The 44,829-nt window shown below is 46.8% G+C and carries 44 protein-coding genes and 1 other annotated feature (2 of these 45 only partly in view); of the genes, 38 read left to right on the forward strand and 6 right to left on the reverse strand.

Annotation, left to right across the window (positions count from 1 at the left end):
• The 7 genes from HDCHBGLK_RS06435 to HDCHBGLK_RS06465 form a co-directional block, all read left to right on the forward strand.
• Positions 1–839, forward strand: partial view of an ABC transporter permease gene (locus HDCHBGLK_RS06435; RefSeq protein ID WP_004607136.1) — the 3' portion only. 151 nt of this gene lie to the left of the window's left edge; 839 of the gene's 990 nt are visible here — the last part of the coding sequence; its start codon lies beyond the left edge, outside the window; the stop codon is at positions 837–839.
• 11 nt (positions 840–850) lie between these two features.
• Positions 851–1,870 carry an ABC transporter permease gene (locus HDCHBGLK_RS06440; RefSeq protein ID WP_004607137.1) on the forward strand — a complete coding sequence of 340 codons (1,020 nt, stop codon included), beginning with the start codon at positions 851–853 and terminating at the stop codon, positions 1,868–1,870.
• A gap of 15 nt (positions 1,871–1,885) precedes the next feature.
• Positions 1,886–2,455: a 6-phospho-3-hexuloisomerase gene (gene hxlB / locus HDCHBGLK_RS06445; protein ID WP_004607138.1), complete on the forward strand. Its 570-nt coding sequence runs from the start codon at positions 1,886–1,888 to the stop codon at positions 2,453–2,455.
• A gap of 487 nt (positions 2,456–2,942) precedes the next feature.
• Positions 2,943–3,632, forward strand: coding sequence for a VanR-ABDEGLN family response regulator transcription factor (gene vanR / locus HDCHBGLK_RS06450; protein WP_004607139.1), 690 nt, complete (start codon positions 2,943–2,945; stop codon positions 3,630–3,632).
• Positions 3,622–4,863: a sensor histidine kinase gene (locus HDCHBGLK_RS06455; RefSeq protein WP_004607140.1), complete on the forward strand. Its 1,242-nt coding sequence runs from the start codon at positions 3,622–3,624 to the stop codon at positions 4,861–4,863. Before vanR ends, HDCHBGLK_RS06455 begins: the two co-directional genes overlap by 11 nt.
• On the forward strand, positions 4,769–5,824 hold the full coding sequence (locus tag HDCHBGLK_RS06460) for a metallophosphoesterase family protein (protein ID WP_082210540.1): 1,056 nt from the start codon (positions 4,769–4,771) through the stop codon (positions 5,822–5,824). Before HDCHBGLK_RS06455 ends, HDCHBGLK_RS06460 begins: the two co-directional genes overlap by 95 nt.
• 2 nt (positions 5,825–5,826) lie before the next feature.
• A complete protein-coding gene (locus HDCHBGLK_RS06465; RefSeq protein WP_004607142.1) occupies positions 5,827–7,374 on the forward strand; it encodes an ATP-binding protein in 1,548 nt (515 codons plus the stop codon).
• Positions 7,375–7,463: 89 nt separating this feature from the next.
• Here the strand turns inward: HDCHBGLK_RS06465 and HDCHBGLK_RS06470 are convergent, their stop codons facing one another.
• The 4 genes from HDCHBGLK_RS06470 to murC all read right to left on the reverse strand — a co-directional run bounded on the left by HDCHBGLK_RS06470 (position 7,464) and on the right by murC (position 12,240).
• The gene (locus tag HDCHBGLK_RS06470) at positions 7,464–8,648 is read right to left on the reverse strand and encodes a ribose-phosphate pyrophosphokinase (protein WP_004607143.1); all 1,185 of its coding nucleotides are present in this window, start codon (positions 8,646–8,648) and stop codon (positions 7,464–7,466) included.
• Complete coding sequence (locus HDCHBGLK_RS06475; protein WP_004607144.1) at positions 8,635–9,648, reverse strand: ATP-binding protein; 1,014 nt, start codon at positions 9,646–9,648, stop codon at positions 8,635–8,637. Before HDCHBGLK_RS06475 ends, HDCHBGLK_RS06470 begins: the two co-directional genes overlap by 14 nt.
• A 30-nt stretch (positions 9,649–9,678) precedes the next feature.
• Positions 9,679–10,722, reverse strand: a complete 1,044-nt coding sequence (locus HDCHBGLK_RS06480; protein WP_004607145.1) for a DnaD domain protein — start codon at positions 10,720–10,722, stop codon at positions 9,679–9,681.
• A 138-nt stretch (positions 10,723–10,860) separates the two neighbouring features.
• Positions 10,861–12,240, reverse strand: coding sequence for a UDP-N-acetylmuramate--L-alanine ligase (gene murC, locus HDCHBGLK_RS06485; RefSeq protein WP_009248924.1), 1,380 nt, complete (start codon positions 12,238–12,240; stop codon positions 10,861–10,863).
• A 231-nt stretch (positions 12,241–12,471) separates the two neighbouring features.
• Between murC and HDCHBGLK_RS06490 the strand changes: the two genes are divergently transcribed.
• Genes HDCHBGLK_RS06490 through spoVG form a run of 3 tightly spaced genes read left to right on the forward strand, consistent with a single transcriptional unit; the run spans position 12,472 to position 15,165 of the window.
• Complete coding sequence (locus HDCHBGLK_RS06490) at positions 12,472–13,746, forward strand: glucose-1-phosphate adenylyltransferase (protein ID WP_004607147.1); 1,275 nt, start codon at positions 12,472–12,474, stop codon at positions 13,744–13,746.
• Positions 13,743–14,861: a glucose-1-phosphate adenylyltransferase subunit GlgD gene (gene glgD / locus HDCHBGLK_RS06495; protein ID WP_004607148.1), complete on the forward strand. Its 1,119-nt coding sequence runs from the start codon at positions 13,743–13,745 to the stop codon at positions 14,859–14,861. The genes HDCHBGLK_RS06490 and glgD overlap by 4 nt, the downstream gene beginning before the upstream one ends.
• Before the next feature lie 34 nt (positions 14,862–14,895).
• A complete protein-coding gene (gene spoVG, locus HDCHBGLK_RS06500) occupies positions 14,896–15,165 on the forward strand; it encodes a septation regulator SpoVG (protein ID WP_004607149.1) in 270 nt (89 codons plus the stop codon).
• Positions 15,166–15,237: 72 nt separating this feature from the next.
• Here spoVG and HDCHBGLK_RS06505 read toward each other — a convergent pair whose 3' ends face one another.
• Positions 15,238–15,927, reverse strand: a complete 690-nt coding sequence (locus tag HDCHBGLK_RS06505) for an RluA family pseudouridine synthase (RefSeq protein WP_004607150.1) — start codon at positions 15,925–15,927, stop codon at positions 15,238–15,240.
• 91 nt (positions 15,928–16,018) lie between these two features.
• On the opposite strand from HDCHBGLK_RS06505, the gene HDCHBGLK_RS06510 reads away from it, so the two are divergent.
• The 17 genes from HDCHBGLK_RS06510 to HDCHBGLK_RS06590 all read left to right on the forward strand — a co-directional run bounded on the left by HDCHBGLK_RS06510 (position 16,019) and on the right by HDCHBGLK_RS06590 (position 33,580).
• Complete coding sequence (locus HDCHBGLK_RS06510; RefSeq protein WP_009248926.1) at positions 16,019–16,984, forward strand: calcium/sodium antiporter; 966 nt, start codon at positions 16,019–16,021, stop codon at positions 16,982–16,984.
• 80 nt (positions 16,985–17,064) lie between these two features.
• Positions 17,065–17,272, forward strand: a binding site (T-box leader).
• Positions 17,273–17,376: 104 nt separating this feature from the next.
• A complete protein-coding gene (gene proS, locus HDCHBGLK_RS06515; protein WP_130574568.1) occupies positions 17,377–18,819 on the forward strand; it encodes a proline--tRNA ligase in 1,443 nt (480 codons plus the stop codon).
• 164 nt (positions 18,820–18,983) lie between these two features.
• On the forward strand, positions 18,984–20,312 hold the full coding sequence (locus HDCHBGLK_RS06520) for a CCA tRNA nucleotidyltransferase (protein WP_039909734.1): 1,329 nt from the start codon (positions 18,984–18,986) through the stop codon (positions 20,310–20,312).
• A gap of 85 nt (positions 20,313–20,397) precedes the next feature.
• Positions 20,398–21,411, forward strand: coding sequence for a CotS family spore coat protein (locus tag HDCHBGLK_RS06525; protein ID WP_004607154.1), 1,014 nt, complete (start codon positions 20,398–20,400; stop codon positions 21,409–21,411).
• A 44-nt stretch (positions 21,412–21,455) separates the two neighbouring features.
• Positions 21,456–23,189 carry a phospho-sugar mutase gene (locus tag HDCHBGLK_RS06530; RefSeq protein ID WP_004607155.1) on the forward strand — a complete coding sequence of 578 codons (1,734 nt, stop codon included), beginning with the start codon at positions 21,456–21,458 and terminating at the stop codon, positions 23,187–23,189.
• Between the two features lie 182 nt (positions 23,190–23,371).
• Positions 23,372–23,647: an HU family DNA-binding protein gene (locus HDCHBGLK_RS06535; RefSeq protein WP_004607156.1), complete on the forward strand. Its 276-nt coding sequence runs from the start codon at positions 23,372–23,374 to the stop codon at positions 23,645–23,647.
• Positions 23,648–23,731: 84 nt separating this feature from the next.
• On the forward strand, positions 23,732–23,971 hold the full coding sequence (locus HDCHBGLK_RS06540) for an RNA-binding S4 domain-containing protein (protein ID WP_004607157.1): 240 nt from the start codon (positions 23,732–23,734) through the stop codon (positions 23,969–23,971).
• Between the two features lie 49 nt (positions 23,972–24,020).
• Complete coding sequence (gene yabP, locus HDCHBGLK_RS06545; protein ID WP_025646175.1) at positions 24,021–24,305, forward strand: sporulation protein YabP; 285 nt, start codon at positions 24,021–24,023, stop codon at positions 24,303–24,305.
• A 4-nt stretch (positions 24,306–24,309) separates the two neighbouring features.
• Positions 24,310–24,642, forward strand: a complete 333-nt coding sequence (gene yabQ, locus HDCHBGLK_RS06550) for a spore cortex biosynthesis protein YabQ (protein WP_004607159.1) — start codon at positions 24,310–24,312, stop codon at positions 24,640–24,642.
• Between the two features lie 85 nt (positions 24,643–24,727).
• Positions 24,728–25,051 carry an FtsB family cell division protein gene (locus HDCHBGLK_RS06555; RefSeq protein WP_004607160.1) on the forward strand — a complete coding sequence of 108 codons (324 nt, stop codon included), beginning with the start codon at positions 24,728–24,730 and terminating at the stop codon, positions 25,049–25,051.
• 94 nt (positions 25,052–25,145) lie between these two features.
• The gene (locus HDCHBGLK_RS06560; RefSeq protein WP_004607161.1) at positions 25,146–26,549 is read left to right on the forward strand and encodes a SpoIIE family protein phosphatase; all 1,404 of its coding nucleotides are present in this window, start codon (positions 25,146–25,148) and stop codon (positions 26,547–26,549) included.
• Positions 26,550–26,627: 78 nt separating this feature from the next.
• Positions 26,628–27,977, forward strand: a complete 1,350-nt coding sequence (gene tilS, locus HDCHBGLK_RS06565) for a tRNA lysidine(34) synthetase TilS (RefSeq protein WP_004607162.1) — start codon at positions 26,628–26,630, stop codon at positions 27,975–27,977.
• 4 nt (positions 27,978–27,981) lie between these two features.
• A complete protein-coding gene (gene hpt / locus HDCHBGLK_RS06570; RefSeq protein WP_004607163.1) occupies positions 27,982–28,509 on the forward strand; it encodes a hypoxanthine phosphoribosyltransferase in 528 nt (175 codons plus the stop codon).
• 17 nt (positions 28,510–28,526) lie between these two features.
• The gene (gene ftsH, locus HDCHBGLK_RS06575; protein ID WP_004607164.1) at positions 28,527–30,371 is read left to right on the forward strand and encodes an ATP-dependent zinc metalloprotease FtsH; all 1,845 of its coding nucleotides are present in this window, start codon (positions 28,527–28,529) and stop codon (positions 30,369–30,371) included.
• A 34-nt stretch (positions 30,372–30,405) separates the two neighbouring features.
• Complete coding sequence (locus HDCHBGLK_RS06580; RefSeq protein WP_004607165.1) at positions 30,406–32,448, forward strand: glycoside hydrolase family 13 protein; 2,043 nt, start codon at positions 30,406–30,408, stop codon at positions 32,446–32,448.
• Positions 32,449–32,547: 99 nt separating this feature from the next.
• Complete coding sequence (locus tag HDCHBGLK_RS06585; protein ID WP_004607167.1) at positions 32,548–33,162, forward strand: recombinase family protein; 615 nt, start codon at positions 32,548–32,550, stop codon at positions 33,160–33,162.
• Between the two features lie 163 nt (positions 33,163–33,325).
• Positions 33,326–33,580, forward strand: a complete 255-nt coding sequence (locus HDCHBGLK_RS06590) for a hypothetical protein (RefSeq protein ID WP_130574569.1) — start codon at positions 33,326–33,328, stop codon at positions 33,578–33,580.
• 45 nt (positions 33,581–33,625) lie between these two features.
• Here HDCHBGLK_RS06590 and map read toward each other — a convergent pair whose 3' ends face one another.
• The gene (gene map, locus HDCHBGLK_RS06595) at positions 33,626–34,435 is read right to left on the reverse strand and encodes a type I methionyl aminopeptidase (RefSeq protein ID WP_004607169.1); all 810 of its coding nucleotides are present in this window, start codon (positions 34,433–34,435) and stop codon (positions 33,626–33,628) included.
• Between the two features lie 174 nt (positions 34,436–34,609).
• Between map and HDCHBGLK_RS06600 the strand changes: the two genes are divergently transcribed.
• The 11 genes from HDCHBGLK_RS06600 to HDCHBGLK_RS06650 all read left to right on the forward strand — a co-directional run.
• Positions 34,610–35,686: a 6-phosphofructokinase gene (locus HDCHBGLK_RS06600; RefSeq protein WP_009248934.1), complete on the forward strand. Its 1,077-nt coding sequence runs from the start codon at positions 34,610–34,612 to the stop codon at positions 35,684–35,686.
• A 21-nt stretch (positions 35,687–35,707) separates the two neighbouring features.
• Positions 35,708–37,279 (forward strand): DNA polymerase III subunit gamma/tau, encoded by a 1,572-nt coding sequence (gene dnaX, locus HDCHBGLK_RS06605; RefSeq protein ID WP_004607171.1) that lies wholly within the window; start codon positions 35,708–35,710, stop codon positions 37,277–37,279.
• Between the two features lie 12 nt (positions 37,280–37,291).
• Complete coding sequence (locus tag HDCHBGLK_RS06610; RefSeq protein WP_009248936.1) at positions 37,292–37,645, forward strand: YbaB/EbfC family nucleoid-associated protein; 354 nt, start codon at positions 37,292–37,294, stop codon at positions 37,643–37,645.
• A gap of 15 nt (positions 37,646–37,660) precedes the next feature.
• The gene (gene recR, locus HDCHBGLK_RS06615; protein ID WP_004607173.1) at positions 37,661–38,257 is read left to right on the forward strand and encodes a recombination mediator RecR; all 597 of its coding nucleotides are present in this window, start codon (positions 37,661–37,663) and stop codon (positions 38,255–38,257) included.
• 63 nt (positions 38,258–38,320) lie between these two features.
• Positions 38,321–39,418 (forward strand): LacI family DNA-binding transcriptional regulator, encoded by a 1,098-nt coding sequence (locus HDCHBGLK_RS06620; protein WP_004607174.1) that lies wholly within the window; start codon positions 38,321–38,323, stop codon positions 39,416–39,418.
• A gap of 264 nt (positions 39,419–39,682) precedes the next feature.
• A complete protein-coding gene (gene fsa, locus HDCHBGLK_RS06625) occupies positions 39,683–40,336 on the forward strand; it encodes a fructose-6-phosphate aldolase (protein ID WP_004607176.1) in 654 nt (217 codons plus the stop codon).
• 26 nt (positions 40,337–40,362) lie between these two features.
• Positions 40,363–41,199, forward strand: coding sequence for a transketolase (locus tag HDCHBGLK_RS06630; protein ID WP_004607177.1), 837 nt, complete (start codon positions 40,363–40,365; stop codon positions 41,197–41,199).
• The gene (locus tag HDCHBGLK_RS06635; protein ID WP_004607178.1) at positions 41,187–42,128 is read left to right on the forward strand and encodes a transketolase family protein; all 942 of its coding nucleotides are present in this window, start codon (positions 41,187–41,189) and stop codon (positions 42,126–42,128) included. The genes HDCHBGLK_RS06630 and HDCHBGLK_RS06635 overlap by 13 nt, the downstream gene beginning before the upstream one ends.
• Before the next feature lie 207 nt (positions 42,129–42,335).
• A complete protein-coding gene (locus HDCHBGLK_RS06640; protein ID WP_230104857.1) occupies positions 42,336–42,812 on the forward strand; it encodes an HD domain-containing protein in 477 nt (158 codons plus the stop codon).
• Positions 42,813–42,926: 114 nt separating this feature from the next.
• Positions 42,927–44,000, forward strand: coding sequence for a LysM peptidoglycan-binding domain-containing protein (locus HDCHBGLK_RS06645; RefSeq protein WP_004607180.1), 1,074 nt, complete (start codon positions 42,927–42,929; stop codon positions 43,998–44,000).
• A 94-nt stretch (positions 44,001–44,094) separates the two neighbouring features.
• Positions 44,095–44,829, forward strand: partial view of a DUF5711 family protein gene (locus tag HDCHBGLK_RS06650; protein ID WP_004607181.1) — the 5' portion only. It continues 528 nt past the right edge of the window; the window shows 735 of its 1,263 coding nt (coding positions 1–735); it begins with the start codon at positions 44,095–44,097; the stop codon falls past the right edge of the window.

Below are 44,829 nucleotides of genomic sequence, written 5' to 3' on the forward strand. Positions count from 1 at the left end.
CGATGGGACTGCTTGTTGTCATGATCTCTGGCGGAATTGACGTATCGTTCATGTCTATCGCGCTGTTTGGAAGTTACACGACGATTCATATTATGATATCAATGGGAATTGACAATCTGATATTTGCATTTGGCATTTCTGCTTTGATTGGAGGATTACTTGGTATTATTAACGCGCTGTTAATCAACTGGCTGAAACTGCCGCCGTTCATTATAACCTTGGGAACGCAGAATCTTTTCCATGGAATTATGACTACTTTTATTGGCGACAAATCATTTGGCGCAGGCGTACTGCCAAAGAGTATTCATTCCTTCGGCCAGGCAGCTGTGATAAAGATCGGGGGCGTGGGCTTAACATCATCTATCATTCCTGTATTACTTGCTGGCGCCCTAACCTGGTTCATTCTTTACCGTACCATGACCGGGAGAGGAATCTTCGCAGTCGGAAATGATGAGGAAGCAGCCAGAAGGGCTGGCTTTAATCCATTCAAGATCCGCTTGATTGTATATGTGTACTCTGGAATCCTGGCTGGGATTATGGGGATGATGTACGTAGCGCAGACAAATGCACTCTATCCAAATAAACTGGTGGGGGATGAGCTGATGGTTGTGGCAGCTGTTGTAATAGGCGGTACGAAGATAACAGGCGGACAGGGAAAGATTTTAGGTGCGTTTCTTGGTGTCATTATTATCTATCTACTGAACACCACGTTGATTATGATCGGCCTGTCATCCTCCTGGAACAATCTTTTTGTAGGGACAATTCTTGTAATCTCCGTGGCAGTGACTTCCTACCAGGAGAGGGTTAAGAACCGCAACAATCTAATTTTTACGGAATAGGGGGATGAAAGATGATTAAGATAAAAAAATGGGCTGGCAGAGATATGAATCTCACTATATTGATGGGAGTTACGCTTGTTATACTAATCTGGAGCGGGATGGCGTTTGGGCAATCCATGTATTCTATGCGGAATATACAGTCCATGACATTCCAGATACCGGAGTTTGGCTTTCTGGCGCTGGCAATGATGCTGTCAAATATGATCGGCGGAATTGACCTTTCCATTATTGCTAATGCAAATACTGTGGCTATTATGACAGCGTATGTGCTGAATGGCCAATGGTCCTTTGGGACAGAGGGAGCGGCAAGAGTTGTGCTGGCACTTATTTTCGCCGTTTTGTGCAGCTTGTTGTTTGGATTGTTTAATGGACTTTTAATATCAAAAACATCTGCACCGTCATTGATTGCAACGTTGGGAACGATGACACTGTTCCAGGGAATTGGAATGGCAGTGACAGGGGGAGCCAGCGTTGGAGGAATTGAAGAAAAATTCGCGCAGATTGGGAAGAGCACTATTCTGAATCTTCCGGTTATCTTCTGGCTGTTTATCCTTGCGTCTGTAATACTTGGCCTTGTAATGTCATACAGCGGTTTTGGCAGAAAGTTGTATTTGTACGGAGATAATCCGGTTGCAGCCAGATTCTCGGCAATCCATAATGAAGGAATCTGCATCGGCACATTTCTGTTGACAGGTCTGCTTGCAGGGCTTGCGGGACTGATTATTCTAAGCCGTGTAAATTCTGCCAAGGTGGGGTATGGAGATTCTTATCTGCTTCAGACGCTGATTGTCTGCGTAATAGGCGGGATCGACCCGAACGGAGGAAGAGGTAAAGTGTGGGGCGTATTGATTGCAGTTATAATGATGCAGATTCTGTCCAGTGCATTTACGATAATGTCCTTGTCTCCATATACGAAAAAATTGATATGGGGAATTATGCTTGTTCTCGTTCTTGGATTAAACTTTATTATTAAAAAGTATTCTGGCATGAGAATGCTGAAAGCCAGCTTGAATGGGAATAAAGAGAAATAAGCAGGAGGTCAAAGAATGAATTGCAGAAAATATGAAGAATTATATTGTACCGTACTTAACGAACACAGAGAAGTCTTTGAAAAGCAGGACCTGGATGAGGTTACTTTATTTATGGAACAAATCAGGAAGGCAGAGCGGATCTTTGTTATGGGCGTAGGCAGAGAAGGGATCGCAGGCCGGTCATTTGCCATGCGGCTGATGCACCTTGGAAAAGAAGTACACTGGATCTGGGACGACACGACACCTGGCATGCATGAGGGGGATTTATTTATTGCTATAAACGGGTCGGGTAAAATCGGCCACATTCATTATGTGGTCAAACAGGCAAAAGAGACCGGGGCAGCAATTACTGTGGTGACAGGAGGGCCAAAAGAAAAGACAGCCCGCCTGGCGGACTGTGTGTTATTTGTTCCGGCAAGTGTATTTAACGGGACAGACTCTAGAGCGGTACCGTCCGTACAGCCGATGGGAAATCTGTTTGAACAACACCTGTTTTTGCTGTTTGATATTATTATTATGCTGCTGGAAGAAGAGATGAAGGTGACGCACGAACAGATGGAGGCCAGGCACAGAAATATAGAATAAAGAAAATAAAATCTATGTTGATTTAATATGCTTATCCTGTACCAGCAGGGTCAAGGAGTGTTTCTAAATATCTAGTTCTCCAAAATTAATGGTTAAATCTTCATAAATATCGACGTTAACGGTATCGGAAAAGTGTATTCCTCTGTATCTTCTGATACAAAGTTCCATACCAAGAATGGTTTGATTGAGAGAAACCCGGTTATGTTTTACCTAATACTAAGGCTGAGGAAATGGAGAAAATTGCATCAGTATTTTAAGAACGGGAGATTACAGCCCGTTCTTTTTGTGTCCGAAAAATGTCCGAGATTGCAATAGTATAGCATAGCGGGCGAAGTAAAATCAAGGAATGTACACAAAATATATACGCTACGCCAGGGAACATGTAGGGAGATGTCTTGTGCCTTTCAAAACGGAGAGTGATATGATATAATAACTGCAAAGTGTCAAAAAACGCTAGTAATATTATATAGGGGACAGGAGGGCAGGTATGAATATATTAGTAGTAGACGACGAGAAGGAAATTGCAGATGTGATTGAACTCTATCTCCAGAATGACCAGTATAGCGTATATAAGTTCTATACCGGCCAGGAGGCGCTAGACTGTATTGGCGGCATGAAGATCGATCTGGCGATCCTTGATATCATGCTTCCGGATATTGACGGGTTCCAGATTCTGAAGCAGATCCGGGAAAAATACACGTTCCCGGTAATCATGCTGACAGCCAAGACAGAATATATGGACAAGATCACGGGGCTTACGCTGGGAGCGGACGACTACATCCCCAAGCCTTTCAATCCGCTGGAACTGGTAGCCAGGGTAAAGGCTCAGCTGCGCAGGTATACCCAGTACAATGAAGGGGCCAAAGAAGAAGGTGAGATTATAGATTTCGGGGGCCTGGTACTGAACAGGACCTCTCATGAATGCATCTATAATGAAATGCCGCTTACGCTTACGCCGATCGAATTCGATATTCTCTGGCTTCTCTGCGAGAACCGGGGGAAGGTGATCAGTTCGGAGGAACTTTTTGAAAAAGTATGGCATGAAAAATATTACAAGAACAGTAACAATACGGTGATGGTGCACATCCGGCACCTTCGGGAGAAGATGAATGCGCCCACCGGCAAATCTGATTTTATCAAGACAGTATGGGGAGTAGGTTATAAGGTTGAAGAATAACTATCGCAAACTTAAGTTCAGCATCCTGCTGCAGACGGTTTTTGTAACCGCTGTCACGGTGCTGGTGGGCGGTTTCCTGCTGAATTATGTAATTGATGGCATCTATAATGACAGTTTTGCCAGGATATTCGTAGATTTCCTGACTTCTCTTGATGTGGAGGAGAAGACGGCCATAGATTTATACTGGAAGCTGATCGGAGACAACAAGGCATTTTTCATGGTTGTTGGCTTCCTGCTTCTTTTTGCCCTGTTTTTCTATGTAGCCCTGTCTAAGATGACGAAATACCTGGATCAGATAGGAGACGGGATAGAAAATATCGTGTCGGATTCCACGGAGCCGATTCATCTGATCACGGAGTTAAAGCCGATCGAGATCAGGCTGAATGAGATTAAGGCGACCCTGAAGCGCCAGGAACTGGAGGCGGAAGAGGGGGAGAAAAAGAAGAACGACCTGGTGATCTTCCTGGCCCACGACCTTAAGACTCCGCTGACCTCTATTGTGGCATACTTAAGCATGCTGGACAGCCATCCGGACATGTCGCAGGAAGAGCGGGAGAAATACACTCGCATTGCATTTGAGAAATCGCTGCGTTTGGGAGAACTGATCAATGAGTTCTTCGACATTACCCGCTATAATCTCCAGAATATTGAACTGGAGTCCGTGGAGATCAACCTGTCATTGATGCTGGAGCAGCTGGCGGATGAACTCTATGGCGTGCTGCAGGAAAAGCAGCTTGCCTGTCAGGTAGAGGTGGAAGAGAATCTGGTGGTCTACGGGGATCCGGATAAGCTGGCCCGGGTCTTTGACAATATTCTGAGGAACGCGATCGCATACTGCTATGATAATACCAGGATTCAGATCGAGGCACAGATGAAGGGGCAGGATGTGGAGATTATCTTTACAAACCAGGGAGATAAGATTCCCGGGGCAATGCTTCAGACCATATTTGAGAAGTTCTACCGCGTAGATGGCTCCCGCTCCAGCGGGACCGGAGGAGCAGGGCTTGGACTGGCCATTGCCAAGCAGATTGTGGAATTGCATGGAGGGCTGATCCGTGCAAAAAGCGATGACAGCAAGACGCAGTTTATTGTGACATTGCCGACAAGGATAGAAAAGGAAGAAGGGACAGCAGAGGATGAAGTTCATACACATCGCAGACGTACATTTAGGAGCAAGCCCGGACGCAGGAAGCACGTACAGCGAGAAGAGGGCGAAGGAGATCTGGAATAGCCTGAAGAGAGTGGTAGAGGCCTGTAATAAAGAGCGGGCGGACCTTCTTCTCATAGCTGGCGATCTGTTTCACCGTCAGCCCTTGCTTCGGGAACTGAAGGAAGTCAATTCTCTTTTAGCGACCCTTAAGCATACCCAGGTAGTGCTGGTGGCTGGAAACCATGACTATCTGAAGAAAGACTCTTATTACCGCACTTTCCGATGGGCGAGGAATGTGCAGATGATTCTGTCAGAGGATATCTCCTGCGTGGAATTCCCTCAACTATCCCTGGCTGTATACGGATGCAGCTACCATTCCCGCGAGATTAAGGAGGCAAAGTATGATAATGCATTTGCCAGGAAGAAGCAGAGGTATGAGATTCTGATTGCCCATGGAGGGGACGAGAAGCATATACCGATACAAAGAAATAAAATAAAGGCCCTTGGCTATGATTATGTTGCCTTGGGACATATCCATAAGCCGCAGATGTTTCAGGAAGAAGGCGCCGCCTATGCAGGCGCCCTGGAACCTATTGATAAGAATGATGTCGGCCCTCATGGCTATGTCCGGGGCGAGATGGATGATAAAGGCTGCAGGGTATGGTTTGTGCCGGATGCTGAAAGAGAATATGTTCACATGGATGTAGAGATAGACAAGGCCATGACGGGCCACTCGGTGCGGGAACGAATAAAGGCGCAGATCGAAGAGAGGGGAGTACAGAATCTATATAAGATTACGCTGAAGGGGCTCCGTGATCCGGATATTCTATTTGATCTGGGGGACATGGATCCATATGGCAATGTGGTAGAAGTGTCGGATGAGACAAAGCCTGCATATGAGTTTGGGAGGCTTCTGGAACAGAACAAGGATAACCTTCTGGGGAAATTTATTGAATCACTGCTAAACTATGAGAAGGACAGCATGGAATATCAGGCTCTGTGCGAAGGTGTCCAGGCGCTGATGGAAACGAGAAGAGGCTAGATATGAGAATTCGGGAGTTAATAATCAGGAACTTCGGCAAATTTTCGGATAAGGATATTTTGCTGGAAGATGGGATCAATATATTATATGGGGAGAATGAGTCAGGGAAATCCACGCTGCATGCTTTTATCAGAGGAATGCTGTTTGGCATGGAAAGAGGCCGGGGAAGGGCTTCCCTTAATGATACATACAGCACCTATGAACCATGGGAGAACCCCAATTATTATTCAGGAGTTCTGAGATTCGAAAGCGGAGGAAAGATGTTCCGGATTGACCGGAATTTTGATAAATATTCGAAGAAGGCAGAACTCTACTGCGAGGATGACGGAGAACAACTCTCTATAAAAGACGGGGATCTTCAGATGCTGCTGGGAGAGCTTAGCTCTGCCAGTTATGACAACACGATATCCGTGGGCCAGATGAAGGTGGAGACAGGCCAGTCTCTTGCGGCGGAATTTAAAAATTACGCCACCAATTATTACGCTACAGGCAATACAGAGATTGACCTGGAAGGAACCCTTCAGAATCTGAAAGAGAAGAAGAAGGCGCTGGATAAGGAAGCAAAAGAAGCCTTGGTCAGGAAGCAGCAGAAAAGAGAACTCATTGAGCAGGAGGCATCCTATGTCTGGCGGGATATCCACCGGCTGGAAGAAGAGCAGGATAGTATAAGGGAAGAACTGCTGCACAGGGAAGAGAAGGAGAAGCAGGAGGAGTCTTCCGGCAAAGGAGTCATAGACGAGCTGCGCCCATCCAAGTGGCGGATTCATCCGGTAGAGATCGGGCTTTTTATCATTTTCATTATCCTGGCGGTGATCCTGATCGCCAGGCCGTGGAACTACCTGGTTGCGATCGTCATCTTCCTTGCATGTGGATTATACGTGTGGAATCGCATGAAAGAGGGGAAAAAGAAGGAAAAGACTCCGCCGGAGATCATACTGGAGGCGATTACGCCGGAAGAAGAGAAGATTCCCATTGAAAGGCTTGTATGGGAAAAGAAACGCGTGGAAGAAGAACTGCAGGAGAAGCAGATACAATATGGAAACTTGAAAGACCAGCTGATGGACCTTGATGAAGTCAGCGAGGATTCCCAGTGGATTGACCGCAGGCGTGCTGCCATCCAGATGGCAACAGACCGGTTAAACGAACTTTCCGGAGGGCTTCAGATGCAGTTAAAAGAGGAATTAAACAGGAAGATCTCTGAGATTATATGCCGGATTACAGGCGGGAAGTATACAAGGCTCCTGGTGGAGGAAGACCTGCACATGAGCCTGTTATCGGAAGGGAAGAGGATTCCCATGGAACAGGCAAGCCGCGGAACAATAGAACAGATTTATTTTTCCCTGCGGATGACTGCCAGCAAAGTTCTGCAGGAAGAGGAGAATCCGGTTATACTGGATGATACCTTTGTCTATTACGATGACGAGCGGCTGAAGCATACGCTTGCGTGGCTTGCGGAGAATAAAAAGCAGGTCCTTATTTTCACCTGCCAGAAGCGGGAGATCCAACTGTTGGAAGAACTGGGATTGGATTATCACAAGGTCTGCCTGTAAAAGTCCTATGAAGATAAACGCACATAAAGGAACCGCCAAAGTAGATTGGATAGATTGCCATCTCTACTTTGGCGGTTTCTTTTGCGTAACTAGATTTCTTCGCCTCTTTTATATTTCTCCAGAACATTCTGGATACGCTCGTTGGGATTCAGAATGCTGCTGATGGAACCGTCATGGTTCAGGGTATCAATCATCAGCGCGATGTATTTGCTCATCTCGCAGCTGATATAGTATGGACGTTCCAGAAGTTCCGGCGTCTGATAGATCAGGTTAGTGGTCAGAATGGCATCGATCAGGCCATCTTCGTAGGCTTTGTCAAACTTCTCGAGGCCATTGGTGAACAAGCCGAAGGTAGCTGCAGCAAAAATCCGCCTTGCCTTGCGCTGCTTTAATTGTCGCGCTACATCCAGGATACTGTCACCGGAAGAGATCATGTCATCCAGGATAATGACATCCTTTCCCTCCACAGAAGAGCCCAGGAATTCATGGGCAACAATCGGATTGCGTCCATTGACGATCTTCGTATAGTCGCGCCGTTTGTAGAACATACCCATATCCAGATTCAGCATGTTGGCCAGATAGATCGCGCGCTCGGTGGCCCCCTCGTCCGGGCTGATCGCCATCATGTGGTCGCAGTCGATCTGCAGATCCTTGAAGTTGCGAAGAAGCCCTTTGATAAACTGGTATGTGGGGCGAACCGTCTCGAAGCCATTCAGAGGGATGGCATTCTGCACCCTTGGATCATGGGCGTCAAAAGTAATGATATTGTCTACGCCCATTCGCACCAGTTCCTGAAGTGCCAGGGCGCAGTCCAGGGATTCCCGGCTGCTTCTCTTGTGCTGGCGGCTTTCATACAAGAACGGCATGATCACGTTGAGGCGGCGGGCCTTTCCGCCGATAGCTGCGATGACACGCTTCAGATTCTGATAATGATCGTCCGGGGACATGTGATTCTCATGTCCTGTCAGCGAGTAAGTCAGGCTGTAATTGCAGACGTCTACCATCAGATAGATATCCATTCCCCTGACAGAGTCATTGATAATGCCTTTGGCTTCACCGGAGCCAAAACGGGGGACTTTTGCATCTATTAGAAATGTATCCCGTTCATAACCGTGGAAAACGATGTCATCCTTGTGAGCATGTCCATCCTCTTTCCTCCATTTGACGAGGTAATTATTTACCTTGTCTCCCATTTCTTTACATCCGTCAAGGGCAATGATTCCAAGCGCTCCTACAGGAATGTTGTCAAGATTACGATCGTTACGGCGTAACATCTTTTGTACCTCCCAGGTTTAATAATTTTTTTTGGATACGGATATCATCTCCGGTAAGGCGCAGAATCGTATAGTTACTGCTGATCCGGGAGAAAGTCCGCTCCGAATAGATAGATTTTATGTCTTCCAATGCAAGATTGGTAGATATAATGGTTGATTTCTGCCTTAAAATACGCTCATTGAGGCAGATAAACAACTGCGATACCGTAAAAGAATTTGGAAGTTCCGTGCCCAGGTCATCTATGATCAGAAGGTCGCAGTCATAGATGTGCTCGCAGGCGTCGGAGTCCTTTGTATCTTTTCTGCCAAATGCGCTCTCGGCAAATATATCAAAGAGCTGTGTCGCAGTAAAATATATAACAGAAAATGATGCATCGATCAACTCTTTGGCAATACAATGAGAGAGGAAAGTCTTTCCTACCCCCGTATCTCCATATAATAGTATGTTTTGAAACTCTGTGGAAAATGTATCTATGAATTCATGACAGGCTTTCAGCGCGGTCTGTATGGCTTCCAGCGAGGATCTTCCGGTCAGAGGATCAATATGGTTGCTGGAATAAAACCCCAGAGAACAGGTAGAAAAGTTCTCTTTGCCTAATATTTCCTGTAGATTTGACTGCGTGTACAAAAGATCCACGATGGCTTTCTTAAAACAGTGGCATTTTTTCGTGCCGATATATCCGGTATCCTTACAGTCCGGGCAGGTATAATGAAGTTCCAGGTAATCCTTTGGCAGTCCATGAGATTCAAGCAGCTGGGATTTGCGTTGGGACAGGCTGCGGACATCTTCCTTCAGAGAAGAAAGTGCCCCCTGATTGCCGTCCAGAAGGCTGCGGGCCTTTTCTACGCTTAAGGAGGAGATAGAATGATCCAATTCTTCCAGGGCCGGAATCAGGGAATATGCTTTTTCATAGCGTCTCCTTAACTGGTATTCATTATCCAGTTGTCTTTGTTCGTAAGTACGCATCAACTGATCGTACTGGGAATTGGAAAGTGCCATATTATGGTAGATCTCCTTATATTATTGTGCTTACTGCTGAACCAGCTTGCGCTCCAGGTCGTCCATATCATAGGAACGGCCGTCGAAATTGTTGAATTTATTATTCTTTGTATTGATGGCAGGCTTGGCAGCCTGTTTTTTCTTGCGTTCTTTTTCTCTCAGGTAATCAGCGTCCAGGGCTTCGATATCCTTCAGATAATGGACATTCTTGCCAAGCCAGTTTTTGAGGATGGTATCCGTATACTCAAAATTTGGCTGATGGATGGTGTTCATAGTACGGTTGCATGCTTCCAATATGATGTCCAGCGCGAAGCCATACTCCTCATTCCATTTGCGGATATAAGCAATCTCGGAAGTGGCGGGAGCCCGTCCCTTGATTCCGTAAGCGTTTAATATGGAATAGCAGTTCTTGTTATATAAGATCGTGCTGGACTTGGCTGCCTCCACGGTAGTAATCTTCTGGTCATCCCAGGAGAGGGCTACCTTCTGGATGTAATGCATGCTTTTATGCCCGTTCTCGACACAGTATTCGATGAGATACTCGATCAATTCCGCCGACATGTGCAGCGTATCGTAAAAATATGTAATGGTGTCAATATCCATGGAAGACAGCGTCTTTCCAAGGTATTGCTCTGCTACAAAAAGCAGTTCCTTGAATTCCTTGCGTTCCTTCCTGCTGCGGTACTGCTGAATGTTAGGCACGGACGCGGAGTCATCCTGTACATCCTGCAGAGGCGAGGAGTCAGCCGTTATCTCGTCGGAGGCGGCGTTCTTCCTATAAGAAGCAGGGGCGGATTCGGAGGCGGGGAGTTCTTCGAAATCCTCGCAGTAGTCCAGCAGTCTCTGCTTTTTCCAGTAATTCAGCGCGCGAACCACATCCTTTTCCGTGCATTCCAGCTTATCTGCAATCTCTGAAACGGACAGCATCCCGGAAGGCTCATTCATGTGGCGCAGCAGAAGAAGATATACCTTTACATATTCTCCGTTTGCCTTGACCATATGATGGTCAATAAATTCATTCTCAAGCACAGTGGTATTGCCCTGCGCATAGTTGGTAAGTGTTAGTTTCTTCATAATTCTTACGCCAGTCCTCCTTGTCAGTTCGTTTCTCGTGTATGAGTTATTATAGCACCAGAAGGACAGGCGCAAAAGAAATTTCTAAGCCAAAATCCATGTTTTTTGTGGATAAAAATCTGTGGAAAATGTGGATAACTACCGCTTTAAAAGTTCTTCGCCAATGTTTACAACATCTCCGGCGCCCATAGTTATCAACAAGTCTCCTTTTTGACACTTTTCTACACAAAAATCCTGGATGTCTTCGAAAGAAGAGAAGTAATAGGCATCGCATCCCTTTTCCTTCAGCGCATCCGCGATATCCTTGGAAGAGATTCCCAGGGTATCGGTCTCCCTCGCCGCATAAATGTCTGAAAGCACCACGTGGTCGGCATGGGCCAGGGCCTCCACGAATTCATGGAACAAAGCCTTGGTCCTGGTGTAGGTGTGGGGCTGGAAAACGCACCAGAGTTCCCGGTGGGGATAGTACTTGGCTGCAGTCAGAGTGGCGTTTATTTCCGTTGGATGATGGGCATAGTCGTCGATGATGGTAACGCCATCCATCTCGCCCTTGTATTCAAATCTCCGGTTAGTTCCAGTAAATTCCTTAAGCCCCTTTTTCATCTTATCAAGGGATACTCCAAGAAGGTCGGAGACGGCGATGGCAGCCAATGCGTTGGATACATTGTGGTCGCCATTGACGGACAGAGATATCCGATCAACGAAGACGCCAGCTTTTACCAGGTCAAAAGAAGCCTCCCCTAGTTTATTATGGGAGATGTTTGTTGCGCTGTAATCCATGGAACTGTCATCTCCGTATTTTATGATACGGCAGTCAAGTCCTTTGGTAATACAGTCCAGTTTGTCGATATTTCCATTGATGATCAAAGTTCCGTCCTTTGGAAGAAGCTTCGCAAACTTGTGGAAAGAACTGCGGATATCGTCCAGATCCTTGAAGAAATCCAGATGATCCTCGTCAATATTGAGAATAACGCTTATCTTTGGAAAGAAATGAAGGAAACTGTTGGTGTATTCGCAGGCTTCCGTAACGAACAGCTCCGATTTCCCCACCTTTATATTCCCTCCGATCGCCTTGAGGATGCCTCCTACGGAAATCGTTGGATCCATTTCGCCGGCCAGCAGGATATGCGAGAGCATGGATGTAGTGGTAGTCTTGCCGTGAGTGCCTGAGATGGCGATGGGAACATCGTAATTTGTCATCAGCTGTCCCAGAAGTTCCGCCCGGCTAAGCATAGGCAGCCCCTTTTTAAGAGCCTGGGCGTATTCCTCGTTGTCTTCATGGATGGCAGCGGTATACACGACCACATCAATTCCTTCAATAATATTGGACGCTTTCTGGCCATAGAAGATGGTGGCGCCCTGCTGCTTAAGATGACTGGTCAGGGCTGATTCCTTGTTGTCAGAGCCGGATATGGCAAAGCCCTCTTTCAGCAGAATCTCTGCCAGGCCGCTCATGCTTATGCCGCCGATTCCGATAAAGTGCACGTGTACAGGTTGCTCAAAATTGATTTTATACATAAAATACCTTCCTCTTCCATATGTTCTGTTTCCGTTAAAAATGTAGTCATAAATATATATATCTTTCCATATTATTATATACATATATGGAAAAAAAACCAAGCCGTAACTTTTTGTGATATTTTAATAAAAAGTTCACGAAAAGTTCATTTTATTTGTAAAATTTGTTCACTCAAAATCAAAACTATGGTATAATGTGAACTATAAGAATTACTGAGAAGGGGTGATGACATGATCAAGAAAGAGATGATTGCAATGTTGCTGGCAGGAGGCCAGGGAAGCAGATTGGGAGTCCTAACAGCCAAGGTAGCTAAGCCAGCCGTTGCTTTTGGAGGTAAATATAGAATTATTGACTTCCCACTCAGCAACTGCATTAACTCAGGAATTGATACTGTGGGAGTGCTAACGCAATATCAGCCATTACGATTAAATACGCATATAGGAATTGGCATTCCATGGGATCTGGATCGTAATATCGGAGGCGTAACAATTCTGCCGCCTTATGAGAAGAGTAACAGCAGCGAATGGTATACTGGTACTGCCAATGCCATATACCAGAACTTGGATTATATGGAGACATTTAATCCGGATTATGTATTAATTCTTTCCGGAGACCATATCTATAAGATGGATTATGAAGTCATGCTCGACTATCATAAAGAGAACAATGCAGATGTAACAATTGCAGCAATGCCGGTGCCGATCGAAGAAGCCGGCAGATTCGGCATCGTAATTACAGATGAAGACGGACGGATTACCGAATTCCAGGAGAAGCCTCCGCAGCCAAAGAGCAATCTGGCTTCTATGGGCATCTATATTTTCAGCTGGCCGGCACTGAAGGAAGCGCTTGTGGCATTGAAGGACGAGCCGGGGTGCGACTTTGGAAAGCATATCATTCCATATTGCCATGAGAAGAATGAGAGATTATTTGCTTATGAGTATAATGGATATTGGAAAGATGTAGGGACGCTTGGCTCTTATTGGGAAGCCAATATGGAACTGATTGATATTATTCCGGAGTTCAACCTGTATGAAGAGTTCTGGAAGATATATACCAACAGCGATATTATCCCTCCGCAGTATATTTCAGGACAATCTGTGATTGAAAGAAGCATTATCGGCGACGGATCGGAAGTGTATGGGGAAGTACATAACTGCGTAATTGGTTCCGGTGTGACGATTGGGGAAGGCACGGTAGTCAGGGACTCTATTATTATGAAAGACGTAAGCATTGGCAAGGGCTGCGTAATCGACAAGTCGATCATTGCGGAAAACTGCGAGATTGGGGACAATGTAACATTTGGAATTGGCAGCGATGTGCCGAACAAGCTTAAGCCGGCAGTCTATTCCTTCGGCCTTGTAACGGTCGGCGAGAACTCCGTCATACCGGGCCAGGTGCAGATTGGCAAGAACACTGCCATCAGTGGCGTTACATCCAAAGAAGACTATCCGAATGGAGTACTGGAAAGCGGAGAGACATTGATAAAGGCAGGTGAGCGAGCATGAGAGCAGTAGGTATTATTTTAGCAGGTGGAAACAGTAATAAGATGCGTGAATTGACACATAAGAGAGCAGTGGCGGCAATGCCGATAGCCGGAAGTTACAGGGCGATTGATTTTGCGCTCAGCAACATGTCTAATTCACATATACAGAAGGTGGCAGTGCTGACCCAATACAATGCCCGTTCATTGAATGAACATCTGAATTCCTCCAAATGGTGGGATTTTGGAAGAAAGCAAGGCGGCTTGTATGTGTTCACTCCTACGATCACGGCAGATAACGGATACTGGTACAGAGGAACGGCAGATGCGATCTACCAGAATCTGGAATTCCTTAAGAGATGCCATGAGCCATATGTGATCATTACATCCGGCGATGCGGTATATAAGATGGATTATAATAAGGTGCTTGAGTACCATATTGCCAAGAAGGCCGATATTACGGTGGTTTGCAAGGAACTGGAGCCTGGCGGGGATGCCAGCCGCTTCGGAACGCTTAAGATGAACGAATCTATGCGTGTTGAAGAGTTTGAAGAAAAGCCGATGGTTGCCAATTCAAACACGATTTCTACGGGAATCTATGTAATCAGAAGAAGACAGCTGATTGATCTGATTGAATCCTGCGCAGAGGAAGACAGGCACGATTTTGTAACCGATATCCTGATCAGATATAAGAATCTGAAAAAGATATATGGTTATAAGATAAAAGATTACTGGAGCAACATATCAACGGTGGACGCTTATTATCGGACCAACATGGATTTCTTGAAGCCGGAAGTAAGAAATTACTTCTTCAAGCAGCATCCGGATGTCTACTCTAAGGTAAGTGACCTGCCGCCGGCAAAATACAATCCCGGCGCAGTGGTTAAGAACAGCCTGGTAGCGAGTGGAAGCATTATCAATGGTACGGTAGAGAATTCTATCCTCTTTAAGAAGACGTTTGTCGGTAATAACTGTGTTATTAAGAATTCAATCATTCTGAACGACGTCTATCTCGGGGACAATACATACATCGAGAATTGTATTGTAGAAAGTCGTGACACGATTAGAGCCAATACACGTCATGTTGGGGAAAATGGTGTGAAAGTAGTTGTGGAAAAGAACGAGAGGTATGCACTATAGTGCAGCGGCTTGTAAAGAAAGGGGCTAGAGGAAAATGCAAATCACGGATGTACGCGTGCGTAAAGTGGCAAAAGAGGGAAAGTTAAAGGCGGTAGTATCAATTACTATGGATGAGGAATTCGTAGTACATGACATCAAGGTCATTGAGGGTGAAAAAGGACTCTTTATTGCTATGCCGAGTAAAAAAGCATTAGACGGGGAATATCGAGACATTGCGCATCCAATTAATTCAGTGACCAGAGAGCGTATACAGAGTATTATTCTTGAGAGATACGAAGAAGCGTTGAATGAAGAGGAAGAATAAGAAATATTAAGATGGACAGGGTATGCATAAAGAATGCATGCCCTGTTTGATTTGCGGCGACCGAAAAAGTATCTAGCCTAACAAATGAAACGTCATGTTTTTATGTGTTTTGGGATGTAAGAATTCCAGCCGGTAGGCGCACAGGCAGATGTTCTGCCAGCCTTCGTCCTTATGCACATTTGGGTTATACTTGGTATCGCCTGCGATGGGGCAGCCCATGTGGGACAGCTGCACGCGAATCTGATGATGGCGGCCTGTATCCAGCCTGATATCCAGTTCTGTCCGTGGCGCATCATCGTCTTTGGATTGGTCAAAGAGGAAAGGCCCCTGTTCTACAACGGTATAATGAAGACGGGCAAGCTTGGCTCCTGCCGTGCCGGAAACGCAGACACGGGAAGTGTTGGTGCGCCCATCCTTTATGAGATAGTCCTCCAGCGTGCCTTCTTTCTGAGAGGGATGGCCATCCGCCAAAGCACGGTAATATTTTCCAAAGCCATGGCTTTGCAGCTGGCGGTTTAGTTCCTTTGCTGCAAAGGGCGTCTTGGCAAAAACCAGGATTCCTTTTACGGGCTGATCCAGGCGGTGGATGACCGCCAGGTATGGCTCGCCTTTTTCCGGGGCAGACTGACAGATATGATTCTTAATAAGACTTTCCATATCGGGCGTGCCTGCCCGCCTGCTCTGGGTTGGGACCCCGTGAGGTTTTATGCACACCAGTATGTGGGAATCCTCATATAAGATTTCTATGCGCTTGGTATTCATATGAATTCTCCTTGACTTTGCGACTTTTCACTCTTATCATTTAAACATAGTGGATTAAAATATGCAAATAAAAATAGGGGAAGGCAGAAAAATGGATTATTTACTATTGATTCTGGGATTTATATTATTGATCAAAGGAGCGGATTATTTTGTGGACGGCAGTTCCAGCGTGGCAAAGCTCTTGAAGGTGCCATCGATTATTATAGGGCTTACGGTAGTGGCATTTGGGACAAGCATGCCGGAACTGTCGGTCAGCGTGACAGCGGCCATCAAGGGAAATAATGATCTGGCGGTCAGCAACGTGCTGGGATCGAATATATTCAACCTGCTGGTGGTGCTTGGGTGCTGCGCGCTGGTGAATCCTGTCCGGGCCAAGTGGTCTTTGCTGAAAAAGGAATTCCCGTTTTCTATCTTTATAGCGGTGATTCTGCTGCTTCTGAATTCCGATTTCTCGATTACAAAGGTACTGAGCGGGGAAGGAAAATATGTTCTTGGCAGATGGGGCGGACTGCTTTTTCTTGCATTGTTTGCCGTGTTCCTGTATGCGACGGTCAAGACAGCGCTGCGTTCCAGGCACGAGGTGATGGAAGAAGAGGAAGATTATAAACTGCTTAGTCCGGCAAAAAGCGCGGGATACATCCTGGTGGGCCTGGCTGGCATTATCTGGGGAGGCGATCTGGTTGTGGACAGCGCAAGCAGCATTGCGGTATCCTTTGGGCTGAGCCAGACATTCATCGGACTGACGATCGTGGCCCTTGGAACATCCCTGCCGGAACTGGTGACATCCGTAGTTGCAGCCGGAAAAGGCGAGAATGACCTTGCGGTGGGCAATGTGGTAGGCTCCAATATTTTTAATATTCTGCTGATACTGGGAGTATCGGCTGCGATAACGCCGATTGTGCTGGATATTACAGCGGTCTACGACACGATGATTCTGATCATGGCAAGCATTATCGTATATGTGGCGGCCATCAGCAAGCGTGAAATACACAGAAAAGAAGGCGTGCTGTTTCTGGTCGCGTATCTGGCATTTTTTATCTATGTGCTGCTTCGATAGGGCAGGCTTTTGGCGGATTTCGTAATATTTTGGGTTGACAAATGAGTGGCAATAGATTAAAATTACGTTTAATTCAATATCATTTGGCAATGAAGAGGATTAGTACATGTAAGCGAGCCTCAGAGAGGGGATCATCTGGTGCAAGATTTCCGCTTAGAACTGCATGGAACCCGCCTTGGAGCCACTGCATGAAAGTGCAGCGTCCTGCCAGCGTTAATGGTTAATGAGAGAACTGCGAAAGGGTCGCAGTTAACTAGGGTGGTACCGCCGAGCTTTTCGGTCCCTTTTTAGGGAGCGAAAAGCCCGGCGTTTTTTGTCTGCGGCAATCAAGTTCCCGCCAGTAATTAAAGTGGGGCAAGGGCCCTGCGAGAGAAGAAAAGGAGAAGAGAAACATGGCAAAGGAAAAGAAATTAGTTGAAAGCATCACGCCACGTGATGAGGATTTCGCGCAATGGTACACAGATGTCGTACGCGAGGCCGAACTGTGCGATTATTCAAGCGTAAAGGGATGCCTGAACTACCTGCCTAATGGCTACGCAATCTGGGAACTGATCCAGGCGGATCTTGACAAGCGTTTTAAAGAGACCGGGGTAGAGAACGTATACCTCCCAACTTTGATTCCAGAGAGCCTTTTGGAAAAAGAAGCGGATCATATCGAAGGATTCGCTCCGGAAGTAGCATGGGTAACACATGGCGGTATGGAAAGGTTACAGGAAAGATTATGCATCCGTCCTACATCAGAGACGCTGTTCTGTGATTTATGGGCAAAGACGGTTCAGTCATATAGAGATCTTCCAAAGGTATGGAATCAGTGGAATACCGTACTGCGCTGGGAGAAGACAACAAGACCTTTCCTCCGTTCAAGAGAATTCTTATGGCAGGAAGGCCATACAATCCATGCAACATATGAAGAGGCGGAGGAACGCACGATCCAGATGCTTCATGTATATGAGGACTGCTACAAGGAGACGCTTGCGATACCATTCGTATCCGGAAGAAAGGCAGAGCATGAGAAGTTTGCCGGAGCACAGGATACGTACACCATTGAAGCGCTGATGCATGACGGAAAAGCGTTGCAGTCCGCAACCAGCCATTTCTTCGGAAGCGGATTCCCGGATGCGTTCGGAATCAAGTATGTGGATAAGAACAACCAGCTTCAGAGCGTATATGAGACATCCTGTGGATGGTCTACAAGAAGTATCGGCGCCCTTATCATGGTTCATGGCGATGACAGCGGACTGGTGCTTCCGCCTCATGTGGCTCCTGTAGAATGCCGGATCATCCCGATCGCACAGCACAAAGAAGGCGTGCTGGACAGATCTTTCGCACTGCTGGATGAACTTAAGAAGGCCGGATACAGAGTGAAGATCGATGACTCTGATAAGAGTACAGGATGGAAATTCTCTGAGCAGGAGATGCTTGGAATTCCTACTCGTATCGAGATCGGACCTAAGGACATTGAGAAGAATCAGGTGGTCGTTGTCCGCCGTGATAACCGTGAAAAGATCGTCGTATCCCTGGATGAGATTGCAGTGAAACTGCGCGACATCTTAGAGCAGGAGCAGCAGGATATGTATGACAGGGCGAATGAGTTCCTTCAGAGCCACATTGATACTGCTACAACCATGGATGAAATGGTTGAGAAGTTCAAGGCTAACCGTGGTTTTGTCAAGGCCTGTTGGTGTGGAGATCCGGAATGCGAAGGCGAAGTGAAGTACGCCACAGGCGGAGCGGCAACCAGATGTCTGATAGAAGATGAGGAAATGATTTCCGATAAATGTATCTGGTGTGGAAAGCCAGCCAAGCATATGGCATACTGGGGCAAATCCTACTAGGAAATAGAGTGCTTAGAATATCGGGAACTGCTGTACCAAGATTGAAAAATCCTTGGTATGGCAGTTCTTTTTTTCTTTGAACAGTCTTGGAATGTCATAGATTTGTTAATTCAGGAGGAAATGTGATATGATAGGATAAGTTAGTTTATTTGGAGGATATCGCTGTGGAAGATAGAACTATACAATTGCCTGAAAAAGTAGGCAGAATTATCGGAACGCTTCAGGAACATGGGTATGAGGCGTATGCAGTAGGCGGATGCATCCGGGATTCTATCCTGGGAAGGGAGCCGGAGGATTGGGATATCACGACATCAGCCATGCCGGAAGAAACAAAGGCTTTGTTCGATAAGACGTTTGATACCGGCATCCAGCATGGAACGATTACGGTACTCCTGGAAAAAGAAGGATTTGAAGTGACAACATATCGGATCGACGGGAAATATGAGGACAGCAGGCATCCAAAGGAAGTTACCTTTACGCGCAATCTCCGGGAAGATCTGCTTCGGAGGGATTTTACCATCAACGCGATGGCATATAATGAAACGGATGGCCTGGTTGATATATTTGGAGGGCTTGAAGATCTGGAAGCAGGGATGATACGCTGCGTTGGCACCGCGAAGGAACGATTCAAAGAAGACGCGCTTAGAATCCTGCGGGGAGTGCGCTTCGCGGCCCAGCTGGGATTCGATATAGAGGAGGACACTCGGCAGGGGATGAAAGAACTGGCCTGGACGCTTCAGAATATCAGTGCGGAGAGAATACAGGTGGAATTAGTAAAAATGATTACATCAAAGCGTCCGGAAATGCTGCGTGAGGCATATGAATTAGGAATGACGCGGATAGTTCTTCCGGAATTCGACCAGCTGATGACGACTGGCCAGGAGACGCCGCACCATATGTATAGTGTGGGCGAGCATACGCTGCATGCCATGAAGAATATCCGCGCAGATAAGATCCTAAGGCTTGCCATGCTGTTGCATGATATGGGTAAGCCGGCGTTGAAGACGGTGGATGAAGCAGGAGTCGCCCATTTTAAGAAGCATGCCCTGGAGAGCGAGAGAATTGCCGAGAATGTGCTAAGAAGGCTGAAATTCGACAATGATACGATACGCAAAGTGACAAGGCTGGTCCGCTGCCATGATCTTCGCATGCCTGCCACGGCAAAAAGCGTGCGCAGGGCCATGAACCAGATCGGGGAAGAACTATTCCCATATTACATGGAAGTACGCCGCGCGGACGTGCTGGCCCAGAGTATGTATCAGAGGGAGGAAAAGATCGAGAATCTGGATCAGATAGAAGAATTATACCACCAGATCGTGGAAGATGGCGACTGCGTATCTTTAAAGGATCTGGCGGTGACCGGCCGGGATCTGATCGCCTCAGGCATGAAGCCGGGCAAGAAAATCGGCGAGAAACTGGAGGAATTGCTGAAACTGGTCATAGAGGATCCGAAATTAAATACAAAGGAAGAACTGCTGAAACGGCTGAATTAAAGAAAATCCCCTGCCCTTAATCATATTTTCTCTTTTCCTGACATACGTTAGAGAGAATATGTAAAATAGAGTGCAGGGGATTAGTATGCAGGAATATGAACTAGGTGTTTTAGAGCAGTATAATATAGAAGTCATCAGCACCCGTAAAACCAGGGGTGCTATTTTATGCGACACGGATCAGGGGCTGCTTTTGCTGAAAGAAGTGAGGGTGTCTGAGAAACGTATCCCTGCGCTGTTCGAATTGTATGAATATCTTTATAGCCAGGGATATGGAAGAATAGACAGGATCATATTGACCAGGGAAGGAGAATGCCTTTCTGCGCTGGAAGACGGCAGCAGATATATGCTGAAGTCCTGGTTCAAGGGCCGGGAGTGCGATGTAAAGAAACCGGCAGAACTGCTTGCGGCGTCCGGCAACCTGGCGAAACTTCATATATTGATGTGCCATGAGCTGGGGAGCAATGTGACGGCGGGCGCCCATCTGAAAGATGAGTATCTGCGCCATAACAGGGAATTAAAAAAGGTGCGTAAGTTCATGAGGGGTATTGCGCCCAAAGGAGAATTTGAATTCGCGTTTCTGAAACATTTTGACCAGATCTACCAGTGGGCGGACGCGGCGATAGCGGAACTGGAGAATTCGGACTATGAGAGCCTCTACCAGGACAGCGTGAAGAACTGCTGTATGACCCACGGCGAGTATAACTACCATAATATACTGATGGTGCAGGGGGATTATAATTACAAGAAAGAGCCTTACCGCATTGCCACCACTAACTTTGAGAAGTTTAAGAGGGATGTGCAGGTGGAGGACCTGTATTATTTCCTGCGCAAGGTAATGGAAAAACATGGATGGAAGGAACGGCTTGGGGATAATATGATCAATGCATATTCCGCGATCAGGCCGATTACGGATGCAGAGCTGGAATATCTTAAGGTACGCCTGATCTATCCGGAGAAGTTCTGGAAGATTGCCAATTCGTATTATCATTCAAATAAGGCGTGGATATCCATAAAAAGTATAGAGAAACTCAATACTTCCATTAAGCAGACAGAAGAAAAGAGGCGGTTTTTAGAGGACATATTTTCTTTTCATTTATAGTTTCCTGTTGTATAATAAAATCATTAAGGACAGGAGGTACGACTATGGAATATCGTGAAAAATTTGAGGGATGGCTAAGCAATCCATACTTTGATGAAAACACAAAGGATGAACTAAGAAGCATAGCGGAAGATGATAATGAGATCAAGGAGCGTTTCTACAAAGATCTAGAATTTGGAACTGCCGGACTAAGAGGAATCATCGGCGCAGGAACGAACCGCATGAACATCTATACAGTCAGAAAGGCAACCCAGGGGCTTGCCAACTATATCATGAAGAATGGCGGTCAGGCGAAAGGCGTGGCAATCGCGTATGATTCCCGGCGCATGTCCCCGGAGTTTGCAGATGAGGCTGCATTGTGCCTTGCTGCCAACGGGATCAAGGCGTATGTATTTGAATCTCTGCGCCCGACGCCTGAACTGTCTTACGCCGTTCGCACGCTTGGATGCATAGCCGGAATTAACATTACGGCCAGCCATAATCCGCCGGAGTATAATGGATACAAGGTATACTGGGAGGATGGCGCACAGATTACCCCTCCTCATGACAAAGGAATTATGGATGAGGTTGAGGCAGTTACGGATTATAATACGGTAAAGACCATGGGGCTTGAGGAAGCAAAGAAGGCCGGACTCTATGAAGTTATCGGGCAGGAAGTGGACGATGGCTACATTGCAAAACTTAAGAAACAGGTGATACATCAAGACTCCATTGATGCGGTAGGAAAGGAACTGAAGATCGTCTACAGTCCTCTTCACGGTACCGGAAATATTCCGGCAAGGCGCATTCTTAAGGAATTGGGGTTTGAAAATGTATATGTAGTAAAGGAACAGGAACTGCCGGACGGAGAATTCCCCACCGTTTCCTATCCGAATCCAGAGGCCAAGGAAGCCTTTGAACTTGGGCTTGCGCTTGCAAAAGAGGTGGATGCCGACTTGGTGCTGGCTACGGATCCGGATGCCGACCGACTTGGAGTGTATGTAAAAGATGCCAAGTCAGGAGAGTACAAGGTACTTACCGGCAATATGTCCGGTTGCCTGCTTGCAGACTATGAGATCGGCCAGCGCAAGGAAGTCAGCGGCCTTCCGGACGACGGCTATCTCATTAAGACCATTGTAACCTCCAATCTGGCGGATGCCATAGCCAAGGGCTATGATATCGGACTCATCGAGGTCCTGACCGGCTTTAAGTATATCGGACAGCAGATCCTCGGATTCGAGACTACGGGGAAAGGGACATATCTCTTTGGCTTTGAAGAAAGTTATGGCTGCCTGATCGGAACCTACGCAAGGGACAAGGATGCGATCGTAGCGACAATGGCTCTGTGCGAGGCTGCAGCCTATTATAAGACGAAGGGTAAGACCCTGTGGGACGCTATGGTGGACATGTATGACAAGTATGGCTACTATAAGGATGATATCCAGTCTATCACGCTAAAAGGAATCGAAGGCCTTCAGAAGATCCAGGAAATCTTAGAGACTCTGCGCAAGAACCCGCCGCTGGAAGTAGGCGGATACAAGGTGCTGAAGGTAAGAGACTATCAGGCTGATACGATCAAAGACGTGGCTACAGGCGATGTGGCACAGACCGGGCTTCCAACATCCAACGTCTTGTATTATGATCTGACGGATGACGCGTGGCTGTGCGTAAGACCATCCGGTACGGAGCCTAAAGTAAAATTTTATTATGGAATCAAGGGAAGTTCCCTTAAGGATGCGGATGAAAAATCAAGCAAGCTTGGAGAAGAAGTTTTATCCATGATCAACACCATGATGTAAGTCAGGGAAAAAGTGGGAAAACCCTGAAAATACGGGAAAAACTGAGAAATCACCTTGACAAATACAGGGAAAACAGGTATAACAGTAACTAAAGGCATGCCATATGAGCGTATGGGGAGCCGAATAATTTGTAGAATTGAAAATAAGGGATTCTATACGTAAACAAGAGGAGGAAATTATCCATGAACAAAACAGAATTAGTAGCAGCAATTGCTGACCAGGCAGAATTATCTAAAAAAGATTCTGAAAAAGCTTTAAAGGCTTTTATTGATGTTGTAACAGATGAACTGAAAAAAGATCATAAGGTACAGTTAGTCGGCTTTGGCACTTTCGAAGTAAGCAAGAGAGCAGCAAGAGAAGGAAGAAATCCTCAGACAGGAAAAACCATGAAGATTGAAGCATGCAAGGCTCCAAAATTCAAGGCTGGAAAAGCATTGAAAGACGCTGTTAACGCATAATTCGGCGAACGGATAAGTTTTATAAAAGTATAGGAATAGAGAGCGCCTTACGCTCTCTATTTTTATGTCTGGAAGGAGGATGTTATGAGACTGGACAAGTTTTTAAAGGTTTCCCGCCTGATCAAGAGGAGGACCGTGGCAAACGAGGCCTGCGATGCAGGAAGAGTGACCGTCAATGGAAGCGTGGCAAAGGCTTCCGTGAAGGTAAAGCCAGGAGACATTATTGAGATTCGATTCGGAATGAAGACGGTGAAGGTGGAAGTGCTGGATATACAAGAGACCACAAAAAAGGAAGAAGCCAAAGATCTATTCAAATATCTGTAATAAATGGAAACAACCCTTCATAAGATAATTAAGAAAGGTTGTGATGCGCATGGAAGAAAGAACCGTACAAAAAAACCATAAACTGGTGATCAATAACCGGAAAACCAGCCTTGTTACAGGCGTTATAGATGTGCTGTCCTTTGACCTGAATGAGATTCTGCTGGAGACGGAGCAGGGGATGATGATGGTGAAGGGGACAGATCTGCATGTCAACCGCCTGAGTCTGGAAAAAGGGGAAGTAGACCTGTCAGGAAATATTGACAGCGTGGCTTATTCGGATGTCCAGGCGCATGGCAAGCAGCAGGAGAACATATTCTCGAAATTATTCAGGTGATTGTATGCCGGGACTGAAAGAAGAATTAATGGTGTTTGTGATGGCGGTAATATCCGGCGCCATCGTGCGGCTGGCCTACCGCTGTATCGCTTGCTTTCGGAATATCATAAGGCATAATCTCGTAGCTATAGGGATAGAAGACCTTATTTTCTGGATAGGCTCTGCCATCTATATCTTTGTGCAGATTTACCATACAAGTGATGGTAGTATAAGGTGGCATTTTGCACTAGGTGTTGTGCTGGGGGCAGTTTTGATGACGGTTTTTTTAGGGCGGCTGGAAAAAGTGTACAAAAAAATCTACACGCGTAAGAAGAAGGATTTTCCCCAAAAGTCTTGATTAAAAGAAGGAAAAAAGTTAATATATTATTATTAATTGGGTGAGTATAGTCGGCAGGGGTGCCGACGTAAGGGTGAGTAATTATATGAATGGAATTAAACAAAAGAGCCATAGAAGGCGGCAGAAAAAACGCATACAGCGACACAAGAGAAGCGTGCTGGCGGTCAGCACCGTAATTCTTCTGTTGATAGTGGTGGTATCCGCAAGCAGCATGACGCTCCGTGCAAGGGATAAGTCCTATCAGGCACAGGAGATGGAACTGAAGGAGCAGATAAAGGAAGAGACGGCACGCAAAGCAGAGATCAAGGATCTTGAGAAGTACGTGGGAACAGATGAATATGTAGAAGATGTTGCCAAAGACAAACTGGGTCTGGTACATGAGAATGAGATTATATTTAAGGCAAAATAATAAACAGATGATAAGCTTTAGGAAGTAGGTTTCCTAAAGCTTTTTCTTTGTCTGGGAGAAATTTGTCTAATAACCATTGAAAGGGGAGCAAAGAATGGCGGAGGTAAAAGAGAAAGAGACTTTTGTGAATCCTTATGTCATACAGATGGACAAGTTCGCGGATTCACTGATGCATCTGTCAAAGACATTTCTGACATTGGAGGATTATAAGGGGACCTTTACCAAGGATGAGATCGAGGAGATGTTCCTGAAGATTACGGACAAGGTCTGCGAGAACTGTGAAAAGAAAGAATGGTGCTTGGGAGAAAACCGGGTCCATACTTATCAGATGTTGTATGAGATTCTATGCGCGGTGGAAGAATATGGAGCGGAACTGAATATTGAATTGAAGCGGAAACTACAGAAGAAATGCATCATGGCTCCCAGATTTTTAAGGGAGACGCTGGAAGTGTTCGAAAATGCGAAGCAGATATTGATGTGGAACAACAAGATTGTTCAGAATCGGGAAGGATATGCCGTGCAGCTGAATAGTTTTGCGAAGATGATCCAGTATACCACCAGGGAATTGGATGCGGGCATATTCGAAGATGAGCATCTTGAGAAACGGTTGAAGAATCAGCTAAAGAAATGCGGGGTAAGAATGCTGTCCGCAGTGTTCTATATGACGCCTCAGGGAAAGTATGAGATCCATCTGACGGTGAAGGCTATGAAGGGGCAGCTGATAGCCACCAAGGAGTTTGCGGCGTTGGTCGGAAACTGCGTGGGAAGAGTCATGATGCCGGAACAAGGAGAACGGCCCATTATAGGGGAAGAGTACTGCACGGTTGCGTGCGTGGAGGGCGCCAGATACCATACCTTGCAGGGCGTGGCGAAGATCGGGAAAGGGTGCGAGAAGATCTCCGGGGATACGTTCCTGATGACGGACCTTCCGGGCGGCAAGAAAGGCATCGCCTTATCGGATGGAATGGGGTCGGGCGAAGAGGCTTTTCGGGAAAGCACGATGGTGGTAGAGATGCTGGAGGAATTGCTGGAAGCAGGGTTCCCTGTAAAGACGGCCGTTCAGATGATGAATACGGCTCTGGTGATCGGCAGGGAAGAAGTGCGTTTTTCCACGATAGACGTCAGCCTGTTTGATTTGTACAGCGGCACCTGCGAATTTGTAAAGGCCGGGGCATCAACCACATTTATCAAAAGGAAGGACGCGGTTGAGAAGATCTGTTCTACGACGCTGCCAATCGGGGTCCTGCAGGATATTGAGATTGATATAGTGACAAAGAGCCTTGCGTCCGGGGACTATGTGATCATGGTGACGGATGGCATTATGGACGCGCTGCCTGTCGGAGAGCAGGATGCGCTGATGAGCACATTTATCCTGGATTCTAATATCGTGAATCCAAAAGAGATGGCGCACCATATCCTGGGACAAGTTCTGGAATGGACCGGGGAAGTCCCCCTGGATGATATGACGATATTGGTAGTGGGAATGTGGAAACTGTAAGGGAAACTTGCTTTTTACCGGGAAATTCTATATATTTAAAAGGAACAAACGAATTACTAACATAAGAAGGATTATGCTATGTATCATAAGGTAAAGGCGTATATAGAGAAGTACCATATGCTGGATGAAAAGGATAAGGTGATTGTAGGCGTATCAGGAGGGGCGGACTCCATATGCCTTCTTTTCATGCTTATCCAATTGAAAAAGGAAATGGGCCTGTCCGTAGAGGCGGTTCATGTACATCACGGGCTGAGAGAAAAGACCGCGGATGCGGATGCGGTCTATGTAAAAAAAGTATGCAAAGAGCTAGGAATCGGGCTTCGCTTATATTATGAAGATGTAAAATCCTTTGCTTTGCATAATAAGATGAGCGAAGAAGAGGCTGGCAGATATGTAAGAAGGCGGATTTTCAAGGAAGTCCTGCAGGAAGCGGGAGGGACTAAGATCGCCCTTGCCCATCATCAGAACGACAACGCGGAGACCCTGCTGTGGAATCTGTGCCGGGGATGCAGCCTGAAAGGAATGGGGGGGATTGCGCCTGTAGACGGCGTATTTATTCGCCCTCTTTTGTGTCTAAAACGGGAAGAGATTGAATCATATCTGGTGAATCGGGGAATATCTTATTGTACGGATGAAACCAATCTTGAGGATGGCCATACCAGAAACCGGATCCGCAACCATGTGATACCTTATCTGGAAGAGCAGGTAAATGAGAGGGCGGTTTCCCATATGTCGGAGACTATGGAACAGATGAGACAACTGTGGAAATATGTAGAGTCAGAAACTACGCGTTACGCTGCCAGATGTATAAAGGTGTCGAAAGACCAAACGCGGAGGGTGCTTCTTAAGGCGGAATTCATCCTTGTGCCCGAGGCGCTGCGCTCCTATGTGCTTCATGAATGTATATGCCAGGCGGCCGGGGGGCGCAAAGACATTGAGTCCGTCCATACAAAGATGTTGTCAGAACTGCTGGATAACCAAGTGGGACGCCAGGCAAGGCTCCCCTATGGAATCGTGGCAGTGCGGCGCTATGAGGGAATCGAGCTTCGCAGGGAAGGCGATGGACGTCCGAAAGACCAGAATCCGGAAGGGCTTATGAAGATGCGAACGCTGCCAAGAACGTCGGGGAAAGTAATATTTCCGGAAAACCCCTACACGAAATGGTTTGATTATGATATAATAAAAAATACTGTAAAAATCAGGCATAGGGAGCCGGGAGACTATATAACGATTGATAAAAACGGCAAAACCCAGAAACTGAAGCAGTATTTTATTAATGAAAAGATTCCACAGGAGGAAAGAGACCGGATCTGGCTTATCGCGGATGGGAAACATATCATGTGGATTGTAGGGTACAGGCAGAACCAGCAGTATCAGATCACAGAGAATACCAGAAGGATTCTGGAAATAGAATTTTGCGGAGGATGAAAAGATGGCAGAAACAGTTAGAGTATTGATTGAAGAGGATGAAGTCGCGAAGAGAATTGAGGAACTGGGTAAAAAGATCAGCAAGGATTATGCAGGAAAGCAGGTGCACCTGATCTGTGTCCTGAAGGGCGGAGTATTCTTTATGTGCGAGTTGGCAAAACGGATCAGCATACCGGTTTCCATGGACTTTATGAGTGTCAGCAGTTATGGAGACGGCACGTCGTCAAGCGGCGTGGTAAAGATTGCAAAAGACCTGGATGAGACGCTGGAAGGAAAAGACGTGCTGGTAGTTGAAGATATTATTGATTCCGGAAGGACGCTTTACTATCTGCTTGACATCCTGGCCAAGAGGCACCCAAGCAGCATGAGGCTGTGCACGCTTCTTGACAAGCCAGAGAGAAGAGTGCGCGACGTGAAGGTAGACTACGTGGGATTCGAGATACCGGATGAATTTGTCGTAGGCTATGGGCTTGACTATGCGCAAAAATATAGAAATCTACCATACATCGGGGTTGTAGAAGGTGTGGAGTAGAAAGGGGCTATAAAACATTGAATGACAAGAAGACCAGAGGGCTGAGCGGAGCCACGGTGCTGATATTCGTAGTGTTTCTGTTTGCAGCATTGTGGTTCACGAATCAGTTTGACCAAAAAGATAAAGAATTGACATGGAAGGAATTTGAGAAGCTTATCGTCAGCGATAATGTGGAGGCTGTTACCGTCAGCCAGAATAAAAATGTTCCGACAGGGCGGGTAGAGATCCAGGTTGATACAAAGAATGATGAAGATTCCGTAAGGTATCTGTATGTATCCGATGTCAATGAGATTCAGAATTACCTGAAGGAAAAGAAGATTGACTACGAGATGCCGGACGTGCCGCAGGACAGCTGGTTCGCAACGACGATCGTGCCGATGCTTCTGGTTCTGGGAGGAGTTCTGCTGATATTCCTGCTGATGAACCGACAGGGCGGAGGGGCCAACGCCAAGGCCATGAACTTTGGCAAGAGCCGCGCAAGGCTTAGCACAGATGTGGAAAGAAAGATCACATTCGGACAGGTGGCCGGCCTGAAAGAAGAAAAGGAAGAACTGGAAGAGATCGTGGACTTTTTAAAGGCCCCGAAAAAATACATCCAGGTAGGCGCGAGGATTCCGAAGGGAGTCCTTCTGGTAGGCCCTCCCGGTACCGGAAAGACCTTGCTTGCTAAAGCGGTTGCCGGAGAGGCCGGGGTTCCGTTCTTTACCATCTCAGGCTCTGACTTTGTAGAGATGTTTGTCGGAGTTGGCGCGTCCCGCGTAAGGGATCTGTTCGAAGAAGCGAAGAAGAATGCGCCATGCATTATTTTCATTGATGAGATTGATGCCGTGGCGAGACGCCGCGGGACGGGAATGGGCGGCGGACATGATGAGAGAGAGCAAACGCTGAACCAGCTGCTGGTAGAGATGGACGGCTTCGGCGTCAATGAAGGAATCATCGTAATGGCCGCTACCAACCGTGTAGATATCCTGGATCCTGCAATCCTGCGCCCCGGCCGCTTTGACAGGAAGGTTATGGTAGGCCGGCCGGATGTACAGGGACGGGAAGAGATCCTGAAAGTTCATGCGAAAGGGAAACCGCTTAGCGAGGATATTGACCTTAAGCAGATCGCGCAGACGACTGCCGGATTTACAGGAGCGGATCTTGAAAATCTCCTGAATGAGGCGGCAATCCTGGCAGCTAAGGAAAACAGGATATACCTGAAGCAGGAAGATATTAAGAGATCCTTCGTCAAAGTAGGGATCGGCGCCGAGAAAAAGAGCAGGATCATATCCGATAAAGAAAAGCGTATCACGGCATTCCATGAGGCAGGACATGCGATTCTCTTCCACGTGCTGCCGGATGTAGGGCCTGTATACAGTGTCTCCATTATTCCAACCGGCGGGGCGGGAGGCTATACGATGCCGCTTCCGGAAAATGATGAGATGTTCAATTCAAAGGGCAAGATGCTGCAGGACATTACGGTTGCCCTTGGCGGACGCGTGGCAGAAGAAGAAGTATTTGACGACATCACCACCGGGGCCTCCCAGGACATTAAGCAGGCGACGAGCCTGGCAAAATCCATGGTGACCAAGTTTGGAATGTCAGAGGCTCTTGGCCTGATTAGTTATGATGACGATAGCGATGAGGTGTTCATTGGGCGTGACCTGGCGCATACATCCAGAGGATACGGGGAAGGCGTGGCGACTGTCATTGACCAGGAAGTGAAAAGGATCATAGATGAATGCTATAGCAGAGCAAGACATATTATCAAGAAATACGATGATGTGCTTCACTCATGCGCAGAACTTTTGTTAGAAAAAGAGAAAATCTCTAGAGAAGAGTTTGAATCATTATTTACAGGGGAAGTATCTGAGGCATAAGGAAAGAATAATGAATTAGAGAGGGTTTGGTTGCATGAAGGAACAAGCTTTGTTTTGTGATGGAACTGCCAGTTATGTCAACCCGCCGCAGCCGGCGGAGAATGAAACAATAACGCTGCGCTTTCGCACGGCAAAAGATGATGTAGATCGGGTGCGTCTCATGACGGGCGTCGGCGGATATGATATGAAGAAGGAAAGCAGCAGCGGCGAATTCGACTACTATACGATCAACTGGCGTTTGAATGAGGAGCCTTTCCGGTATTGCTTTGAAATCCAGGATGGTGACGAGCTTTGTTATTACAACAAGTGCGGCACGTCAAAAGAAATCGTTGCATTTTATGAATTTGTCATTGTACCGGGATTTTCTACGCCGGATTGGGCAAAAGGGGCGGTAATGTATCAGATTTTTACAGACCGGTTCTATAATGGCGATAAGACCAATGATGTTGAGTCCAGGGAGTATTTTTATATAGGAGATTACAGCAGGAAGGTAACAGACTGGAATAAATATCCGGATAAGATGGGAGTACGAGAGTTCTATGGCGGGGATTTGCAGGGAGTGATCGATAAACTGGATTACCTGCAGGATCTGGGCGTGGAAGTCCTGTACTTCAATCCATTGTTTGTCTCGCCTTCCAACCACAAATACGATATTCAGGATTATGATTATATAGACCCGCATTATGGGGTGATCGTGGAAGATGGGGGAGAAGTCCTGGCAGAAGGCGTGACGGAGAATCGGCTTGCTGCGAAGTACCAGAAAAGAACGACGGATATTAAGAATCTGGAAGCCAGCAATCAGTTGTTCATCAAGCTGGTAGAAGAACTTCACAGGCGAGGCATGAGAATCATTCTTGACGGCGTGTTCAACCATTGCGGCTCATTTAATAAATGGATGGACAGGGAACGCATTTATGAAAATCAGGAGGATTATGAGCCAGGAGCATTTATTTCCCCAGACAGTCCTTACAGAAGTTATTTCAGATTCTTTAAGGAGGAGCCGGGAAATTGGCCGTACAATTCTAACTATGACGGCTGGTGGGGGCATGATACGCTTCCAAAATTGAACTATGAAGATTCCATGAAACTGGAGAATTATATATTATATATTGGAAGGAAATGGGTATCCCCGCCGTATAATGTAGATGGATGGCGTCTGGATGTAGCAGCGGATCTGGGGCGAAGCAATGAGTACAACCATCAGTTCTGGAAGAAATTCCGCGAGGCGGTCAAGGATGCCAATCCAGAGGCGATTATTCTTGCCGAGCATTACGGAGATCCCAGCGACTGGCTTCAGGGCGATGAGTGGGATACGGTCATGAACTATGACGCCTTTATGGAGCCTGTAACATGGTTCCTTACAGGGATGGAGAAGCACAGTGATGAAGCAAGAGAAGAACTGCGGGGCAATGCGGATAACTTTGTGGGCTCTATCTCCCATCATATGTCTAATATGCTGACGCCATCCTTGCAGGTGGCGATGAACGAATTATCGAACCACGATCATTCGCGGTTCCTGACCCGTACCAATCACATGGTTGGAAGGGTAGAGCACCTGGGGCCGAAGGCCGCGGAAGAATATGTGAATGAGGCGATCATGCGGGAAGCTGTTGCGATACAGATGACGTGGGTAGGGGCGCCGACCATCTATTATGGAGATGAAGCGGGCGTGTGCGGATTCACAGATCCGGATAACAGGCGGACATATCCCTGGGGACATGAGAATCAGGAACTGCTGAATTTCCATAAGGAGATGATACGGATACACAAGGAACATCCGGCGCTTCGTACAGGATCCCTTAATATACTGAGCTGGGATGAAAATGTGCTGGCATATGGCCGTTTCCTGGGTGAGGACCGTATTGTGGCAATTATTAATAACCGGAGCGAGCTTACAGAGGTCACGGTTCCGGTATGGCGGGTGGAAGTGCCAATAAAATGCCGGATGAAAAGGCTGATCTATTCCTATTCAGACGGCTATACGATAGAAGATGAAGAATATCTGGTTGACGAAGGGGAAGTCGTTGTAAATATGGGGGCGCATTCTGCGCTTATACTGGGAATGAAAGAAGCTTGAGGCTCATTAAAATATCATGGAAGAAGATTATGGAAAATATTACCATAATCTTCTTTTGCTTTTATCGGTTATCATAGATGAAAAGGCAAGGAGGAGGAAATGGGTAAAAAAACATATGGTTATGTGCGGGTATCCAGCAGGGATCAGAATATAGACCGGCAGATTGCGGCAATGGAGAAGATTCCCATCCGCAAGGAGGACATCTACATAGACAGGCAGTCGGGCAAAGACTTTGACAGGCCCAGCTACCGCCGGCTCTTGAATCGCTTAAGGCCCGGGGATACCTTGTTCGTGAAATCAATTGACAGACTGGGAAGAAATTATGATGAGATTATTGAGCAGTGGAGGACACTTACAAAAGCGAAGGACGTGGATATCGTAGTGATTGATTTTCCGCTGCTGGACACCAGGAACCATGTGAACGGGCTGACTGGCAAATTCATATCGGATCTGGTGCTCCAGATCATGTCCTATGTAGCCCAGATTGAAAGGGAGAATATCCGGCAGAGGCAGGCGGAGGGAATTGCGGTTGCAAAATTAAAAGGGGTGGCATTTGGAAGGCCGAGGAAAGAGATACCGGAAGAATTCCCGGATGTGGTGAAACTTTGGGAGAATAATCAAATCAGCATGAGGGAGGCGGCAAGGAGGCTGGGAACAAGCCATAGCATGTTTGCAAAATGGATTTCCCAATGCCAGGATAAAAATAAATGTTAAAATTTGGCAGATTATGTAGACTTTTACATCCATTGTTTTTGGAGGTCTAATGCCTCTCTTGTTACTTATATATATACAAACTGCTATTAAAAATATAACATTAGTGGATTAAAAAGTCTGATTTTTAGTCCATTTTTTGTTGGATAATGGGATGAGGATAAATATGTCGCCAAAAAGAAAGAACATAGAATTAATTGAATTATTGGCAGAACAGGCAGGCTGCACGTACCTGTCGGATTTGCGGCTTGAGGACTACCGTTGCAGGCTGGAAGGCTGTCTCCAGAAGATGGATATAGAACGCTATGGAGAGGAAGAGTGGGCGGAAGCGGCCAATTACCTGACAGGCACTCCCAAAGAAGAAATTGCTACGAAGGTTCAGGCAAGGCGATTGATTCTTGAAAAATGCAGGAAAGAATAAAGAAGAACTGAAGGCGGATAAGAATACACGCTCCAGTTCTTCTTTTTATTTTGTCATAACCTCGACACCGTTCTCGGTAATCAATACCATATACTCTATCTGCGCGGACAGCCCGTCGTCGATGGTGTAGACGGTCCAGCCATTTCCCTCGTCAATATAGAATTCAGGGCTTCCTTCGTTGATCATGGGCTCGATGGTAAACATCATGCCCGGCACGAGGACCATTTCACTGCCCTTGGGGGTCACATAGCTGACATAAGGATCTTCATGGAATTCCAGGCCGATTCCATGGCCGCCGATATCTTCCACGACAGAAAAGCCATTCTGCCTGGCATGGGTATTGATGGCATAAGCGATATCTCCCAAATGTCCCCATGGCTTTGCCGCCTTTAAGCCAAGTTCCACGCATTCTTTGGTGACTCTGACGAGCTTCTCAGCCTCAGGGGATATCTGTCCGATTGTAAACATCCGGGATGCGTCCGAATAATAGCCATTCAGAATAGTGGATACATCCACATTAATGATGTCGCCCTCCTTCAGGATCTCGTTTTCATCGGGGATTCCATGGCATATGACATTGTTGACGGATGTACATACGCTTTTGGGGAATCCCTGATAATTAAGGGGCGCCGGGATACCACCGTGCTGAGTGGTATAGTCGTATACCAGCCGGTCAATCTCTTCCGTACTCATGCCTTTACGGATATGGGCGGCAACATGGTCCAGGACGGCAGTATTCAAGTCCGCGCTTTCCTGGATTGCCTTAATCTGCTCCGGCGTCTTAAGCAAAGAGCGATCCGGCACAATCTGTCCCTTTGCGGCCAAGGTCCATAGTTTTACGTCTAGTTTATCCACAATATTACCTACCTTCTTATAAAAATATCCATATGTTTCATTATATCATCCCTGTCAATGGGGTTGTTTGTTAATTGAAAATAAGTTATAATTTTATTATATTATGTGCTAAATGCGGGCATGAATATAAGTTTAAAATATAGGAAAATATTTGGTCGTGAAAGGAGCGGACGTATGTTAAGAATAGGAATGCTTACAAGCGGAGGAGACTGCCAGGCGCTGAATGCGGCGATGCGCGGCGTAGTAAAAGGAATCTGCTCTAAAAGAGATGATGTGGAAATCTACGGATTTCAGGAGGGGTATAAAGGACTGATCTATTCGAATTTCAAGATGCTGACTTCCAGGGACTTCTCCGGGATATTGACGATTGGCGGGACGATTCTTGGGACATCCAGGCAGCCATTCAAGCTGATGCGCGTTCCGGATGAGAATGGCCTTGATAAGGTGGAGGCGATGAAGCATACGTACCACAAGCTGAATCTGGACTGCCTCGTAGTCCTGGGAGGTAATGGAACGCATAAGACTGCGAATATGCTCAGAGAGGAAGGCCTGAATGTCATCACGCTTCCGAAGACGATTGACAATGACTTATGGGGGACGGATATGACCTTTGGGTTCCAGAGCGCGGTGGATATCGCGACGGATACTATTGACAGGATCCATACGACAGCCACATCCCACAGCCGGGTATTCATCATCGAGGTTATGGGGCACAAGGTTGGCTGGGTAACGCTTCATGCGGGAATTGCAGGAGGCGCGGACATTATATTGCTGCCGGAGATTCCATACGATATTGATGTGGTGGTGGAAGCAATTAACAAGCGCAAGGCCGCAGGAAAGAAGTTTACGATAATCGCAGTGGCCGAGGGAGCAATATCCAGGGAAGACGCGAAGCTTTCCAAGAAGGAACTGAAGGAAAAGAAGGCGAAGCAGAAATATCCTTCGGTTGCCTATGAGATATCTGAAAGGATCCAGAAGAAGACAGACCAGGAGGTACGCATTACGGTTCCTGGCCATACGCAGCGCGGCGGCTCGCCCTGCGCGTATGACAGGGTTCTGGCCACGAGGCTTGGAGCGGCAGCTGCGGAAGCCATACTGGATGGAGACTTTGGCTGCATGGTGGCTGTAAAGAACAGGGATATTGTCCGCGTTCCGCTCAGCGAAGTGGCAGGTAAATTAAAATACGTGGATCCGGAATCTGATATTGTCAGGGAAGCCAAGATGACAGGAATCAGTTTTGGAGACAAATAAAGCAGACAGGGAGTGTAAGAAATGTCATATACGGCATTGTACCGGAAGTTCCGTCCTGACGAATTTGAAGACGTAAAAGGTCAGGACGCCATAGTAAAGACATTGAAAAACCAGATAAAAGCAGAACGGATCGGACATGCGTATCTGTTCTGCGGGACAAGGGGAACTGGAAAGACGACTGTGGCAAAGATATTTGCGAAAGCGGTAAACTGCGAGCATCCGGTAGATGGAAGCCCATGCGGGGAATGCGCCATGTGCAGATCGATCGCCGCGGGCACGTCTATGAATGTGATAGAGATTGATGCCGCGTCCAACAACGGCGTGGACAATATCCGCGAGATCCGCGAGGAGGTGGCGTACCGGCCTACAGAAGGAAGGTACAAAGTCTATATTATAGATGAGGTCCATATGCTTTCTATAGGAGCATTCAATGCGCTGCTGAAAACATTGGAAGAGCCCCCGGAATATGTGATATTTATTCTGGCCACAACGGAAGCCCATAAGATACCCATTACGATTTTAAGCCGATGCCAGCGGTATGATTTCAAGAGAATATCGATTGAGACCATATCCGACAGGCTCCGGGAATTGGTTGACAAGGAGGGGTGGGAGGTGGAGGAAAAGGCCGTGCGCTATATTGCGAAGATGGCGGATGGCTCCATGAGAGACTCCTTAAGCCTGCTGGATCAATGCGTTGCCTTCTACATTGGTGAGAAACTGACCTATGATCATGTGCTTGAAGTGCTGGGAGCTGTGGATACGGAGACATTCAGCAGGCTGCTTCGGGAACTGCTTTCCATGGATGTGCATAAGGTAATAGTGACGGTAGAAGAACTGGTGATGCAGGGGAGGGAACTGTCCCAGCTGGCATCGGATTTCACCTGGTATCTGCGCAACCTGCTCCTTGTAAAAAGTTCTGACAATATGGAAGATGTGCTGGACGTGTCCACGGAAAATCTGACCCAGTTAAAAGAAGAGGCCCAGATGATTGACAATGACACGCTAATCCGGTATATTAGAATTTTCTCGGACCTTACCAATCAGTTAAAATACGCCACCCAGAAAAGGGTACTGCTGGAGGTTACGCTGATAAAGTTATGCCGGCCGGCCATGGATCAGAATCAGGATGCGCTTCTTGACCGGATCAGGCTGATTGAAAAACAGTTAGAAGAAGGACTTTTAGACAGCGCTGTAAGGGAAAAGGTAGTCTATGTCAACTCGGATGGCCCCGCAGAACAGAAAGAGAAGCCAAGGCCCGAACTGCCCAAGGCGCTAAACGAAGATGTAAAGGCAGTGGCCCAGGACTTCCGCACCATTGCAAATGACGCATCGCCGCTTCTTCGAACGTATTTGAAGAAAGCCAGGCTAAGCCCGGGAGAGGGCAGCCGCCTGCTCATCGTACTTCCGGACGAAGTAAGCGCCGCTGCGGTGGGGACTGCGGAGCATAAAGAAGAGATAGAGAGGCTCATTGAAGAAAAGATAGGAAAACAGGTCGATATAGAAGTCCGGCAGCTGGAAGAAGGCCGAAGGTTTGAGGATAGTTTCGTGGATCTTGAGAATTTGATCCATATGGAAATAACAGTAGAAGATTAGGAGGATATGAAGATGGCAAAACGTGGAGGATTTCCGGGAGGAGGAATGCCTGGGAATATGGCAAATCTGATGAAGCAGGCACAGAAGATGCAGCGTCAGATGGAAGAACAGGCAAAAGAAATGGAGACAAAGGAGTTTACTGCCACTGCCGGAGGCGGGGCAGTAGAAGTAACGGTATCAGGAACGAAGAAGGTATTGAAGGTCAAGCTGGACGAGGAAGCCGTAGATCCGGATGACGTGGAGATGCTGGAGGATCTGATCGTTGCGGCGGTGAATGAGGCGATGGATAAGGTGGATGAAGTGTCCGCGTCAGCCATGTCCAAGTTCACAGGCGGCATGGGCGGACAGATGCCTGGATTGTTCTAGCAGGGAGCGTAAGAAATGGATTATTACAGTAGCCAGATGAGCAAGTTAATTGAAGAATTGTCATGCCTCCCGGGCATAGGTTCAAAGTCAGCGGCAAGGCTGGCTTTTCACTTGATACACATGCCCCTGGATGACGTAAAAAGGCTGGCGTCCACGATGGTCGAGGCGCGGGAGAATGTCAGATACTGCGCGCAGTGCTATACGCTGACGGATCAAGAACTTTGCCCGATCTGCAGTAACAGCAGCAGAGATCACAAGACGATCATGGTAGTAGAGAACACCAGAGACCTGGCAGCATATGAAAAGACAGGGAAATACAACGGCGTGTACCATGTTCTGCATGGGGCGATCTCGCCAATGCTTGGCATTGGGCCGGAGGATATCAAATTAAAAGAACTGATCGAGCGCTTGCAGGGGGACGTGGATGAGGTGATCATCGCCACGAATTCCAGCTTGGAAGGGGAGACTACGGCTATGTATATCAGCAAGCTGATCAAGCCTACAGGAATCAAGGTTAGTAGGATTGCCAGCGGCGTTCCGGTTGGAGGAGACTTGGAGTATATTGACGAAGTGACCCTTTTGAGGGCGCTGGAAGGCAGGACACAGTTGTAAATGCAAAAGGGGGCGGGCAATTAATTGTGGATTGACCTGTCCCCGTTGAGGTGATAAGAGAGAATGGGAAAGAAAAAAGTTACATCTACAGATATCGCGAGGGCCGCCGGAGTATCGCAATCTACCGTCTCCATGGTTCTGAACAAAAAGTACAATGTATCTTTTTCAAAAGAAACTGTGGAAAAAGTCGAGAATGCCGCGAAAGAATTAGGATATGTCCCTCCGAAGCGCAAGACGAAAAAAGGTGCCAGGCAGGAGAAACTTTTGGTGATCTTTTGTTCCAACCTTACGAACCCTTATTATGTCATGCTGCTTCAGGGAATTGAGTCCAGGGCAAAAGAGCAGGGATTCGGCCTCTTTGTCTGCAATACCCAGAGAGATTTGAGAATGGAGGAGCGGTATCTTAAAATGATGTGGGAATTGCGTCCTCTGGGAATCATTTACACCTGCAACCCAAGCCACTGCTTTATGGATCTGTTGAAAGAACTGTCTGAAAAGATTCCGGTGGCAGTCATTAACAACCAGAATGAGAAGATGAGTGTGGATGCAGTGGAACTGGACAACTCCAAACTAGGAAGAATTATGGCACGCCATCTTCTGGAACTTGGGCATCGGAAGGTGGCCTATATCGCGCCTCCTCTTACAGCCCGGCAGAAGCAGCGCTCCAAGCGCGTGGAAGGATTTCTGAAGGTATATGAGCAGGCCGGCCTCAGGGATCAGGTGATTATTAAGGCCGCGAGGGAAGAGTTCGATCAGGATGTGGCCCTTATTGATTCGGAATATAAGATCGGCTATGATCTGACCCGCGAACTTTTGCAGGAGACCAGGGATATTACGGCGATTGCGGGACTTAACGACATGATCGCCTTTGGAATTATGGATGCGCTCCATGAGGCAAAGATAAAGGTTCCTGCTGATATGTCTGTTATGGGATGCGATAATACGCTGTTTGCCCGTATGCATAAGGTGGAATTGACGACCATTGAGCATTTTGTCATATTTAAAGGACGGGACGCCTGCGATATCATTATGAAAAAGATAGCCTCCCACCACACCCAGTATTCAGAGACCCCTCCCATCAGCACTTATCATGTAGAGTATGAGCCAAAACTGATCGTGCGGGGGACGACCGCGTATGCCAAAGGGAAAAAGAAAAAATAAAATTAATTTATTCCAGGAAATTATTATTAATAATAAAGTGGCAAAAAATAAAAAGAATAGTAAAATCATTGGAATAAATAATTTTTTAAAGAAAATCAGAAGAAAAATTACTTGTATGTAATTAATAAAATGTAGATATTAATAGAAAAAATTATTAATAAATCTTATGCGCTATTGACCAAACTTCATCCTATAAGTTATAATTCTAGCATGTGGCAAATAGCGGAAAGTGAAGGGATTCACGGAATTTAAAGGAGGAAGAAAATGAGGTTTTTCATTGACACAGCCAAGGTAGAGGATATTAAGAAGGCGAATGATATGGGAGTTATCTGTGGCGTAACCACCAACCCATCTCTGATCGCAAAAGAAGGAAGAGTATTTGAGGAAGTTATCGCGGAGATCGCGTCTATCGTAGACGGACCGATCAGCGGAGAAGTTAAAGCGACTACAGTTGACGCCGAAGGCATGATTGCAGAAGGAAGAGAGATTGCTAAGATTCATAAGAATATGGTAGTAAAGCTTCCAATGACCGTTGAAGGCTTGAAGGCATGCAAGCAGCTGACATCCGAGGGAATCAAGACGAATGTTACATTAGTATTTACGGCTAACCAGGCTTTGCTGGCAGCAAGGGCTGGCGCAACTTATGTCTCTCCATTCCTGGGACGTCTGGATGACATTTCCGTAAGAGGAACAGATCTGATAGCAGAGATCGCGCAGATCTTTGATGTGGCAGGAATCGAGACTCAGATTATAGCAGCCAGCGTACGTAATCCGATCCATGTAACAGACTGCGCGCTGGCAGGAGCCGATATCGCGACGGTTCCATATGCGGTGATCGAGCAGATGACCAAGCATCCGCTGACAGATGCGGGAATTGCAAAATTCCAGGCTGATTATAAAGCAGTATTTGGCGAATAATCCATCATACAGACAGGAGGAGCATCATGAACAAATTTGAGTTAATGAAGACTGCCAATGAGATCCGTAAAGGCATCGTTACGGCGGTTCACAGCGCTAAGTCCGGACATCCGGGCGGATCTTTATCTGCAGCGGATATCTATACATATCTGTTTTTTGAAGAAATGAATATCGATCCGAAAGACCCCGAAAAGGCAGACCGCGACCGTTTTGTTTTATCAAAAGGCCACACTGCCCCGGGATATTATTCAACTTTGGCAAACAGAGGATTTTTCCCGGTAGAGGACCTTACCACATTGCGCAAGGTGGGATCTTACCTTCAGGGGCACCCGGATATGAAGCACATTCCGGGAGTAGACATGTCAAGCGGCTCTCTGGGACAGGGAATCTCCGCGGCAGTCGGAATGGCTATCTCCGCGAAATTATCCGGAGATGGCTACCGTGTATATACGCTGCTTGGAGACGGAGAGATTCAGGAAGGACAGGTATGGGAAGCATCCATGCTGGCAGCACACCGCAAGTTGGATAACCTGGTGGTCATAGTAGACAATAACAACCTTCAGATTGACGGAGCCATTGATGAGGTTAACTCCCCATATCCGATCGATAAGAAGTTTGAAGCATTTAATTTCCATGTGATCAATATTGATGGCCATGATTTTGATGCTATTGACGCTGCCTTTAAGGAGGCCAGAGCCACCAAAGGACAGCCGACGGCTATTATTGCAAAGACAATCAAAGGAAAAGACGTTTCCTTTATGGAAAACCAGGCTTCCTGGCACGGCGCGGCTCCGAATGACGAGCAGTATGCGGTTGCTATGGCAGACTTGGAGAAAGTAGGTGAAGCATTATGTCAGAAGTAAAGAAGATTGCAACAAGAGAAAGTTACGGTAATGCTTTGGTTGAATTAGGAAAAGCCCATGAGGATGTCGTGGTACTGGACGCCGATCTGGCAGCGGCCACGAAGACAGGTACTTTTAAGAAGGCTTTTCCGGAGCGTCATATTGACTGCGGTATTGCTGAGTGTAATATGATCGGAGTGGCAGCGGGCATTGCTGCTACAGGCAAGGTGCCGTTTGCGAGTTCTTTCGCTATGTTCGCGGCAGGACGCGCATTCGAGCAGGTGCGTAATTCTGTAGGCTATCCGAAACTGAACGTTAAAATCGGCGCGACCCATGCCGGAATCTCCGTAGGAGAGGACGGCGCAACCCATCAGTGTAATGAAGATATTGCCCTGATGCGTACGATCCCGGGAATGGTCGTAATCAATCCGTCCGATGACGTAGAGGCTAAGGCGGCGGTTGAAGCGGCTTATGAGCATGTGGGACCTGTATATCTGCGTTTTGGAAGACTTGCTGTTCCGGTAATCAATGATCATGCAGATTATAAATTCGAGCTTGGAAAAGCGATCACGCTTCGCGAGGGTACGGATGTGACGATTATCGCGACCGGACTCCCGGTATCTGAGTCCCTGGCAGCAGCGGAGAAGTTATCAGCCGATGGAATCAGCGCGGAAGTAATCAATATGCATACGATCAAGCCGTTGGATGAGGAGGCTGTCATTAAGGCGGCTGCCAAGACCGGAAAGATCGTGACGGTAGAGGAGCACTCGATCATCGGCGGACTGGGAAGCGCGGTCTGCGACGTGGTTGCGGAAAAAGCGCCGGCAAAGGTAATGAAGATTGGAATCAATGATACTTACGGAGAATCAGGCCCGGCAGTAGAATTGATTAAGAAATATGGCCTGGATGCAGACAGCATCTATGAAAAGGTAAAAGCATTTGCAAAATAATTAATAGGTTATAGAAAAAAGCACATCCTGGGCGGGGTGTGCTTTTTGTAATTTTGAATTGCATTTTAGAAAGGATTTACAATCTTAAATGAAAGTGTTACGATATAGAAACCAGAAAAAGAGAGAGATGAGATAAAGGAGGTAGTCGTTGTGCAGGCAGCGATTACCTTTTTAGGAGAGAATGCGATGTTTGGAAGAGTAGGCGAAATGGCTAAGCGGCGCTTAAACAGACTGCGCCGCAATTGGAAGAGTGAATTTTATAGCGAAGTTAAGGATATAGCAGAGCATCCGGTGGTGCTAAGGATGAAATTATATCCTCATCATGGCAGCACAAACTGTTATCAGCATTGTATGAATGTGGCATATTACAATTACCAGTGGTGCAGGTTCCTGCACCTGGATGCAAGATCAGCAGCCAGGGCAGGGATGATCCATGATTTGTTCTTATATGACTGGCATATGCATGCCAAGAAGACGGGGGATTGTTTTCACGGGCTGACCCATCCGAAAAAGTCTTACCAGAATGCCAGGAAATTTTTTGATCTCAACCACATTGAGAAGGATATCATTCTGAATCATATGTGGCCGGTTACATTTTTTAAGATCCCAAGGACGAAAGAAGGATGGATTACGACGCTTACAGACAAGTATTGCGGCGCCTGCGAGACTAGCCGTCGAAAATAATGGGATCTACCGGGAACCTGCCGGAAATTTCCATGGACAAGCCCCACCAACCGCTAAAATATGCGGATTCCATATGCTATCATAAGCAAAAATATGCAGATGAGGTGAGAGTATATGGAAAGACAATTTCCCAAAAATGTAAGACAGATAGGAAACGTAAGCGACGAGCCTAAGATATATGTAGAAGACTATGTGGATACCTATCTGAACCAGCTGCGCGAAAGAGCAGCCGAAGAGCCGGTAGGAGTCATGCTTACCGGCGAGATCCTGATCCAGGAAGGACAGGCCGTGGTATATGCTTCCGGCGCTATACGAATGAAGGAAATTGAAGTAAATGGTACGGAAATAGTAATAGGGGAAGATACGTTTAAGGAATTGGAGGAAGAACGCAAGCAGTATTTTCCGTCCAGCGATGCGGTTGGATGGTGCCTGATCGAGAATGGACATCCTATGGGGCAGAACCGCCAGATAGCAAAAATACACGAGAAATCATTTGCAAAGTCAGATACCGTATTTATATGGAAGGATGCGGTAGACAATGAAGAAGTCTATTATGCATACAAATATGGCGAACTAATGCAGATGGGCGGACATTACATATATTATGAAAAGAATCCCAATATGCAGAACTATATGATCAGCACACGTAAAAAGATTGGCGTTACACCCAGTGAAGTGGTTGAGGATCGAGCTGCAAAGGATTTTCGTAGTGTCGTAAGAGAACGCATGGAGGATAAAGAACAGCGCCAGAGTTCCAGGCTTGTGTACGTTACAAGCGCGCTTCTGGTAGTGGTAGTTCTTGCGATCGGCATCTCAACCGTTAATAATTTTACTAAGATGGAGGCAGTTCAAAGTTCGCTTGAATCATTGTCCCAGTCGGCCAGCAAGACGGAGAGCCAGACCGGGACGGTGAATGAAGGCGAGGACGGGGCCTTGGAGGCAAACGGGATTATTGGAGACGGGGAGGCAAAAGATAAGGAAGCCTCCGGGGGAACAGTTCCAGAAACATCTACCGTCCAGGAACAGTTAAGCGATGAGGATTATTATGTAGTGAGAAAAGGGGACACGCTGGACAGCATCAGCGTAAAGGTGTATGGAGATGCCTCTCATGTAGAGGCGCTCTGTAAAATGAATGGATTGTCAGATGGCAACCTGATATACATTGGCCAAAAATTATTGTTACCATAGCTGGAAAATATGATATAATGAGCCCAAAGTGCGTAAGGATGCATTAAGCATCTTTGAATTATGACACGAATGAAAAGGAACAAAGGGGAAACAGATGATACACCGAAGAAATAAGAACCTTCGCGTTGTCAGAGAACCGGAAAATCCAGCAGACCCGACAGATAAGATTATTGAGCAGATTATGGATGAACTTAACAGTGAAGATGGTTCGATGAATGATATGGAGGAACAGATTAAAAAGCATAAGATCAAGTTCTGGCGCAGGATTATACTCAGCACGGCGGCTGTATTGGCGGTTGCGGCCGGCATATATCTTCTGGTCAATCTTCAGACTTACAGCAAGGCCCGGACTTTGGACACCTATGCAAGCGGCGGCTCGGCGAACAATAGTTATATGCAGTTTGCGGATGGCGTGCTTAAGTACAGCCGGGATGGGATTGCCTATCTGGATCAGAAGGGCGAGGAACAGTGGAATCATGCCTATCAGATTCAGAACCCTTTTTTAGACGTTAACGAGAAATCGGCGGCAATTGCAGACAAGGGCGGCAATGACATCATTGTATTCCAGGAAGATGGCCTGAAAGGAGAGATCCATACGACGCTTCCTATAGAAAAGATCAATGTCTCAGAGCAAGGGATTGTGGGCGCTATTCTGAAAAATGACGCATCAGCCAAAGTTATGTGCTATGATACCGCAGGAAATGTTCTTGTGGAGCACAAGACGTCCTTAAGCGGAACGGGATATCCGCTGGATGTATCGCTGTCTGAGGATGGAGAGGTCATGCAGGTGGTTTATCTTTATACTCAGGAGGGTAAAATCACCTCAAAG

The organism is [Clostridium] scindens ATCC 35704, from assembly GCF_004295125.1.
GTDB lineage: Bacteria > Bacillota > Clostridia > Lachnospirales > Lachnospiraceae > Clostridium_AP > Clostridium_AP scindens.

Coding starts and splice junctions, on each gene's coding strand:
- HDCHBGLK_RS06470 (WP_004607143.1), bottom strand. CDS start 8,648: ATGTTACGCCGTAACGATCGTAATCTTGACAACATTCCTGTAGGAGCG.
- dnaX (WP_004607171.1), top strand. CDS start 35,708: ATGTCATATACGGCATTGTACCGGAAGTTCCGTCCTGACGAATTTGAA.
- spoVG (WP_004607149.1), top strand. CDS start 14,896: ATGCAAATCACGGATGTACGCGTGCGTAAAGTGGCAAAAGAGGGAAAG.
- HDCHBGLK_RS06460 (WP_082210540.1), top strand. CDS start 4,769: ATGAAGTTCATACACATCGCAGACGTACATTTAGGAGCAAGCCCGGAC.
- HDCHBGLK_RS06560 (WP_004607161.1), top strand. CDS start 25,146: ATGGCGGAGGTAAAAGAGAAAGAGACTTTTGTGAATCCTTATGTCATA.
- glgD (WP_004607148.1), top strand. CDS start 13,743: ATGAGAGCAGTAGGTATTATTTTAGCAGGTGGAAACAGTAATAAGATG.
- yabP (WP_025646175.1), top strand. CDS start 24,021: ATGGAAGAAAGAACCGTACAAAAAAACCATAAACTGGTGATCAATAAC.
- HDCHBGLK_RS06505 (WP_004607150.1), bottom strand. CDS start 15,927: ATGAATACCAAGCGCATAGAAATCTTATATGAGGATTCCCACATACTG.
- HDCHBGLK_RS06580 (WP_004607165.1), top strand. CDS start 30,406: ATGAAGGAACAAGCTTTGTTTTGTGATGGAACTGCCAGTTATGTCAAC.
- HDCHBGLK_RS06620 (WP_004607174.1), top strand. CDS start 38,321: ATGGGAAAGAAAAAAGTTACATCTACAGATATCGCGAGGGCCGCCGGA.
- HDCHBGLK_RS06535 (WP_004607156.1), top strand. CDS start 23,372: ATGAACAAAACAGAATTAGTAGCAGCAATTGCTGACCAGGCAGAATTA.
- HDCHBGLK_RS06600 (WP_009248934.1), top strand. CDS start 34,610: ATGTTAAGAATAGGAATGCTTACAAGCGGAGGAGACTGCCAGGCGCTG.
- HDCHBGLK_RS06640 (WP_230104857.1), top strand. CDS start 42,336: ATGGCTAAGCGGCGCTTAAACAGACTGCGCCGCAATTGGAAGAGTGAA.
- yabQ (WP_004607159.1), top strand. CDS start 24,310: ATGCCGGGACTGAAAGAAGAATTAATGGTGTTTGTGATGGCGGTAATA.
- tilS (WP_004607162.1), top strand. CDS start 26,628: ATGTATCATAAGGTAAAGGCGTATATAGAGAAGTACCATATGCTGGAT.
- HDCHBGLK_RS06440 (WP_004607137.1), top strand. CDS start 851: ATGATTAAGATAAAAAAATGGGCTGGCAGAGATATGAATCTCACTATA.
- HDCHBGLK_RS06530 (WP_004607155.1), top strand. CDS start 21,456: ATGGAATATCGTGAAAAATTTGAGGGATGGCTAAGCAATCCATACTTT.
- HDCHBGLK_RS06540 (WP_004607157.1), top strand. CDS start 23,732: ATGAGACTGGACAAGTTTTTAAAGGTTTCCCGCCTGATCAAGAGGAGG.
- hpt (WP_004607163.1), top strand. CDS start 27,982: ATGGCAGAAACAGTTAGAGTATTGATTGAAGAGGATGAAGTCGCGAAG.
- HDCHBGLK_RS06635 (WP_004607178.1), top strand. CDS start 41,187: ATGTCAGAAGTAAAGAAGATTGCAACAAGAGAAAGTTACGGTAATGCT.
- HDCHBGLK_RS06525 (WP_004607154.1), top strand. CDS start 20,398: ATGCAGGAATATGAACTAGGTGTTTTAGAGCAGTATAATATAGAAGTC.
- HDCHBGLK_RS06645 (WP_004607180.1), top strand. CDS start 42,927: ATGGAAAGACAATTTCCCAAAAATGTAAGACAGATAGGAAACGTAAGC.
- HDCHBGLK_RS06480 (WP_004607145.1), bottom strand. CDS start 10,722: ATGAAGAAACTAACACTTACCAACTATGCGCAGGGCAATACCACTGTG.
- hxlB (WP_004607138.1), top strand. CDS start 1,886: ATGAATTGCAGAAAATATGAAGAATTATATTGTACCGTACTTAACGAA.
- HDCHBGLK_RS06590 (WP_130574569.1), top strand. CDS start 33,326: ATGTCGCCAAAAAGAAAGAACATAGAATTAATTGAATTATTGGCAGAA.
- fsa (WP_004607176.1), top strand. CDS start 39,683: ATGAGGTTTTTCATTGACACAGCCAAGGTAGAGGATATTAAGAAGGCG.
- vanR (WP_004607139.1), top strand. CDS start 2,943: ATGAATATATTAGTAGTAGACGACGAGAAGGAAATTGCAGATGTGATT.
- HDCHBGLK_RS06475 (WP_004607144.1), bottom strand. CDS start 9,648: ATGGCACTTTCCAATTCCCAGTACGATCAGTTGATGCGTACTTACGAA.
- HDCHBGLK_RS06585 (WP_004607167.1), top strand. CDS start 32,548: ATGGGTAAAAAAACATATGGTTATGTGCGGGTATCCAGCAGGGATCAG.
- recR (WP_004607173.1), top strand. CDS start 37,661: ATGGATTATTACAGTAGCCAGATGAGCAAGTTAATTGAAGAATTGTCA.
- HDCHBGLK_RS06630 (WP_004607177.1), top strand. CDS start 40,363: ATGAACAAATTTGAGTTAATGAAGACTGCCAATGAGATCCGTAAAGGC.
- murC (WP_009248924.1), bottom strand. CDS start 12,240: ATGTATAAAATCAATTTTGAGCAACCTGTACACGTGCACTTTATCGGA.
- proS (WP_130574568.1), top strand. CDS start 17,377: ATGGCAAAGGAAAAGAAATTAGTTGAAAGCATCACGCCACGTGATGAG.
- HDCHBGLK_RS06555 (WP_004607160.1), top strand. CDS start 24,728: ATGAATGGAATTAAACAAAAGAGCCATAGAAGGCGGCAGAAAAAACGC.
- HDCHBGLK_RS06510 (WP_009248926.1), top strand. CDS start 16,019: ATGGATTATTTACTATTGATTCTGGGATTTATATTATTGATCAAAGGA.
- HDCHBGLK_RS06465 (WP_004607142.1), top strand. CDS start 5,827: ATGAGAATTCGGGAGTTAATAATCAGGAACTTCGGCAAATTTTCGGAT.
- HDCHBGLK_RS06610 (WP_009248936.1), top strand. CDS start 37,292: ATGGCAAAACGTGGAGGATTTCCGGGAGGAGGAATGCCTGGGAATATG.
- HDCHBGLK_RS06490 (WP_004607147.1), top strand. CDS start 12,472: ATGATCAAGAAAGAGATGATTGCAATGTTGCTGGCAGGAGGCCAGGGA.